The sequence below is a fragment of the Streptomyces sp. SCSIO 75703 genome, assembly GCF_036607905.1.
In the GTDB taxonomy this organism is placed as follows: Bacteria; Actinomycetota; Actinomycetes; order Streptomycetales; family Streptomycetaceae; genus Streptomyces.
This window is the reverse complement of record NZ_CP144555.1, coordinates 1,774,714-1,832,384: the sequence shown is the minus strand read 5'-3', so window position 1 is coordinate 1,832,384 and position 57,671 is coordinate 1,774,714. Positions and strand designations below refer to the sequence as shown.

Here is a 57,671-nt window from a genome sequence, read left to right as displayed (position 1 = left end):
AAAGCGGTCTCGGCACCCGGTCCCGGCCGCGGGCCCACTCGCACGGGGCGCGATACTGGACGCATGCGGTTGACGGTCTTCTGGCAGCGGATGACGGATCACTTCGGTCCGGGATACGCCGACACCTTCGCGCGCGACCATGTCATGAACGAGCTGGGAGGGCGTACCGTGCACGAGGCCCTGGACGCCGGCTGGGACGCGAAAGAGGTGTGGCGGGTCGTCTGCACGGTGATGGACGTCCCCCCGGAACGGCGCTGACCGCACCCGAGGAGGCCCGGACGGGTCCTGGCCCTCCGCCACGTGGGTGAGACTTGGTCCCGTGGCACCGAATGACCAGAGCGGGCAGGACGCCCGGCACGCATCCCCGCCCGGCCCGACGCCGCCCGCCCCGCCTCCGGGCGGCCTCTCGGGCACGAGTTCCGGCATGCCCCGCTGGCTGCCGCGCGCCATGGTGCTGGCGCTCGCCCTGGTGGCCGCCTTCCAGTTGGGCAGTTGGGCGTTCCACCAGCTCACGGGCCTGCTGGTCAACGCCCTCATCGCGTTCTTCCTCGCGCTCGCCGTGGAGCCCGCGGTGAGCTGGATGGCCGCGCGCGGCATGCGGCGCGGGCTCGCCACGTTCCTGGTGTTCCTCGCCGTGCTGATCGCCGCCGCCGGGTTCGTGACCCTGCTCGGCTCGATGCTGGCCGGTCAGATCGTCAAGATGGTGGAGGACTTCCCGGAGTACCTCGACTCCGTCATCAACTGGATCAACAGCCACTTCCACACCGAGCTGAGACGGGTGGACATCCAGGAGGGCCTGCTCCGCTCCGACTGGCTGCGCACCTACGTGCAGAATGGCGCCAGCGGCGTCCTGGACGTGTCCGCGCAGGTCCTCGGGGGCCTCTTCCGGCTGCTGACCATAGCGCTCTTCTCGTTCTACTTCGCCGCGGACGGGCCCCGGCTGCGGCGCGCGCTCTGCTCCGTCCTGCCGCCCGCCCGCCAGTCCGAGGTGCTGCGCGCGTGGGAGATCGCCGTGGACAAGACCGGCGGCTACCTCTACTCGCGCGGGCTGATGGCGTTGATCTCCGGCATCGCGCACTACGTGGTCCTCGAGGTCCTGGAGGTGCCCTACGCGCCCGCCCTCGCGGTGTGGGTGGGCCTGGTGTCGCAGTTCATCCCCACCATCGGCACGTACCTCGCGGGCGCGCTGCCCATGCTGATCGCCTTCACCGTCGACCCCTGGTACGCGCTGTGGGTACTGGCCTTCGTGGTGATCTACCAGCAGTTCGAGAACTACGTCCTGCAGCCCAAGCTGACCTCGAAGACCGTGGACATCCACCCCGCGGTCGCCTTCGGCTCGGTCATCGCCGGCACCGCCCTGCTGGGCGCGGTCGGGGCGCTCATCGCGATCCCGGCCGTCGCCACGCTCCAGGCGTTCCTCGGCGCCTACGTCAGGCGGTACGACGTCGCCGACGACCCGCGCGTCCACGGGCGCCGGGGCCGGGGCGCGGAGCCGGGGGCGGCCACGCGGATGCGGCGGCTGTGGGGCCGGCGAGCGGGCGCGGAGCCGTCCGGGGCGGACGGCGGCGGGGGCGGCCCGGCGTCCTGAGCGGGCCGGGGCCGGGCATCGCCCGGCCCTCCGGCCGGGGTCCGGCTCCCGGTCTCGTTCCCTCGAAGGGGGTGCGTGGCGCGCTTGACACGAAAATCGAACATCTATTCTCATGGGGGTTCCGGCACGGTCCGCGACGGGTGCGGAGGCCGGGGCCGAGGGGAGAGATGCCCGAGTTATCCACAGGCCGGACCGGCCTCGGGGCGCATTGTCAGTGGCAGGCATTAGCGTCTGAGACGTGAAGCGATCGAATCAAGCAAACCGGGTGGAACCCATGGCAGGAACCGACCGCGAGAAGGCCCTGGACGCCGCTCTCGCACAGATTGAACGGCAATTCGGCAAGGGCGCGGTCATGCGCATGGGCGACCGCACGAGGGAGCCCATCGAGGTCATCTCGACCGGCTCCACCGCGCTCGACGTCGCCCTCGGCGTGGGCGGCCTCCCCCGCGGCCGGGTCGTGGAGATCTACGGCCCCGAGTCCTCCGGCAAGACGACCCTGACCCTGCACGCGGTGGCGAACGCGCAGAAGGCCGGCGGCCAGGTCGCCTTCGTGGACGCGGAGCACGCCCTCGACCCCGAGTACGCCAAGAAGCTCGGCGTCGACATCGACAACCTGATCCTCTCCCAGCCGGACAACGGCGAGCAGGCCCTGGAGATCGTGGACATGCTGGTCCGCTCCGGCGCCCTCGACCTCATCGTCATCGACTCCGTCGCCGCGCTCGTGCCGCGTGCGGAGATCGAGGGCGAGATGGGCGACAGCCACGTCGGCCTCCAGGCCCGCCTGATGAGCCAGGCCCTGCGGAAGATCACCAGCGCGCTCAACCAGTCCAAGACCACCGCGATCTTCATCAACCAGCTCCGCGAGAAGATCGGCGTGATGTTCGGCTCCCCCGAGACCACCACCGGTGGCCGGGCGCTGAAGTTCTACGCCTCGGTGCGCATCGACATCCGCCGCATCGAGACCCTCAAGGACGGCACGGAAGCGGTCGGCAACCGCACCCGCTGCAAGGTCGTCAAGAACAAGGTCGCGCCCCCCTTCAAGCAGGCCGAGTTCGACATCCTCTACGGCCAGGGCATCAGCCGTGAGGGCGGTCTGATCGACATGGGCGTGGAGCACGGCTTCGTCCGCAAGGCCGGCGCCTGGTACACGTACGAGGGCGACCAGCTCGGCCAGGGCAAGGAGAACGCGCGCAACTTCCTCAAGGACAACCCGGACCTGGCCAACGAGATCGAGAAGAAGATCAAGGAGAAGCTGGGCGTCGGCGTACGGCCCGAGGAGACGACGGCGGCCGAGCCGGCCGCGGACGCCGCCGCTGAGGCCGCGGCTCCGGCCGTCCCCGCCCCCACGGCGGCCAAGACCGCCAAGTCCAAGGCCGCGGCGGCCAAGAGCTGATCCGTGACACGACGAACCGACTGGTCCGAGTACGCCCGCCAGGACATCGCCCCGTCCGAGCGTGAGCGCACCCGACCGGGCGGCCGGAACACCGCCGGCCCGGAGGGCGACGGGTACGGCGGGTACCCCGCCCGAGCAGGAGGCGGCCCGTACGGGACGGACGCGTTCGCCGACGGCGCGGACGGCCCGTTCCCGGAGTACGGCGACGCCGAGCCGTACGGTACGGGTGCCGTCGGCGGGGCGCGACGGACCGGGGGGCGGAACCGGGCCGATGCCCGGGGGCGGGGGCGGCGCGGGTCCGCCGGGCCGCCCACCGAGGACGGAGGCGACGCTTCCTCGTCGAGGGCCGAGAAGGAGGAGCCTCCGCGGGACCCGGTCGAGCAGGCACGGGCCATCTGCCTGCGCCTGCTCACCGGGACCCCGCGCACCCGCGGCCAGCTCGCCGACGCCCTCCGCAAACGGGAGATCCCCGAGGAAGCCGCCGAGGAGGTGCTGTCCCGCTTCGAGGAGGTCGGCCTGATCGACGACGGCGCCTTCGCACGGGCCTGGGTGGAGTCCCGCCACCACGGGCGCGGACTGGCCCGGCGCGCACTCGCCCGGGAGCTGCGCACCAAGGGCGTCGACTCCGCCGCCATCGACGAGGCCGTCTCCCGGGTCGACTCCGCACAGGAGGAGGAGACCGCCCGCGACCTCGTCGCCCGGAAGCTGCGCGCCACCCGGGGCCTCGACCGGGACAGGCGGCTGCGCCGTCTCGCGGGAATGCTGGCCCGCAAGGGCTACCCGGAGGGCATGGCCCTTCGCGTGGTCCGCCAGGCACTGGAGGAGGAGGGGGAGGACACCGAGCACCTCGACGAGGGGTACTGAGGCCCGGCCGACGCGGTCGAGGCCGGAGCAACGCGCAGCAGACAACGGCCCCCTGCCCGCGGACATCCCCAGGCGGGACCGCCGCCGGTCCGGTCCCCGCACGGTCCGCTACCGGCTGTCGCCGCCCGCCGGTCACCACACCTGTCCGCGGCGTTCCGCGACACTGGACCGTGCCTTCGGCGCGGGGGCGGACCCGGTGCCTACGCCGACGTGACCGGGAGGCCCGCCGCCCGCCACGCCTGGAAGCCGCCGATCAGGTCGGTCGCCCGGTACAGGCCGAGGCGGTGCAGGGAGTCCGCGGCGAGGCTGGACGCGTAGCCCTCGTCGCACACCACGACGACCCTCAGGTCGTGGCGCGTGGCCTCGGGAACGCGGTGGCCGCCCCACGGGTCGAGGCGCCACTCGAGTTCGTTGCGCTCGATCACCAGCGCCCCCGGGATCACGCCGTCCCGCTCCCGCAGAGCGGTGTACCGGATGTCCACGAGCAGCGCCTCGCCGGCGCCGACGGCCTCGTACGCGGTGCGCGCGTCGACACGCCGGTAGCCGCGGCGTACGCGTTCCAGGAGGGCGTCGATCCCGACCGGCCGGTTCACCGCCAGTCCTCCGGGCGCTCGACCTGCTCCAGCCGGAGCGTCCGCCCGCTGCGGCTGTAACGGCGGATGCGCGGCAGGGGCGGGTGGTAGGCGTGGACGGAGACGGCGTGCCGGTCGGGGGAGGTGTTGAGCACCTCGTGCACGTGGTGGAGGCCGAAGGCGCGGCCGGTACCGGCGGGCAGGAGGCGCTCTCGGTCGACGCCGTCGGCGAGTTCGAGGGCGCGCCAGCCATCGGTGGGCAGGCGGGCGGCGAGCGCGTTCTCGCGGAGTTCGCCGGCCGCCGTGACGAAGGCGCCCAGCGAGTCGGCGTGATCGTGCCAGCCGGTGCCGGTGCCGGGCGGCCAGCCGATCAGCCAGGCCTCACTGCCGCCGGGGCCGTCCAGCCGCAGCCAGGTGCGGTCGTCGGGGGAGAGGGGGAGCGAGGCGACGAGCGCGGTGTCGGCGGCGGCCCGGCGGGCGAAGTCGAGGAGCCGGGCCTCGGTGGGCGCGGGGGCGTCCGGGCCGGACCGGGCGGGGGAGGAGAGGGCAGGGGCGGTGGAGGGGGCAGACACGGGGTGACCGTCCTGAAAGTTCGCGCGGGGCGCGCCGCGGCGCGAGGCGGCGGCGCGCGGAGAGGGAGGCGATGTCAGCGGGAGGGGCGACACACGCAGCCCGCGTAGCGGACGAGGTCCATATGGACCCTCCGCCACAGGCGCACATCGGTGTCGGTCACGGTCGGGAGTACACCACGGCCGTGGAGGCCGGTCAACCCGCCGTCAACCGACGGACGTCAACCCGCCACCGGTGCGCTCGACGGCCCGGCGAGGAGTCACGAAAGGCAGCATGGTGCACGTCCCCGTGCCGCCCGACGAGAAGCCCCCACGGGCCGGTCCCCGGCCCCAGGTACCCCGTCGGACACCTCCCGGCAGCGGCCCCGGTCCGGCCCCCGCTCGCCGACCCGTTGGTCGCCCCGCCCTGCACCGGCCTCCCTGCCCCACCGTCACTCCGCCCAGTCCGGCCCGGCCCCGCCCCACTCCGTACCGGGGTCGCGCCCCTCACCGGGACCCCGCCGCGGCCCCCGCTTCCGCTTCGGTCTCCGTGGGGGGCGCCGGCTTCGCGGGGCCGCCGAGCGCGGTCTCGGCCGCCGTGTAGAGGTCGGCCGGGCGGACCCCGCTCAGGGCCGTCACCAGGTGTCCGTCGGGCCGTACCAGCAGGACGGTGTGGGCGCCGGCACCCGGATACTCCTCCGCGACCAGCAGTTCGGCCCGGCACGGCAGCGCCGTCACCGCGGCGGCCAGCCGGGGCATGATCCCGGCACTCACCCAGTGCTTGCGGTCCCACACGCCCGTACCCGGCGCCACCAGCACCACCAGCAGCGATCCGCGGCCGAGCCGGTCCCGCAGCCGGACGAACGCGCCGTCCTCCGCGGTGACCCGCACGTCGGCGACGGGCGCACCCGGCGGCGTGTCCACCGACGCCGGCCCCTCCAGGTCCCCGGGCGTGAGCGGCGAGTCGGCGTACGTCCCGGGGGCGCCCAGCACCCCCTGCCCGAGGTGGGCGTCGGCGAGCATCGCGTCGTGGCCGCGGGCCGAGCCGGGCACGTAGGCGCGCAGGCCCCCGCCGCCGCGCAGCAGCGGAAGCACCTGGTCGGCGGCGCGCAGCCGGGCGGCGACGGCGGTGCGCCGCTCGCGCTGGTAGCTGTCGAGCAGCGCCTTGTGCGGCCCGTGGTGCCAGGCGAGGGCGAGTTTCCAGGCGAGGTTGTCGGCGTCGCGCAGTCCCTCGTCGAGCCCCTGCGTGCCGAGGGCGCCGAGCAGGTGCGCCGCGTCCCCGGCGAGGAAGACGCGGCCGGCGCGCCAGCGTCGGGCCAGCCGGTGGTGGACCACGTGGACGCCGGTGTCGAGGAGTTCGTAGGGCGGGGTCGTGCCGTCGCACCAGCCGGCCAGGGTCTCGCGGACGCGGTTCACCAGGAGTTCGGGGGTGACCAGGTCCTTGCCCGGCGGGAGCAGCCAGTCCAGGCGCCACACGCCGTCCGGCAGCGGCCGGCCGACGACCTCCCCGGCCGGCGGCCCGGACTGCCGCCACGGCGGGGTGCGGTGCAGCACCGCCTCGTCGTCCCAGGGGAGTTCGGCGCGTAGCGCGGCGACGGCGTATCGTTCCACCGCCGTGCGGCCGGGGAAGCGGATGTCCTGGAGTTTGCGGACGGTGGAGCGGGGGCCGTCGCAGCCGACCAGGAAGCTGCCGCGCCACCAGGTGCCGCGGGGGCCGCGGGTGTGGGCGGTGACGCCGGTCCGCTCCTGTTCGACGTCGTCGAGGCGGCTCTCCACGGCGACCTTGACGAGGGGGTGGCGGACGGCGGCGGCGCGCAGGGCGCCGTTCAGCACGTGCTGGGCGAGGTGGAGGGGCGCGGGGGTGCCGGCGTCGAAGACGACCTCGCGCGTGATCTGCCTGCGCCGCATCGAGCGCCATCCGGCCCACCGCAGTCCGGCCGGGGTGAGGGAGGTGCCGGCCAGCCGTTCCACGAGGGCGACGGTGTCCTCGCGCAGGACGACGGTGCGGGCGGGCCGCTGGTCGTCCCGGCCCGGTCCGTCGTCGAGGACGACCGAGGGCACCTCCTGACGCGCCAGCGCCAGGGCGAGCGTGAGCCCGACGGGCCCCGCTCCGGCGATGATCACCGGGTCCACGGCGACGTGCCCCCTGTCCGCGGAAGCGTCCCGGGGGACACGGGTGAACACGAAGTTGGCGCAGGGTGCACGATCACAGAACGTATGCAACCCATTGCCACCGCTTGCGTCAAGCGACGGCGGCAGTGGCGTGATCGCCACTGCCGCCATAAGGGTCACACAACATGATCGGGCGTCAGATCGTGCCCCCGGTGCCGGTGCCCGCCGTACCCGTCATCTGGGCGTCGTCGGCCTTCAGCACCGCGCCGCTCGACTTCTTGGCGCGGCGCAGGCGGCGCTCCAGCCAGCTCGCGAAACTGGTGAGGGCGAAGTTGATGGCGATGAAGATGGCGGCGACGACGGTGAAGCTGGCGATGGTGTTGGCGCCGTAGTAGCTGCTCATGGTGTTGGCCGCGGAGAGCAGTTCGGGGAAGGTGAGGACGGCGCCACCGAGCGCGGTGTCCTTCACGATCACGACGAGCTGGCTGACGATGGCCGGCAGCATGGTGGTGACGGCCTGCGGCAGCAGGATCAGCCGCATCACCTGGCCCTTGCGCAGGCCGATCGCCATGGCGCCCTCGGCCTGGCCCTTGGGCAGCGCGAGGATGCCGGCGCGGACGATCTCCGCGAGGACGGAGGCGTTGTACAGGACGAGCCCGGTGACGACCGCGTACAGCGGGCGGTCGTCCGAGCTGACGTTGCTGTACTCGGAGAAGAGCGCCAGACCGAAGATCATCAGGACCAGCACGGGGATGGACCGGAAGAACTCGACCACGACGCCGACCGGGACCCGCACCCATGCGTGGTCGGAGAGGCGGGCGATGCCGAGCACCGCGCCGAGCGGCAGCGCGATCACGACGGAGAGGGCGGCGGCCAGCAGCGTGTTCTGCAGTCCGGGCCAGATGTACGTCGACCAGGCCTCGGTGCCGGTGAAGAACGGCTCCCACTTCACCCAGTCGAGCTGGCCCTTCTCGTCGAGGGCGCCGAAGACCCACCACAGCACGGCGGCGAGGACGACGAGGAAGAGGACGTTGAACAGGATGTTGCGCCGCTTGGCGCGGGGGCCCTGGGCGTCGTAGAGAACGGAGCTCATCGCTTCACCGCCACCTTCTTGCCCACCCAGCCGAGGATCAGGCCGGTCGGCAGCGTCAGAACCACGAAACCGAAGGCGATGACGCCGGCGATCAGCAGGAGCTGTGCCTCGTTCTCGATCATCTCCTTCATCACCAGCGCCGCCTCGGCCACACCGATGGCGGCGGCCACCGTGGTGTTCTTGGTGAGGGCGATCAGCACGTTGGCCAGGGGCACCACGGAGGAGCGGAAGGCCTGCGGCAGCACGACCAGGCGGAGCACCTGGGTGAAGCTGAGGCCGATCGCGCGGGCGGCCTCGGCCTGGCCGACCGGCACCGTGTTGATGCCGGCGCGCAGCGCCTCGCAGACGAAGGCCGCGGTGTAGAGGCTCAGACCGAGGACGGCGAGCCGGAAGTTGATCGTCTCGAAGTCCTGGGCGCCCATCGTGATGTTCAGCGTCAGGTTCAGCCCCAGCGACGTGAACAGGATGATGACGGTCAGGGGGATGTTCCGCACGATGTTCACGTAGGCGGTCCCGAAGCCGCGCATCAGCGGCACCGGGCCGACGCGCATGGCCGCCAGCATGGTGCCCCAGATCAGGGAGCCGACGGCCGAGAGCACAGTCAACTGCACCGTCGTCCAGAAGGCTCCCAGCAGGTCGTAATCCTGAAGAAAGTCGAACACGATCTCCCGCGCTTCCGCGTGTAGGGATGCCCGTACCGGTGCGCCGCCCCTTCCGGAGGGCGGCGCACCGGATCAGGCGGGGCCTCAGCTCTTGACGTCGCCGACCTTCGGCGCCGGCTCGTTCTTGTAGTTGGCCGGACCGAAGTTGGCGTCCACGGCCTTCTGCCAGGAACCGTCGGCGACCATGGCCTCCAGCGCCTCGTTGATCTTGTTCTTGAGGTCGCTGCCCTTCTTGACGCCGATGCCGTAGTTCTCGTTGGTCATCTTGAAGCCGGCCAGCTTGAACTTGCCCTTGAACTGCGACTGGGAGGCGTATCCGGCGAGGATCGAGTCGTCCGTGGTCAGCGCGTCGATGGCGCCGGTCTGGAGGCCGTTCAGACAGGCCGAGTAGGTCGGGTACTTCAGAAGGTTGGCCTTGGGCGCCAGGTCGTTCTTGACGTTCTGGGCGGAGGTGGAGCCGGTGACCGAGCAGAGGTTCTTGCTGTTCAGGTCGGCCGGCGACTTGATGGAGTCGTCGTCGGCGCGGACCAGCACGTCCTGGTGGGCGAGCAGGTAGGGGCCGGCGAAGTCGACCTTCTCCTCGCGCTGCGGGGTGATCGAGTAGGTGGCGGCGATGAACTCGACGTCACCACGCTGGAGCATGGTCTCGCGGTCGGCGCTCTTCGACTCCTTCCACTCGATCTGGTCCTCGCCGTAGCCGAGCTTCTTGGCGACGTAGGTGGCGATGTCCACGTCGAAGCCGCTGTAGCCGTTCGGGGTCTTCTGGCCGAGGCCGGGCTGGTCGAACTTGATCCCGATGGTGATCTTCTTGCCGCCGCCGGACGAGCCGCTGTCGTCGCTCTTGTCGCCGCCGCAGGCGGTGGCGGTCAGGGCGAGGGCGAACACGGTGGCCGAGACGGCGGTGACCTTGCGAAGCTTCATGGTGAACATCCTTTGACTGTGATCAGGCTGCGATCGGACGATCGGGTGATCAGGTGCGGGCCGTCGGCGGATGACGCGGTCGTGCGGAGCCGGAAGTCGTCGGAACCGGGGGGAGTGCGTCGGCGTGGGGGACCGCCGGGTGCGTCAGTGGTGCAGGATCTTGGACAGGAAGTCCTTGGCCCGGTCACTGCGCGGGTTGCTGAAGAACTGCTCCGGAGCCGCCTCTTCGACGATCCGGCCGTCCGCCATGAAGACCACGCGGTTGGCGGCCGACCGGGCGAAGCCCATCTCGTGGGTGACGACGATCATGGTCATGCCGTCCCGGGCGAGCTGCTGCATGACCTCCAGCACCTCGTTGATCATCTCCGGGTCGAGCGCCGAGGTGGGCTCGTCGAAGAGCATGACCTTCGGTCCCATGGCGAGCGCCCGCGCGATGGCGACACGCTGCTGCTGACCGCCGGAGAGCTGGGCGGGGTACTTGTCCGCCTGGGCGCCCACACCGACCCGGTCGAGCAGGGCGCGTGCCTTCTCCTCGGCCTGCTGGGCGTCCACCTTGCGAACCTTGACCTGGCCCAGGGTGACGTTCTCCAGCACGGTCTTGTGCGCGAACAGGTTGAAGGACTGGAAGACCATGCCGACGTCGGCGCGCAGCTTCGCGAGCTGCCGGCCCTCGGCGGGCAGCGGCTTGCCGTCGATCGAGATGGTGCCGGAGTCGATGGTCTCCAGGCGGTTGATGGTGCGGCACAGGGTGGACTTACCGGACCCCGACGGTCCGATGACCACGACGACCTCGCCGCGGGTGATCGTCAGATCGATGTCCTGGAGTACATGCAACGCGCCGAAGTGCTTGTTGACGTTCTTCAGGACGACCAGTTCGCCGGTCGCGGCCACCTCTTCCTTGGCCACCGATACTTCGGTCATCGCACTCGGGCTCCGTCCTCCTCGGTTTCGGAGGACAGTAGTGACCCCACCCGACCTGCGTCTCTACATCTGAGGGGAATCTGAGCATCACGATCCGATAGCAATCGGACACGTGTCGTCGCACTTGTGAGCTGGGCGCATATCGTCCGGATAACTTCGGGCGGCCACAACCGGAACACTCTTGACGCCGTCCCCCTCCATCGGCGTCACTGCACAGGGCGCGCACGCGCGCACGCACCCGTTTGTACCCATCCAGCGCGTACGGCCGATGAACCGAAGGGGGCCCGGATGAGACTGCTGCTGGTCGAGGACGACAACCACGTCGCCGCCGCCCTGTCGGCGGTCCTGGCGCGGCACGGTTTCGACGTCACCCACGCGCGCAACGGCGAGGAGGCCCTCCAGGCGCTCGTCCCCGAGGGCGAGCCGTACGGCGTCGTCCTGCTCGACCTGGGCCTGCCCGACCAGGACGGATACGAGGTCTGCGGCAAGATCCGCAAGCGCACCGCCACCCCGGTGATCATGGTGACCGCCCGGTCGGACGTACGCTCCCGCATCCACGGCCTCAACCTCGGCGCGGACGACTACGTGGTCAAGCCGTACGACACCGGCGAGCTGCTGGCCCGCATCCACGCCGTGAGCCGGCGCACCGCCCACGAGGACGCCCCGGCCGGCGGCGAGACGTCGCTGCGCCTCGGCGCCGTGCGCGTCGAGCTGCCGACCCGGCAGGTCAGTGTCGACGGGACGGTCGTCCAGCTCACCCGCAAGGAATTCGACCTCCTCGCCCTGCTGGCCCAGCGCCCCGGCGTGGTCTTCCGCCGCGAGCAGATCATCAGCGAGGTGTGGCGCACGAGCTGGGAGGGGACCGGGCGCACGCTGGAGGTGCACGTCGCCTCCCTGCGCTCCAAGCTGCGCATGCCGGCCCTGATCGAGACCGTGCGCGGCGTCGGCTACCGTCTCGTCGCCCCCGCCGCGTAAGCGGGCCCGGGTGCGCACGCGTCTGCTCCCCCTGCTCATCGTCCTGATGGCGGCCGTCCTGCTCGCCCTCGGCGTGCCCCTCGCGGTCAGCGTGGCCCGCGCCGAGCAGCAGCGGGTGGTCGTCGACCGCATCGACGACACGGCGCGCTTCGCGGCGCTCGCCCAGTTCGTCACCGAGTCCGCCCCGGACGCAACCGGCCGCACGGCGACCGGCGAGCGCCTGGACACCCTCCAGGCGGAGCTGACCAGCTACCACGAGGTCTACGGCATCCGCGCGGGCGTCTACTACCGCAACCACGTGCCCATGGCGAACGCGCCCACCACGTGGTTCCTGCCCCGTGAGGGCGAGGTGCGCGCCGCCTTCGACGAGGCGCTGCTCAGCCGCCGCAGCCACGACCCGCAGCAGGTGTGGCCCTGGCAGAGCGGCCGGCTGGTGGTCGCCTCACCGGTCATCCGGGACGGGGACGTCGTCGCCGTCGTCGTCACCGACTCGCCCACCGACGCGATGCGCGGGCGGACCCTGCGCGGCTGGCTGGTCATCGCGGCGGGCGAGAGCGCCGCGATGCTGCTCGCGGTCGGCGCCGCCCTGCGGCTCACCGGCTGGGTGCTGCGGCCCGTACGGGTCCTGGACGCCACCACCCACGACATCGCCACCGGACGGCTCAAGTCCCGGGTCGCCCCCTCCGGCGGACCGCCCGAGCTGCGCCGGCTGGCCCGCTCCTTCAACGAGATGGCCGACCACGTCGAGGACGTGCTCGAACAGCAGCGGGCCTTCGTCGCCGACGCCTCCCACCAGCTCCGCAACCCCCTCGCCGCCCTTTTGCTGCGCATCGAACTGCTCGCCCTGGAACTGCCCGAGGGCAACGAGGAGATCGCCTCGGTACGGGCGGAGGGCAAGCGCCTGGCCCACGTCCTGGACGACCTGCTCGGCCTCGCGCTCGCCGAGCACAGCGAGGCGGACCTGCGGATCACCGACATCGGCGCGCTCGCCGCCGAACGCCTCGCCGCCTGGGCGCCGACCGCCGACGCCAAGGGCGTACGGCTGACCGGCCAGGCGCCGCCGACCACCGGCTGGGCCGACCCCGTGAGCCTGTCCAGCGCCCTGGACGCCGTCATCGACAACGCGCTGAAGTTCACGCCCCCGCGGGGCGAGGTCCGGGTCACGGTCGGCGGCGCCGGGGACACCGTGACCGTCCGCGTCGCCGACAGCGGTCCCGGCCTGACCGACGAGGAACTGGCCCGGGTCGGCGACCGCTTCTGGCGCAGCGGACGCCACCAGAACGTCGACGGCTCCGGTCTCGGCCTCTCCATCTGCCGGGCGCTGCTCGCGGCCGGCGGCGGCTCGATCGCGTTCGGCCACCGGAGCCCGCACGGACTGGTGGTCACCGTCACGGTGCCCAGGAGCGCACCGCGCGGCACCCCGGAGGCGTCCTACGGCTTCACCGAGCGGTAGTAGCGCCGGGCGCCCGCGTGCAGCTCCAGCGGGTCGGTGTAGATCGCGGTGCGCAGGTCCACGAGTTGCGCGGAGTGGACGTGCGCGCCGATGCCGTCCCGGCTGTCCAGCACGGCCCGCGTCAGCCACTCGGTGATCCGCGGGTCCATGTCGGCCCGGGTCATCAGCAGGTTGGACACGGCCATCGTCGGGACGACGGAGCCGTTCTGGACGCTGGGATAGGCCGACTCCGGGATGCTCGTCGCCCGGTAGTACCGGGTCGCGCCGCCGGACTCGTGCAGCGTGGCGACCAGGTCCTCACCGATCGGCACGAACCGGAAGGCCGAGTTCTCGGCGATCTTCTTGAGCCCGTCCGTCGGCAGCCCGCCCGACCAGAAGAACGCGTCGATCTCCTTGCCCAGCCGTCCCGGGCCGGTGTCGATGCCGTCCGCCCGGGGCACGATGTCGTGCTCCGGGTCGATGCCGGCCGCCGCCAGCAGCCGGGTCGCGATCAGCCGGACCCCGGAGTCCGGCAGCCCTATCGCCACCCGCTTGCCGCGCAGGTCGGCCACGGTGCGCACGGTGGAGTCGGAGGGGACCACGAGCTGGACGTAGTCGTCGTAGAGGCGGGCCACCCCGCGCAGTTCTCCGGCGCCCGGGTGCCCGGCGAGCCGGAACGTCTCCACCGCGTCGGCCGCGGCGACCGTGAAGTCGGCCTTGCCGGACGCCACCCGTTCGACGTTCTCCTGGGAACCCGCGCTGGTCAGCAGCCGCACGTCCAGGTGCGGCATGTCCTTGCGCAGCTCGGCGCGGAGCAGTTCGCCGTACTTCTGGTACACGCCGGCGCGGGTGCCGGTGCTGAACGTGATCGTCCCGCTCGGCGGCTTCTCGCCCAGCGGCTGCAGCCACCACAGCAGCAGGCCGAGGACGACGAGGCCCGCGCCGGTGCCGACGAGGGCGGCACGCGCGCCGGGGCGAGGGGACTTCCGGGACATGCGGGCGATCCTGCCAGCCCGCACCCGCGCTGACCAGTGTCGCGCGGGTCACGGACGCAGGGGCCGGACCGGAACCGGTCACGGCCACCGGACCGGGCCGGGGCCCGGTCACGGACGCCCGCCCGGAACCGGTAACGGCGGACCGGGCCCCGGCCGGCTCTGGCTACAGTCGTCGCCATGAGTGCCTCCCCCGCCGACCTGGTCCGTGCCTTCCACCGCGCCTGCGGGATCGACACCCGCGACACGCCGACGGAGGTCGCGCCGGACCTCGCGGCCCACCGCGGCGAACTGCTCGCCGAGGAGGCCGCCGAGGTGGCGGAGGTGTCGGTGGCGGGGCCGCTGGACCGGCTCGCGCACGAGTTGGCCGACGTGGTGTACGTGGCGTACGGCACGGCCCTGGTGCACGGCATCGACCTCGACGCGGTGATCGCCGAGGTCCACCGGTCCAACATGACCAAGCGGGGCCCGGACGGCCGGGTGAGCCGCCGGGCCGACGGCAAGGTGCTCAAGGGCGAGCACTACGAGGCCCCCGACGTGGGCGGTGTCCTGCGCCGCCAGGGGTGGACGCCGGCGGACCGGGTGCCGGCGGAGGGGTGACCCCGGGGGCCGCGGCAGGGCCGGACACCGGCGGCCACCGAGCTTCCGGACCGCCCGCCGAGTGCGCCGCACGGGGCTCAGTCGCCGACCGACGCCTCCGCGCCCGCCGCGCGGGCCGTGCTGGCCTCCGGCAGCGCGCCCCCGGCCCGGTCCGGATTGCCCCGGCTCGGGAACAGCCGGGTCGCGACCGGCTCCGTGAACCGCGCGGTGAGCGGACCGAGCACCACGAGGATCAGCACGTACGCCGTGGCCAGCGGGCCGAGGGAGGGTTCGATCCCGGCCGACACCGCGAGGCCCGCGATCACGATGGAGAACTCGCCGCGTGCCACCAGCGCCCCGCCCGCGCGCCAGCGGCCCTTGACGGAGATGCCCGCCCGGCGGGCCGCCCAGTACCCCGTGGCGATCTTGGAGAGGGCGGTGAGCAGGGCCAGCGCCAGCGCGGGCAGCAGCACCGGCGGGATGCTCGCCGGGTCGGTGTGCAGCCCGAAGAACACGAAGAACACCGCGGCGAACAGGTCGCGCAGCGGGCTCAGCAGCGTGTGCGCGCCCTCCGCGACCTCCCCGGACAGCGCGATGCCCACCAGGAAGGCGCCCACCGCGGCCGACACCTGGAGCTGCTGCGCGACACCGGCGACCAGGATCGTCAGACCCAGCACCACCAGCAGCAGCTTCTCCGGGTCGTCGCTGGAGACGAACCGGGAGATCAGCCGCCCGTACCGCACCGCCACGAAGAGGACCAGCCCGGCCGCGGCGAGCGCGACCGCGAGCGTGATGCTCCCGGTCATCAGCCCCGCTCCGGCCACCAGCGCGGTGACGATCGGCAGGTACACCGCCATCGCCAGGTCCTCCAGGACCAGCACGCTGAGGATCACCGGTGTCTCGCGGTTGCCGACCCGGCCGAGGTCGCCGAGCACTTTGGCGATCACACCGGACGACGAGATCCACGTCACGCCGGCCAGGACCACCGCGGCGACCGGGCCCCAGCCCAGCAGCAGCGCGGCCACCGCGCCCGGCACCGCGTTGAACGCGCAGTCGACGAGCCCCGCCGGATAGTGCGACTTCAGGTTGGTGACCAGGTCACCGGCCGTGTACTCCAGCCCCAGCATCAGCAGCAGGAGGATGACGCCGATCTCGGCGCCGGTCGCCACGAACTCCTCGCTGGCGCCGAGCGGCAGCAGACCGCCCTCGCCGAAGGCCAGCCCGGCCAGCAGGTACAGGGGGATGGGCGAGAGGCGGTACCGGCCGGCGAACCGGCCGAGCAGCCCCAGCCCGAGGATGATGGAACCGAACTCGATCAGGAGAACCGCTGAGTGCACGCGCTCACTCCTGCCCGAGTATCGTCGCGGCGCTGTCGACGCCCTCACGGGTGCCGATGACGATCAGGATGTCACCACCCGCGAGGCGGAAGTCCGGAGCGGGCGACGGGATCGCCTCGGCCCGGCGCAGCACGGCCACGATCGACGCGCCCGTCTCGGTGCGCATCCGCGTGTCGCCCAGCAGCCGCCCGTTCCAGCGGGAGGTGGCGGCCACCTCGATCCGTTCGGCGACCAGCCCCAGGTCCGTGGTGTAGAGCAGGTTCGCGCTCTGGTGGGACGGCTTCAGCGTGTCGATCAGCGCCCCGGCCTCCTGGCCGGTCAGCCGCAGCGACTGGGCGCACGAGTCCGGGTCCTCGCTCCCGTAGACGTTCACCGTGCGGGCGCCGTCACGGTGGGCGACCACCGACAGGTGCCGGTGTTCGCGGGTCACGAGGTCGTACTGGACCCCTATGCCCGGCAGCGGCGTCGCCCTCAGGCGTGGAGCGGACACGAGTTCTTCCCCTCGTTCGTGGTGCATGTCGTGCGTTCGTGGCGCATGTCCCGGCCGCGTTCGCCCGTCCGCCGGGCGCGCGCGTACCGTCGCCATGCTGCCATCCGCGCGTACGGTGACGATATGGGTGTCGCGACGGATATACGCAACACGTCGCGAGCGGCGAAACTTACCCAGGCGCTGTTGTGGGTGGAATCCGGGAGGAGCGGGAAGCGGACCGTGTCGCTCTTCTGGCGGATCTTCTCCCTCAACGCCGCGTGCCTGATCGTGGCGACCGCCCTGCTGCTCGGACCGGTCACCGTCTCCACGCCCGTCCTGTTGGGCGAGGCCCTGCTCGTCATCGCCGGGCTCGCCGCGCTGCTGGTCGGCAACGCTGTCGTGCTGCGCATCGGCCTCGGCCCGCTGCACCGGCTGGGCCGCGCGATGGGCACCGCCGACCTGATGGTCGCGGGGGACCGGCCGGAGGTCACCGGGCCGCCCGAGACGGCCGAGCTGATCGCCACGTACAACGAGATGCTGGACCGGCTCCAGGCCGAACGCGCCGCCGGCGCCGGCCGCGCCCTGAACGCCCAGGAGGGCGAGCGGCAGCGCATCGCCCGGGAACTGCACGACGAGGTCGGCCAGACCCTCACCGCGGTCCTGCTCCAGCTCAAGCGCGTCGCCGACCGGGTCCCCGGGGACCTGCGCGCCGACGTGACCCTCGCCCAGGAGGCGACCCGGGCCGGGCTCGACGAGATCCGCCGCATCGCCCGCCGCCTGCGCCCCGGCGTCCTGGAGGAACTCGGCCTCACCAGCGCCCTGCGCTCCCTCGCGGCCGAGTTCACCCACCACGGGCTCACCGTCCGCCACCACGTCACCGCCGACCTGCCGCCGCTCAGCCCCGAATCGGAACTCGTGATCTACCGGGTCGCCCAGGAGGGACTGACCAACACCGCGCGCCACGCCGCCGCCGACCGCGCCGAACTGGGCCTGCGCTCGCTGCCCGACGGCGTGGAACTCCTCGTCCGGGACAACGGCACCGGCCTCGGCGCCGCCCCCGAGGGCGCCGGCATCCACGGCATGCGCGAACGCGCGCTGCTCGTCGGAGCCGACCTGAGCATCGCGTCCGCCCCCGGACACGGCACCGACGTACGCCTGCACATCCCCGTTCCCACCGGAGACCGCCCCTGATGCCCGCACGGCCCCCGATCCGCGTCCTGCTCGCCGACGACCACACCCTCGTACGCCGGGGAGTGCGCCTCATCCTGGACGGGGAACCGGATCTGACGGTCGTCGCCGAGGCGGGGGACGGGGCCGAGGCGGTCGCGGCGGCACGGGCCCACCGGGTCGACCTCGCCGTGCTGGACGTGGCCATGCCCCGCATGACCGGCCTCCAGGCGGCCCGCGAACTCTCCAGGCGCCTGCCCGAGCTGCGCATCCTCATCCTGACCATGTACGACAACGAGCAGTACTTCTTCGAGGCGCTCAAGGCCGGGGCCTGCGGGTACGTGCTCAAGTCAGTCGCCGACCGGGACCTGGTGGAGGCGTGCCGGGCCGCCGTGCGCGACGAGCCGTTCATCTACCCGGGCGCCGAGCGCACCCTGGTCCGCTCCTACCTGGACCGGATGCAGCGCGGCGGGGACCTGCCCGAGCGGCCCATCACGGAGCGCGAGGAGGAGATCCTCAAGCTGGTCGCCGAGGGGCACACCTCCAAGGAGATCGGCGAGATGCTCTTCATCAGCGCCAAGACCGTCGAGCGGCACCGCGCCAACCTGCTCCAGAAGCTCGGCGTCCGCGACCGCCTCGAACTCACCCGCTACGCGATCCGGGCCGGCCTGATCGAGCCCTGAGCGCGGTTGTCCACAGGGGCCCGGCCCACCCCCGCGGACCGCCTACTCTTGTCGTCATGAGCAGCATCGACCGGAGCCAGTCAGTGGGCGGCACACGCACGTACGAGGTACGCACCTACGGGTGCCAGATGAACGTCCACGACTCCGAGCGATTGTCCGGCCTGCTGGAGGACGCGGGGTACGTCCGCGCCCCCGCGGGCTCCGACGGCGACGCGGACGTCGTCGTCTTCAACACCTGCGCGGTCCGGGAGAACGCCGACAACAAGCTCTACGGCAACCTCGGCCACCTCGCCCCGCACAAGGCCCGCCGCCCCGGCATGCAGATCGCGGTCGGCGGCTGCCTCGCGCAGAAGGACCGCGACACCATCGTGAAGCGGGCCCCCTGGGTCGACGTGGTCTTCGGCACGCACAACATCGGCAAGCTGCCCGTGCTGCTGGAGCGCGCCCGCGTCCGGGAGGAGGCGCAGGTCGAGATCGCCGAATCGCTGGAGGCGTTCCCGTCCACGCTGCCCACCCGGCGCGAGAGCGCCTACGCGGCCTGGGTCTCCATCTCCGTCGGCTGCAACAACACCTGCACCTTCTGCATCGTCCCGGCGCTGCGCGGCAAGGAGAAGGACCGCCGCCCCGGCGACATCCTCGCCGAGGTCGAGGCCCTGGTCGCCGAGGGCGTCACCGAGATCACGCTGCTCGGGCAGAACGTCAACGCCTACGGCTCCGACATCGGCGACCGCGAGGCGTTCGGCAAGCTGCTGCGGGCCTGCGGGCGGATCGAGGGCCTGGAGCGCGTCCGCTTCACCTCCCCGCACCCGCGCGACTTCACCGACGACGTCATCGCCGCCATGGCCGAGACGGAGAACGTGATGCCGCAGTTGCACATGCCGCTCCAGTCCGGCTCCGACCCGGTGCTGAAGGCGATGCGTCGCTCGTACCGGCAGGACCGCTACCTCGGCATCATCGAGCGGGTGCGGGCCGCGATCCCGCACGCGGCGATCACCACGGACATCATCGTGGGCTTCCCCGGGGAGACCGAGGAGGACTTCGAGCAGACCCTGCACGTGGTCCGCGAGGCCCGCTTCGCCCAGGCGTTCACCTTCCAGTACAGCAAGCGGCCCGGCACCCCGGCGGCCGAGATGGACGGCCAGATCCCCAAGGCCGTCGTCCAGGAGCGGTACGAGCGGCTGGTCGCGCTCCAGGAGGAGATCTCCTGGGAGGAGAACAAGAAGCAGGTCGGCCGCACCCTCGACCTGATGGTGGCCGAGGGCGAGGGCCGCAAGGACGACGCCACCCGCCGGCTCTCCGGCCGCGCCCCCGACAACCGGCTGGTCCACTTCGACAAGCCCGAGCGGGAGGTCCGCCCCGGCGACGTGGTCACCGTGCGGATCACCTACGCCGCCCCGCACCACCTGCTCGCCGAGGGCCCGGTGCTCGGTGTGCGCCGCACCCGCGCGGGCGACGCCTGGGAGAAGCGGAACACGGCGGGACCGGCCAAGCCCGCCGGGGTGATGCTGGGCCTGCCCACCGTCGGTGTGCCCGAGCCCCAGCCGGCCGCGGCGAGCGCCTGCGGCCTCGGCTGACGAAGACGGCGCCCGCCCGGGGCGGACCCGGGCGAGCGCCGGCGGTCCGCCGGGACGCGGACGGTGCGTGGTCGGGGAAGGGCCCCCCGTTCGTTTCCGCGACGCCGGGGTTACGCTCCGGTCATGCTTGTCGCCGCCGCCGTCTGCCCCTGCCCGCCCCTCCTCGTCCCGGAGGTCGCGGCGGGCGCCGCACCCGAGCTGGACGCCGCGCGCACCGCGTGCGTCGACGCGCTGGGCGTGCCGGCCGCCGCCCGGCCGGACCTCCTCGTCGTCGTCGGCCCGGCCCCCGGCGCCGGGACCGAGCCCCACCCCGCGGGCACCCCGGGCTCCTTCCGGGGCTTCGGCGTGGACACACGCGTGCGTCTCGGACCGGACGGCACCCCCGAGGACGGACGGGAGCTGCCGTACGGGCTCGCCGTGGGCGCCTGGCTCCTGGAGCGCACCGGGTGGGCCGGCGTCCCGGTCGAGGGCATCGGCGTCGGCGAGGACACGCCGCCCGGGACCTGCGCGCGGATCGGCCGGGAACTGGCCGCGCGGGCGGGCCGGGTGGCCCTGCTGGTGCTCGGCGACGGCAGCGCCTGCCGCACGGTCAAGGCACCCGGCTACCTCGACGAACGGGCGGTGCCCTTCGACGCGGAGGTCGCGCGGGCGCTCGGTGCCACGGACGGGCCCGCGCTGGCGGCGCTGGACGCCGGGCTCGCCCGCGAGCTGATGGTCTCCGGCCGCGCCCCCTGGCAGGTCCTCGCCGGCGCCGCCGGGACGAGTGACCTGACCGGGGCGCTGCTGTACGAGGACGCGCCCTACGGGGTCGGCTACACGGTGGCCACCTGGTCCTGACTCCGGCCCGGGCGGGTGCCGGGCCCCGTCACCGCGAGCCCCCGGCACACGGGCGCGGGCGGACACCGCCCACCCACGGGAACGGCCGAGGGCGGCCGGCACGGGACCGTGCCGGCCGCCCCCTCGGACGCGGCCCCGGTCAGGAGGCCGGCGGCGGCGCGGACGGCGGCGTGCCGCCCGGCGTGTGCCCGTCGCCTTCCTTCCCGTCGCCCTCCTTGTGCGCGAGGCGCTCCATGGCGTCCTTGGCCTTGCCCCGGCCGGTCTGGATGCGGTCGCTGTACTTGCCCTTGGTCCGCTCGTCGACCGTCTTCGCCACCTTCTCGAGACCTCGGTCGATCTTGTCCCCGTGCTGCTGCGCGAGGTCCGAGACCTTGCCCTTGGCCGGTTCGAGTCTGGCCTTCAAGTTGTCCATGAGACCCATGGTTCGCCTTCCCTCGCGGAGCGGTCAGGTGCGGGCGCTCTTGTCGGCCGCCTCGTCGGCGGCGTCCCCGGCGGTCTGCTGCTTGGGGATCTCGACGCTCTCCGAGCCGGCGTCCGCGGTGGACCGTGCCGCCCGCTCCGCCGTCTCAGCGGCCCCGGCACCCGCCGGGTCCGTCGTCGCCGCGGCCCCCTCCGTCACGGACTCCACCGCGGCGGAATCCGCCGCCGCGGGGTCCGCTGCCGGGGTGTCGGCCCGCGTCTCGCCGGCCGACGCCTCCTCCGTGGTCGTCGACCTCCGAAAAAGCCGCGCAAAAACGCCCATGTCAACTCCATACGTTACTCGTGCGAGCGATGTCCCGCGGTGTCCGGTACGTCCGTCCGTGTGGACGAGGGCGGGCGGTCCGGCGTTTCCGGGGGCTGGAACCTCGCAACGGGCAACGAACCCGGAATCCCGCCGTCACGTAACTCGTTCGAGAGTCCGTCCGGAGGTTTGGGAGACTGGGCCCGTGAGCAGCGCACCTTCCGCCCCCCGTGTCATCGCCGTCGTCGGGCCCACCGCGGCCGGTAAGTCCGATCTGGGCGTCTTCCTCGCCCAGCGGCTGGGCGGTGAAGTCGTCAACGCCGACTCCATGCAGCTCTACCGGGGGATGGACATCGGCACCGCCAAGCTGACGCCTGAGGAGCGCGGCGGCGTCCCTCACCACCTGCTCGACATCTGGGACGTGACCGTCACCGCCTCCGTCGCCGAGTACCAGCGGATGGCGCGGCGCCGGATCGACGCGCTGCTCGCCCGAGGCCGCTGGCCGGTCCTGGTCGGCGGCTCCGGCCTGTACGTCCGCGGGGCCGTCGACAACCTGGAGTTCCCCGGCACCGACCCCGCCGTGCGGGCCCGGCTGGAGGAGGAGCTGGAGCTGCGCGGCTCGGGCGCGCTGCACGCCCGGCTCGCCGCCGCCGACCCGGAGGCCGCGCGGGCGATCCTGCCGGGCAACGGGCGCCGGATCGTCCGGGCGCTGGAGGTGATCGAGATCACCGGCAGGCCCTTCACCGCCAACCTCCCCGGTCACGACTCCTTCTACGACACCGTGCAGATCGGGGTCGACGTGGCCCGCCCCGAGCTGGACGAGCGCATCGCGCGCCGCGTCGACCGGATGTGGGAGGCGGGCCTCGTCGAGGAGGTGAGCGCACTCCAGGCGCAGGGGTTGCGTGAGGGGCGTACGGCCTCGCGCGCGCTGGGCTACCAGCAGGTGCTCGCGGCACTGGCCGGGGAGTGCACGATGGACGAGGCACGGGCCGAGACCGTCCGTGCGACCAAACGCTTCGCGCGCCGGCAGGATTCGTGGTTCCGGCGCGACCCGCGGGTGCATTGGCTGAGTGGAGCGGTCGCCGACCGGGGGGAACTTCCGGGCCTGGCGCTGTCGTTGGTCGAACGACCGGTCACAGCCTGATCACGTGATGGCATCGGGACGCTCCGGCCGTCATCGCGGCCTGCGACACCGTGCCATCATCGAGCTCGATCGACCAGTGATTCCTAGTTGGGGAGGGCGCGTGGCGATGGAGGCCGGCCCTCACAACACCGCTCCGGGCACCGGGCACGGCACCGCCGACCGCGGCGGGTCCGAGCCGCACGGGGGGCGTCTGAGCCCCGACGGACCCGACGAGGCGCCGGACGGCGTCGCCGCCGACGGTCCCGGGCCCGACGCGATGTACGGGGACGAGGTCGAGGTCGAGCTGCGCCCCCAGCGGCGGCTGCGGATCTGGCAGCTCGCCCCCATCGTGGGGCTGGCGGCGCTCGGCTCGCTGATGTTCGCCTTCCCGCTCGCCTTCGACTTCGGCGACAGCGGTGCCGTGATCGCCATGCTCGGGCTGCTGATCTGCTCGTGCGCGGCCGGCTGGGGCATGATGGCCGCCCTCAAGGTCGGCCACACCTGGCCGGGGCTGCCCCAGCGGGGCTCGGGCCGCCGCGCCGACTGGCGGGTGATCCTCGCGTACGCGCTGACGGTGGCCGCGGTCGTCGTCCTCGCCGTGTGGCGGGTGGCCCGCCTGCGCGGCTGACGAGGCCGGATGCCGCGGCCCGCCCGCGCGGCGGTCCCGGCCCGCCCCCGCCGGACGGTCCGGGCGACCCCGGCCGCCCGGAACCGGCCGGGTCCGGGGCCCGTGCGGAGCCGCGCGCGGACCGTCGTACCCACCCCGTACGATCGAGGAATGAGCACGCGGATCGCCTTCCTCAAGGGCCACGGCACCGAGAACGACTTCGTGATCGTCCCGGACCCGGACAACGCCCTGGACCTGCCCGCCGCCACGGTCGCCGCCCTGTGCGACCGCCGCGCGGGCGTCGGGGGCGACGGCGTGCTGCACGTGGTGCGCTCCGCGGCCCACCCCGAGGCCCGGGACATGGCCGCCGACGCGGAGTGGTTCATGGACTACCGCAACAGCGACGGCTCGATCGCCGAGATGTGCGGCAACGGCGTGCGCGTCTTCGCCCGCTACCTCCGGCACGCCGGGCTCGTGGCCGAGGGCGACCTCACCGTGGCCACCCGGGGCGGCGTCAAACGCGTGCACCTCGCCAAGGGCGGCGACGTCACGGTCGGCATGGGCCGCGCCCTGCTGCCCGGGGGCGACGTCGAGGTGAGCGTCGGCGAGCGCGCCTGGCCGGCCCGCCACGTCGACATGGGCAATCCGCACGCCGTCGCCTTCGTGGCCGACCTCGACCACGCCGGCGACCTGCTCTCCCCGCCGCCCGTCCGCCCCGCGACGGCGTACCCGCACGGGGTGAACGTCGAGTTCGTGGCCGACCGGGGCCCCCGGCACGTCGCCATGCGCGTCCACGAGCGCGGCTCCGGGGAGACCCGCTCCTGCGGCACCGGCGCCTGCGCCGTCGCCGTGGCCGCCGCCCGCCGGGACGGCGCCGACCCCGCGCTCACCGGCGTTCCGGCGACGTACACGGTCGACGTGCCCGGCGGCACCCTGGTGATCACCGAGCGGCCCGACGGCGAGATCGAGATGACCGGTCCCGCCGTGATCGTGGCCGAGGGCGAACTGGACCCCGCGTGGCTGGAAGGGGTGGGCGACTGACCAGGACCCGGCGGACACCGCCACCCGAACCCCACCCGCCCCACCCGGCCCTGACCGGACTCAGGCACTCCGGGCGGAAACGTCAAGCACCGCACCTTCGCTCGAATGGGTGATCCGTTTCACGCTCGGCGAGAGGCGGTCGGCCGCACGTGGTGGGCTCGATAGCATCAAGCACCGGTCCGGACGGGGGACCGACACCATCCCCTGAGCCGTGTCCGCCCTGGGATACCCCGTCCACCGGTCCGTGCAGCCGGAGGTGCCCATGAACGCGGAGGCCGCGAAACCCGCGACCCCAGGCCCAGCGATGCCCACGACGGCCGGCGGCGTCACCCCGGCCGCCTCCCGCCGCAAGGCCCGCCCCCGCATCGACCTGCGCCGCCTGGGCCGCGCCGCCCTGCTCGGCACCGCCACCCGCGGCCGGCTGCCCGCCGCCATCGGCCACGTCGTCGAGGCGCACCGCGCCCACCACCCCGACGCCGACGTCGAGCCACTGCGCCACGCCTACCTGCTGGCCGAGTCCTCGCACCGCGGCCAGATGCGCAAGAGCGGCGAGCCGTACATCACGCACCCCCTCGCCGTCACCCTCATCCTCGCCGAACTCGGCGCGGAGACCACGACGCTCACCGCCTCCCTCCTGCACGACACCGTCGAGGACACCGAGGTGACGCTCGACCAGGTCGGCAAGGAGTTCGGCGCCGAGGTCCGCTACCTCGTCGACGGCGTCACCAAACTGGAGAAGGTCGACTACGGCGCCGCCGCCGAGCCCGAGACCTTCCGCAAGATGCTCCTCGCCACCGGCAACGACGTCCGCGTGATGTCCATCAAACTCGCCGACCGGCTGCACAACATGCGCACCCTCGGTGTCATGCGCCGCGAGAAGCAGGAACGCATCGCCAGAGTGACCCGGGACGTGCTCATCCCGCTCGCCGAACGGCTCGGCGTCCAGGCGCTCAAGTCCGAGCTGGAGGACCTGGTCTTCGCGGTCCTGCACCCCGAGGAGTACGCGCGCACCAGGCAACTCGTCGACGACAACGGCGCCCGCCCCGACAACCCCCTCGCCACCGCCGCCGACGAGGTACGCACCGTGCTGCGCGAGGCCGACATCAGCGCCGAAGTCCTCATCCGGCCCCGGCACTTCGTCTCCGTGCACCGCGTCTCCCGCAGCCGGGCCCCGCTCGGCGGCGCCGACTTCGGCCGGCTCCTCGTCCTCGTCCAGGAGGACGCCGACTGCTACGCGGTCCTCGGCGAACTGCACACGTGCATGACGCCCGTCGTCGCGGAGTTCAAGGACTTCATCGCCGTCCCCAAGTTCAACCTGTACCAGTCGCTGCACACCGCCGTGACCCGCCCGGGCGACGGCCAGGTCGTCGAAGTCCTCATCCGCACCCACCAGATGCACAAGGTCGCCGAGGCCGGGGTCGTCGCCCTCGGCAACCCCTACGCCCCTCCCTCGGAGGAACAGAGCGAGGACGGAGAGCGCGCCGACCCCACCCGCCCCGGCTGGCTCTCCCGGCTGCTCGACTGGCAGCGGGGCGCCCCCGACGCGGACACCTTCTGGTCCACCCTGCGCGAGGACCTCGCCCAGGACCGCGAGATCACCGTCTTCCGCCCCGACGGCGGCAGCCTCGGCCTCCCCGAGGGCGCGACCTGCGTCGACGCCGCCTACGCCCAGTACGGGGAGGACGCGCACGCCTGTATCGGCGCCCGCGTCAACGGGCGCCTCGCCACCCTCAGCACCGTGCTCAGGGACGGCGACTCGGTGCAGCTCCTGATGGGCCAGGACCCGGCGTCCGAGCCCTCCGAGGAGTGGCTGGAGCACGCCCACACCCCCACCGCGCGCATCGCCATCCAGCGCCGCCTCGCCGCCCGCCCGCAGCCCCCCGCCGCCGAGTCACCGCGCACCGGCCCGCCCGGCCCGGCCCCCGCCGCCGAGGCGCCCGTCCCGCGCCCCCCGGCCGAGGGCGCGGCCCCGCGGCCCGGCCCCGACGACGTGATCGCCGACCTGCCCGGAGCGACCGTACGGCTGGCCGGCTGCTGCACCCCCGTACCGCCCGACGAGGTGACCGGCTTCGCCGTGCGCGGGGGAGTCGTCACCGTGCACCGCGTCGGCTGCGGCGCGGTCGCCCGCATGCGCGACACCGGACGTACCGAGGTCGGCGTGCGCTGGGGCGAGACCGCCGGATGCCGGGTCACGCTGCTCGCCGAATCGTTCGGCCGCCCGCACCTGCTCGCCGACCTCACCGAGGCCATGGCCCAGGAGGGCGCCCAGATCGTCTCCGCGACCGTCGAGCCGCCCGACCGGCAGCGGGTGCGGCACACGTACACCGTGCTCCTCCCGGACGCCGCGCGCCTGCCCGTCCTGATGCGCGCGATGCGCAACGTGGCCGGCGTGTACGACGTGAGCCGAGCCCAGCCCCAGACCACGGGGGTCTGAGGAGCCCGGCCTCGCCGGGCCGGAGGGCCGACGGCGGCGGGAAGGCTCCCGGGTACCCGTTCGGGTGCCCCGGGCGCGCGCCGTCGCCGTGCCGCCCGCCCGCGCTGATAGCCGTGGGGGATGCCGCACACCCCCCGCCCCGCCGCCTCCCGCCGCGCCCGCCGCCGGCTGCGGGCGGTCGCGCTGCTCGCCCCGGCCGTCACCGTCTGCCTGGTCGCCGCCGACACCCCGCCGGTCCCGCTCGGCATCGGCGACCCCCTCTTCCCGCACCTCGGCAACCCCGGCTACGACGTGACCGCGTACGACCTCTCCCTCACCTACTCCGGCACCAACACCGAGCCGCTGCGCGCCGTCACCGTCATCGACGCCCGCACCACCGCCGGTCTGGACCGGATCAACCTCGACTTCGCCCACGGCACGGTCGGCTCCGTCGAGGTCGACGGCGAACCGGCGCGCTTCGCCACGGCCGGCGAGGACCTCGTGATCACGCCCCGCAAGGCCCTGGAGAAGGGCGACCGGACGCGGATCACCGTGCGCCACACCAGCGACCCCGTCTCCCCCGAGGGCCGCCAGGGCGGCTGGGTGCGCACCGCCGACGGGCTCGCCATGGCCAACCAGGCCGACGTCGCCCACCTGGTCTTCCCCTGCAACGACCACCCCGCGGACAAGGCCCGCTTCACCTTCCGCGTGACCGTCCCCGACGGGCTCACCGCCGTCGCCAACGGCCTGCCGGTGACCGTACGGCGGGCCGGCGGCTCGGCCACCTGGACCTACCGCTCCGCCCACCCGATGGCCACCGAACTCGTCCAGGTCTCCATCGGCCGCTCCAGCGTGCTGCGCCGCCCCGGCCCGCACGGCCTGCCCGTCCGGGACGTCGTGCCCGAGGGCCAGGAGGCGGCCCTCGAACCCTGGCTGGCGAAGACCCCGGGCCAGATCGCCTGGATGGAGGAGAAGGCCGGCCGCTACCCCTTCGAGACGTACGGCCTGCTCATGGCCGACGCCACCACCGGCTTCGAACTCGAGACGCAGACGCTCTCCCTCTTCGAGAAGGGACTGTTCACCGAGCCCGGCTACCCCGCCTGGTACGTCGAGTCGCTGATGGTGCACGAGCTGGCGCACCAGTGGTTCGGCAACAGCGTCAGCCCCCGCTCCTGGTCCGACCTGTGGCTCAACGAGGGCCACGCCACCTGGTACGAGGCCCTGTGGAGCGAGGAGACCGCCGGCCGGCCGCTGGCCGACCGCATGAAGGCCGCCTACGGCGCCTCCGACCGGTGGCGGGCCTCGGGCGGACCGCCCGGCGCCCCCAAGCCGCCGTCCACCGGCAACAAGATCGGCATCTTCCGCGCCAACGTCTACGACGGCGCCGCCCTCGTCCTCTACGCGCTGCGCCAGGAGATCGGCCGCCCCGCCTTCGAGCGCCTGGAACGGAGCTGGACCGCGCGCCACCGGGACGGCAACGCCTCCACCGGCGACTTCGTCCGCCTCGCCTCCGAGACCGCCGGCCGCGACCTGACCGGCTTCCTCCACGCCTGGCTCCACGACGCGAAGACCCCGCCGATGCCCGGCCACCCCGACTGGCAGCCCGCCCCCGCCGCCCCGGCACCGGTGGCCGCGACGGACAAGGCGCCCGCCCGGCAGGCAACCGCCGGATAACCCGATGACGAGACGCCCCGTCCCGTGCGACCATCATCGGGACGGCGCGGTCCGGGCCCGGGAATCTCCTCGTGCCCCCACGCGTTGTGACAAGTGCCGTCGGCTCACGTTTCCCCGCTACGTAAGGAACCAATGACCTCCTCTTCTTCTCCCTCCCAGGACACCAAGCGTCTCGCGCAGACCTACCCCGAGGGCCTTCGGGCCGATGCCCTGATGGAAGAGGACGTCGCCTGGAGCCCCGAGCTCGGCACGGAGTGGGACGGCGATCAGTTCGACCGCTCCGACCGGGCGGCTCTGCGCCGGGTGGCGGGCCTCTCCACCGAGCTGGAGGACGTCACCGAGGTCGAGTACCGGCAGCTCCGGCTGGAGCGGGTCGTCCTCGTCGGCGTCTGGACCTCGGGCACCGCGCGGGACGCGGAGAACTCGCTCGCCGAGCTGGCCGCCCTCGCCGAGACCGCGGGCGCGATCGTGCTCGACGGCGTGATCCAGCGCCGCGACAAGCCCGACGCGGCCACCTACATCGGCTCCGGCAAGGCCCAGCAGCTCCGGGACGTGGTCCTGGAGAGCGGCGCCGACACCGTCGTCTGCGACGGTGAGCTGAGCCCCGGCCAGCTCGTCCACCTGGAAGACGTCGTCAAGGCCAAGGTCATCGACCGCACGGCCCTGATCCTCGACATCTTCGCCCAGCACGCCACGTCCCGGGAGGGCAAGGCGCAGGTGGCGCTCGCGCAGATGCAGTACATGCTGCCGAGGCTGCGCGGCTGGGGTCAGTCGCTGTCCCGGCAGATGGGCGGCGGCTCGGGCGGCGGCCTCGCCACCCGCGGCCCCGGTGAGACCAAGATCGAGACGGACCGCCGGCGCATCCGCGAGAAGATGGCGAAGCTGCGCCGTGAGATCGCCGAGATGAAGACCGGCCGCGACATCAAGCGCCAGGAACGCAAGCGCCACCGGGTGCCCTCCGTCGCCATCGCCGGTTACACCAACGCGGGCAAGTCCTCGCTGCTCAACCGGCTCACCGGTGCGGGCGTGCTCGTGGAGAACGCGCTGTTCGCCACCCTCGACCCGACCGTGCGCCGGGCCGAGACGCCGAGCGGCCGGCTCTACACCCTGGCGGACACCGTCGGATTCGTCCGGCACCTGCCGCACCACCTGGTCGAGGCGTTCCGCTCCACGATGGAGGAGGTCGCCGAGTCCGACCTGATCCTGCACGTCGTGGACGGCGCGCACCCGGCCCCCGAGGAGCAGCTCGCCGCCGTGCGCGAGGTGATCAGGGACGTCGGCGCCGGCGACGTGCCCGAGATCGTCGTCATCAACAAGGCGGACCTGGCCGACCCGCTGGTGCTCCAGCGGCTGATGCGCGTGGAGAAGCACTCCCTCGCGGTCTCCGCCCGCACCGGCGACGGCATCGGGGAACTGCTCGAACTGATCGACCGCGAACTGCCCCGGCCCTCGGTCGAGGTCGAGGCGCTGGTCCCGTACACACGGGGCAAGCTCGTCGCCCGCGCGCACGACGAGGGCGAGGTGCTCTCCGAGGAGCACACCGCGGACGGCACGCTGATCAAGGCCCGCGTGCACGAGGAACTCGCGGCGGAACTCACGCCGTACGTCCCCGCCCCGGCGCTCTGACCCACCTGGGGGCTTTCGTTGGGATCAAGCCGGACCCCGCGAGCCCGGCCTGATCCCAACGAAAGCCCCCAAGCCCCGCCCCCGCAGACCGCGGGGGCGGGGCTCAGCCGTGCCCGGCCGGTCAGCCGTCGCCGTGCGCGCGGCTCATGGTCCGGTACATCTCCTCGGCCTCCGGACCCAGCCGGGGCCCGGCGAGCCAGCCGGCCGTCACCGGGCCGATCGACGTGTTCGACACCAGCCGGGTCTCGCCGTCCACCACCCGGAACCAGCCGCCGCCGGACGAACCGCCGGTCATGGTGCAGCCGATCCGGTACATCGTGGGCAGCGAGGGGCCCAGCGACAGCCGGCCGGGCCGGTCCAGGCACTTGAACATCCGCAGCCCGTTGTACGGCGGCGCCGCCGGATACCCCCAGGCACCCATCGCCGCGACCTCGGTCGCGGACGGCGCGGAGAAGTCGATGTCCAGGGCGGCGCCGACCGTCTCCTCCAGGGACTTCGCGCCCTGTTCCGGCGTCACGTGCAGCACCGCGTAGTCGTGGGCGGCACCGTCGCCGCCGGTGCTCGCACCGCCCTCGATCCACTGGTTCGAGGTGGACGCCCAGTCCGCCCACCAGGTGCCGTACGGCGCGATCCGGGTCGTGGGCGCCCCCGCGAGCCCCGCCTCGGAGGCACCGAGGTCGTTGTACGAGGGGACGAAGGCGATGTTGCGGTACCAGCCGCCGCCCGCGCCCGCGTGCACGCAGTGGCCGGCCGTCCACACCAGGTTGGACCTGCCCGGCCGGGCCGCGTCCTTGACCACCGTGCCGGAGCAGACCATCGCGCCCTCGGGGGAGTCGAAGAAGACCTTGCCGACCGGGGCGGCGTGGGCGTGGTACGGCGTCTTCTCCGGTTCGGCCTCCACGGGCGCCGGTTCCGGATCGCTGACGCCCCGGTCGGCCCCGGTGTCCAGCGTGGTGACGGTCTTGTCGGCCTCCCGCGCCGACCGCATGCGGTCCGGGTCCCACAGGTCCTCGATGACGGGGTTGACGTAGTCCTGCGCCTCGCGCAGCCAGTCCCCCTCGTCCCAGTCCTTCCAGCCGCCGTCCTTCCACCGGTCGAGGTCGGTGCCGTGCTCGCGCAGCCGGTCCGCGAGGTCGCCCGGCAGCCCGCCCCCGGCGCCCGGCCGGGAGACGTCGCCGCCCGCGCGGGCGCCCGCGCCGCCGTCCCCGGGAGCGCCGCACGCCGTCAGGGTGAGCACCAGGGCGGCGACGAGCCCGCCCGCGGCCGTCGGCAGGCGCCCGCGGAGCCGGAACCCGCCGGAGGTGGATGAGGAACGCATGGTGCGATGACCCCCCGTGGTGAGAGACGGATGCGTGGATCGGAAGGAACGCCGGGCCGGCCGTGCGGGGCCATGCGCCCCACCGCCGCGGCCCGGCGGGCCCGGGTCAGCGGCCGGCGAACTTGCCGCTGACCGCGTCGTACACGCCCTTGGCCTCGTCACCGAGGCGCGGACCGGCCAGCCACCCGGCCGTCACCGGGCCGATGGAGGTGTTGGAGACCAGCGCGGGCTTCCCGTCGGAGCCGGCCGCGACCCAGCCGCCGCCCGAGGAGCCGCCGGTCATGGTGCAGCCGATGCGGTACATGGTCGGGTCGGACGCGCTGAGCGAGAGCCGGCCGGGCTCGTCCTCGCACTGGTGGAGCTTCTGGCCGTCATAGGGCGGGGCGGCCGGGTAACCGGTGGCCGTGACGCTCTTCAGCCGGTCCGCGGAGGGGGCCGCGAAGTCCACCGGCAGCGCGGCGCCGACCGTCTCCTCCAGCGACTTTCCGTCGCCGCCCTTCTCCGGGGTCACGTGGATGACGGCGAAGTCGTACGCGGCCCCGTCACCGCCCGTCGCACCGCCCTGCTCGATCCACTGCGCCGAGGTCTGCGCCCAGTCGCCCCACCAGACGCCGTGAGGGGCGACGTCCTTCTTGCCGGCCTTCTCCAGGTCGGCGCCGGAGAGGCCCGCGTCGTTGTAGGAGGGGACGAAGGCGATGTTGCGGTACCAGCCGCCCTCCTTGCCGGCGTGCACGCAGTGGCCGGCCGTCCACACCATGTTCGACTTGCCGGGGTGCGCCGGGTCCCGCACGACCGTCGCCGAGCAGACCATCGTGCCCTCGGGGGAGTCGAAGAAGACCTTGCCCGCCGTGGGGGCGCTGTCGCGGTACGCGGGCGGCACGGCGCGCGCCTGCACCGGTCGCGGCTCGGGGTCGGTCACGCCCTGGTCGTCGGCGAGGTCGCCCTCGTCCACACCCTGGTCCGGCTCCTCCGCGTCGCGCATGCGGTCCGGGTCCCACAGGTCCTCGATGATGGGGTTGACGTAGTCCTGCGCCTCGCGCAGCCAGTCGTCCTTGTCCCAGTTCTTCCAGGCGCCGTTCTTCCAGGCGTCCAGGTCGATCCCGTGTTCCTTCAGCTTGTCCTTGAGGTGTTCCGGGACGTGTATCCGGCCGGCACCGTCGTCCGCGGCCTGGGAGGCGTTGCTGTCGCCGCCCGCCTCGGCGTCGCCGCTGTCGCAGGCGGTGGCGGTGAGCATGAGCGCCGACGCGAGGAGCACGGCGGCCGGCACGGGGGCGGGCCCACGCCGCCGTCCCCGGTGCCCGCGGGTGGTGAAGGACGGCCGTATGGATCGCATGGTGGTGACTCCCCCTGTGGTGACGGAACCTGGTGCGGCCGCCGTGCCGGTCCGCGTGCCCCCGGGGCGGGTTCGCGCGGACCGGCACGAGGGCCCGGAACGGCACCACACACTATGCGGTCGCTGTGGGGGACCGCCGACGGAACGGCAACGGTTCGGCCACAAGCCGTCTGACCTGGCCGCCGTCCGGACGGTCACGGGAGATGACGCTCCGTCACCGCCCCGTGGTGCGCGTGTCACGCAGGTCACGCGGGCCGGCCGCCGCGGGCCCGGCGTCCGCGTCCGGCTCCCGGGCCGGGGCCGCGGCCCCGGCCGGCGCGGGACCGGCACGCCCGCCGCGGCGCCCGCGCCGGCCACCGCGCCCCGCACCGCCGGCACCCGGTGCCGCGAGGTCAGGCCACGCAGGGCCGGTTCCGCGACCGCCGCCAGGCGCTGCCCGATCACGTCGGTGAGCCGCCCGCCGAGCGGCGGCAGACCACCGAAGGCGAGCGCGTACGCGCTGAGCCCCCCTGGAGGCCGGACGCGGTGAACCGGAGGTCGGTCCGGACCGAGGACAGCGCGACCTACACCACCGACACGTCCCGCACCACCGTCAACCCGTACAGGCACCCGACCGTGAGCACCGGCCCGGCCCCCGGCGGACTCCCCCTCCGGCCCGCCCGCGGTACCCGCGCCGCGCTGCTCGGCCGGCCGCATGAAGAGAGCGCGGACGGGGCGTGGCGGTCGTGGGGGCGGGACGTACGGAGCCACAGGACCGGCGCCGCGCGTACGGTGCCGTCCGGGCCCGCCCCGCCGGTACGCGTTCCCGAGTCCCTGCTGACCCGGACTCGCGGCGGACCGGGCGGCCGGACCGGGCCGCCGACGGCGGCGTCCGCGCTCCTCACCGTGCGGGATCTCGCGGTCACCCGTAACCCCGTGCGCCGCCGGGGGTTGGTAGGGGTGGGGGGCCCGCTGTCCTGGCGCGGGCCTGTGTGCCGAGCGCGACACCGTGCGCGACTCGCCTCTGGTCAGCGGGAGGGCTGAGAGCCGTGACGGAAACCGTGAACGGGGCCGGGGTCGCGTGGGAGTCCGGCGGACCCGGGACCGACGCGACCGGACGACACCGGGCCCGCCCGGACGACACCCGGCGGGGCAGTGGCCGGTGGGCCGGTGCCGGGCGGGACGGCGTCCGGCCGGGCGGTACCGGGCGGGACGGCACGGAGCAGGACGGCACCCGGGACGACGGTCGACGAGGGGACGGCATCCGCCCCAAGGGCGGCACTCCGCAGGACGGCGGCCGGCCGGGGAGCGGGGCCGGGCTCAGCGCGCCGGAGCGCGGCGACAGCGGGCCGGACACGGTGCCGCGCCCCGCCCACGAGCCGTCCGCGCGGGCGCGCGCCGCCCGGCCGGCCGCACCGAAGCACCGGACGGCGCGCGAACGCGCCGCCCGTTCCTATGTCCGCGCCCTGCCGATCGTCCCGGTCCGCGCCCGCGGTCTCCTCATCGAGGGCGCCGACGGCCGCCGCTACCTGGACTGTGCCTCGGGCGGCGGCGCCCTCGCCCTCGGCCACAACCACCCCGTCGTCCTGGAGGCCATCCGCAAGGTGCTCGACTCGGGCGCCCCCTTGCAGGTCATGGACGTCACCACGCCGGTCGAGGACGCCTTCGTCACCGAACTGCTGCGCACCCTGCCGCCTGGACTCGCCGACCACGCGCGCGTGCGGTTCTGCGGACCCGCCGAGGGCGACGCCGTCGCCGCCGCCCTCGCCCTCGTCCGCACCGCCACCGGACGCACCCGCGTCGTCCGCTGCACCGACGCCCCGCCGCCGGGCGTGCCCCGCGCCCGGACCCGCCCGCCGTACGACCTCGTGTCCGTGCGCGTGAGCGGCCCCGGAGCGCGCGCACCGGAGGCGCTGTTCGACGATCCGGCGGGGGAGGGGCCGCCCGCCGGTCTCCTCGTCGAACCGGTCGACGGAGCGGGCCTGATGACCCCCGCGCCCGACGAGTGGATACGCGGCCTGCGCCGCCTCGCCACCGCTCGCGCCGTCCCCCTCATCGCCGACGAGACCGCCACCGGCGTCGGCCGGACCGGCGCCTTCTGGGCCGTCGAACACAGCGGGATCACCCCCGACGTCCTGGTCCTCGCTGAGGCCACCGGCGGCAGCCTGCCGCTCACGGCCCTCGTCCACCACGCCGACCTGCCGGTGGGGGAGCCCCGGGGCGGTGCCTTCCGGGGCAATCAGCTCGCCCTGGCCGCGGGCGCCGCGACCCTCGCGCACGTCCGCGCGCACCGCCTCGCCGAACACGCCGCCGCCCTGGGCGCCCGCATACTGGCGCGGCTCCGGGAACTGGAGGGCCGCCCGTCCGGTGTGGTCGGCGCCGTGCGCGGGCGCGGCCTGCTGATCGGCGTCCAGACGGCCGCCCCGCATCTCGCCGCGGCGGTCCGCCGCGCGTGCCTGCGACGCGGACTGATCGTGGACATCGGCGGCCCCCGCGGTGACGTCGTGCGGCTGCTGCCCCCGCTGACCGTCACCGAGGAACAGGCCACGGCCGCGCTGGACCGCCTGGCCGACGCGGTCACGGCGGTGGAGAAGACCCACCCCACCGACCCGGTCCCGGTAGAGACGGCGCGCTGACATCCCGGCGCCACGCCCGCCGGTACGCCCCGTACGGACGTCGCCGGCGCCCACGGCCCGGCCGGTGGACGCCCCCCGATCGTCAACCCGGGACCACGCTTCCCACCCGGTGGACCGGGAGGCCGCTCCCGTCCGTACCCCGGCCGGCCGGGGTACGCAGGCTCCACCGGCTGCGGTTGCGGCCTCCCGCCGCGCGCACCCCCGGCCGGGGCGTCGGCCGGACGGTGCCCGCCCCCGCCTGCCCTCGACATCCGCACTCTCCCCGCCCCAGGAGCCGCCTTGCCCGCCCGTCCGTCGCCGCAGCGGACTCTCCCGCCGCTCCTTCCCGGCTCGGGGACACGAATGTCGGTGCCGGGCCGTAGGGTGGTCGCGCTATGACGAAGCCCTCACTCCCCGAACTCCTGCACGCCGCCGTCGCCGCCGTCGGCGGCACGGAGCGTCCCGGCCAGGTGGCCATGGCCGAAGCCGTCGCCGAAGCGATCGACGACGGCTCCCACCTGCTCGTCCAGGCGGGCACCGGCACCGGCAAGTCGCTGGGTTACCTCGTGCCCGCGCTGGCGCACGGGGAGCGCGTCGTCGTGGCCACCGCCACCCTCGCCCTGCAACGCCAGCTCGTGGAACGCGACCTGCCGCGCACCGTGGACGCGCTCCACCCGCAACTGCGCCGCCGCCCCGAGTTCGCCATGCTCAAGGGCCGGTCGAACTACCTGTGCCTGCACCGCCTCCACGAAGGCGTGCCACAGGACGAGGAAGAGGGCCTGTTCGACCAGTTCGAGGCCGCCGCCCCCACCAGCAGGCTGGGCCAGGACCTGCTGCGGATGCGCGACTGGGCGGACGAGACGGAGACCGGGGACCGCGACGACCTCACCCCCGGCGTCTCCGACCGGGCCTGGTCCCAGGTCTCGGTCTCCTCCCGCGAGTGCCTCGGCGCCTCCAAGTGCGCCTACGGAGCCGAGTGCTTCGCCGAGAACGCCCGGGAGCGCGCCAAGCTCTCCGAGGTCGTCGTCACCAACCACGCCCTGCTCGCGATCGACGCCATCGAGGGCGCCCCGGTCCTGCCCCAGCACGAGGTGCTGATCGTCGACGAGGCGCACGAACTGGTCTCCCGCGTCACCGGCGTCGCCACCGGTGAACTCACCCCCGGCCAGGTCAACCGGGCCGTGCGCCGCGCCGCCAAACTGGTCAACGAGAAGGCCGCCGACCAGCTCCAGACCGCCGCCGAGGGCTTCGAACGGCTGATGGAGCTGGCCCTCCCCGGCCGCTTGGAGGAGATCCCGGAGGACCTCGGCTACGCCCTCATGGCCCTGCGCGACGCCTGCCGCACGGTGATCTCGGCGATCGGCGCCACCCGCGACAGGTCGGTGCAGGACGAGGACGCGGTCCGCAAGCAGGCCCTGGCCTCCGTCGAGTCCGTGCACGACGTGGCCGAGCGGATCACCAACGGCTCCGAATGGGACGTCGTCTGGTACGAGCGGCACGACCGCTTCGGCGCCTCCCTGCGCGTCGCCCCGATGTCCGTCTCCGGGCTGCTGCGCGAGAAGCTGTTCACCGACCGCTCGGTCGTCCTGGCCTCCGCCACCCTGAAGCTCGGCGGCGACTTCAACGGCGTCGGCGCCTCCCTCGGCCTCGCCCCCGAGGGCACCGAGGGCGACGACGTGCCCCCGTGGAAGGGCATCGACGTCGGCTCGCCCTTCGACTACCCGAAGCAGGGCATCCTGTACGTCGCCCGGCACCTGGCCCGCCCGGCCCGGGACGGCGACCGCTCCGACATGCTCGACGAACTCACCGAGCTGATCCAGGCCGCCGGCGGGCGCACGCTGGGGCTCTTCTCCTCCATGCGCGCGGCCCAGCTCGCCGCCGAGGAACTGCGCACCCGCATCCCCGAGTTCCCGATCCTCCTCCAGGGCGAGGAGACCCTCGGCGAGCTGATCAAGAACTTCGCCGCCGATCCGCGGACCTGCCTCTTCGGCACGCTCTCGCTCTGGCAGGGCGTGGACGTGCCCGGTCCGAGCTGCCAGCTCGTCGTGATGGACAAGATCCCGTTCCCGCGTCCGGACGACCCGCTGATGAGCGCGCGTCAGAAGGCGGTCGAGGAGGCCGGCGGCAACGGCTTCATGGCGGTCGCGGCCACCCACGCCGCCCTGCTGATGGCCCAGGGCGCGGGCCGGCTGGTGCGTGCCTCGGGCGACCGCGGGGTGGTCGCGGTCCTCGACCAGCGCCTGGCGACGGCCCGGTACGGGAGCTACCTCAAGGCGTCCCTGCCCGACTTCTGGTACACCACGGACGGCGGGCAGGTCCGCAAGTCCCTGGCGGCGATCGACGCGGTGGCGCGGCAGACGGAAGCCGGCTGAGCCCGAGCGGCGAAGCAGCCCGGCGCCCGCGGTGCGGGGCCGGGCTCAGTGCAGGGCCCCGGAACCGGCGCAGTGGTCCCGGGGCCCCGTCGAGTCGGCGGCCCCGGCGCGTCCTCTGCAGGGGACGCGCCGGACCCGCCGTGGCGCTCAGACGCGACGCAGTACGGCCACCACCTTGCCGAGGATGGTCGCGTCGTCACCGGGGATGGGCTCGTAGGCCGCGTTGTGCGGGAGGAGCCAGACGTGGCCGTCCTCGCGCTTGAAGCGCTTGACGGTGGCCTCGCCGTCGAGCATCGCGGCGACGATGTCGCCGTTCTCCGCGACCGGCTGGCGGCGGACCGTGACCCAGTCGCCGTCGCAGATGGCGGCCTCGATCATGGAGTCGCCGACCACCTTGAGGACGAACAGCTCACCGTCGCCGACGAGCTGCCGGGGCAGGGGGAAGACGTCCTCGACCGACTCCTCGGCGAGGATCGGGCCACCGGCGGCGATCCGGCCGACGAGCGGGACGTACGACGCGGCGGGCTTGCCGGCGGTGTCCGTGGGCTGCGCCGAGGCGGCCTGGTCGGAGCCGCGGACCTCGTAGGCGCGCGGGCGGTGCGGGTCGCGGCGCAGGAAGCCCTTGCGCTCCAGCGCCATGAGCTGGTGGGCCACGGAGGAGGTGCTGGAGAGGCCGACGGCCTGGCCGATCTCGCGCATGGACGGCGGGTACCCGCGGCGCTGCACGGAGTCGCGGATGACCTCGATCACCCGGCGCTGGCGGTCGGTGAGACCGGAGCTGTCGGCCCGGATGCCGGGGGGCCGGCCCGGCAGGGAGCGCTTGTGCCCCTCGGGATTCGCGGCGTCGCTCATCGCGTGCATCTGCTCAGGTCGGCCCTGGGGGCGGTCCTGGGCAGTGATGGTCGCACTGTCTGCGGTGGTGGTCACGTCGGCCCCTCTCGATGGTCTCCCTGCTGCACAACGGTAGTTGCTTTCGAAAGGTTGCGCCAAACACACGTTCGAGTGAAAAACCGTGAAGCGCTCGCTTTGATCATGTGTGCGGGTGTATGGCTCTCGCATTGCCGGTCGGGCAAAAGGGCCTATTGCTGTACTCTTCACCGCCGGGGTGACCGTGTCGCGGCTCCCGCACAGTCTGCCATCCGGCCGCCCGTTCGACGGCGGGCGGGCCCCGTTCCGCGCGGTAGCCCCACCGCGCCTCCCCGCGGAACCCACCGTTTCTCCGTATCCGGGCGACCCCCGGCAGGGTGTCCGGGGTGCGGCCGGGCGGGCGACACGCCGGGGCGGACCCCTCGGGCCTGCACGGACGGGAATGACACGCGTGCGAGGCGTGTTTATCTGGGCCCATCCCCACATGTAGTGGTTGGATTGCGGTTGCAGCCCATAAGTTGTGGTGACCCCGGTCTTCCGGCCCGTCGCGATCGCCTATGCTGGGGGCTGCTTCGAGGGGGCCGAAGGGTCTCCCGAGGCCATCGAGTCTGCTGTGAGGAGGGTTGGGACTACATGCACTGCCCCTTCTGCAGGCATTCCGACAGCCGGGTGGTCGACAGCCGTACGACCGACGACGGCACGTCGATCCGCAGGCGCCGTCAGTGCCCCGACTGCTCCCGTCGTTTCACGACCGTGGAGACGTGCTCGCTCATGGTGGTGAAGCGGTCCGGGGTCACCGAGCCGTTCAGCCGCACCAAGGTCATCAACGGCGTGCGCAAGGCATGCCAGGGCCGTCCCGTCACCGAGGACGCGCTCGCCCAGCTCGGCCAGCGGGTCGAGGAGGCCGTGCGGGCCACCGGGAGCGCCGAGCTGACCACCCACGACGTGGGGCTGGCCATACTCGGCCCACTGCAGGAACTCGACCTCGTCGCCTACCTGCGCTTCGCCTCCGTCTACCGGGCGTTCGACTCGCTGGAGGACTTCGAGGCGGCGATCGTGGAGCTCAGGGAGGCCGCGGTCCGGCCCGGCGGCGACGCCGGGGACGCCGGTCCGGGTGGCCGGGAGGGCGACCGCGGGTCCACGGGGGCTGACCACGTCCCCGAGCCCGCAGGCGCCGCCGACTGACCGTCGGGCCGGACCGGGACCCCCGGGGCCGGGCCCCGCCGCGGGGCGGCGCGTGAGAAAGACCTGTTGCGGGCGGAGTGCGAGGTGCCCGCAGCACCAGACAGAACACCGTGCCCACGGGAACATTCCGGGCACTTCAGGGCGTTTTCGCCCGTACAGGGAGGCGGCATGACAGAGACGGCGAGCGGTCCGGCACGGAGTTCCCGCGCCAAGGGCACCAAGGCGGGCAAGGGACTCCGGGTCGAGCGCGTCCACACCACTCCCGGGGTTCACCCTTACGACGAGGTGGCCTGGGAGCGTCGTGACGTCGTCATGACCAACTGGCGCGACGGTTCGGTCAACTTCGAACAGCGCGGCGTCGAGTTCCCCGACTTCTGGTCGGTGAACGCGGTCAACATCGTCACCAGCAAGTACTTCCGCGGTGCCGTGGGCACCCCGCAGCGCGAGACCAGCCTCAAGCAGCTCATCGACCGCATCGTGAAGACCTACCGGCAGGCCGGCGAGGACCACCGCTACTTCGCCTCGCCCGCCGACGCCGAGATCTTCGAGCACGAGCTGGCCTACGCCCTCCTGCACCAGATCTTCAGCTTCAACAGCCCCGTCTGGTTCAACGTCGGCACCAAGCAGCCCCAGCAGGTCTCCGCCTGCTTCATCCTGTCCGTCGACGACTCCATGGAGTCGATCCTCGACTGGTACAAGGAAGAGGGCATGATCTTCAAGGGCGGCTCCGGAGCCGGCCTCAACCTCTCCCGCATCCGTTCCTCGAAGGAACTCCTCTCCTCCGGTGGCAACGCCTCCGGCCCGGTCTCCTTCATGCGCGGCGCCGACGCCTCCGCCGGCACCATCAAGTCCGGCGGCGCCACCCGCCGGGCCGCCAAGATGGTCGTCCTCGACGTGGACCACCCGGACATCGAGGACTTCATCGAGACCAAGGTCAAGGAGGAGGAGAAGATCCGCGTCCTGCGCGACGCGGGCTACGACATGGACCTGGGCGGCGACGACATCGCCTCCGTCCAGTACCAGAACGCCAACAACTCGGTCCGCGTCAACGACGAGTTCATGAACGCGGTCGAGAAGGGCGGACGCTTCGGCCTGCGCGCCCGGATGACCGGCGAGGTCATCGAGGAGGTCGACGCCAAGGCGCTCTTCCGCAAGATCGCCGAGGCCGCCTGGGCCTGCGCCGACCCGGGCATCCAGTACGACGACACCATCAACAACTGGCACACCTGCCCCGAGTCCGGCCGGATCACCGCGTCGAACCCGTGCAGCGAGTACATGCACCTGGACAACACGTCCTGCAACCTGGCCTCGCTGAACCTGATGAAGTTCCTCAAGGACGACGGCCGGGGCAACCAGACCTTCGAGACCGAGCGCTTCCAGAAGGTCGTCGAGCTGGTCATCACCGCGATGGACATCTCCATCTGCTTCGCGGACTTCCCGACCCAGAAGATCGGCGAGAACACCCGCGCCTTCCGCCAGCTCGGCATCGGCTACGCCAACCTCGGCGCCCTGCTGATGGCCACCGGCCACGCCTACGACTCCGACGGCGGACGCGCCCTCGCCGGCGCCATCACCTCCCTGATGACCGGCACCGCCTACCGCCGCAGCGCGGAGCTGGCCGCCATCGTCGGCGCGTACGACGGCTACGCCCGCAACGCGGACGCCCACAAGCGCGTCATGAAGCAGCACTCCGACGCCAACGGCTCCGCCGTGCGGATGGACGACCTGGACACCCCGGTGTGGGCCGCCGCCACCGAGGCATGGCAGGACGTGCTGCGCCTCGGCGAGAAGAACGGTTTCCGTAACGCGCAGGCGTCCGTGCTCGCCCCGACCGGCACGATCGGCCTGGCGATGTCCTGCGACACCACCGGCGTCGAGCCCGACCTGGCGCTGGTCAAGTTCAAGAAGCTCGTCGGCGGCGGCTCGATGCAGATCGTCAACGGCACCGTCCCGCAGGCCCTGCGCCGCCTGGGCTACCAGGAGGAGCAGATCGAGGCGATCGTCGCCCACATCGCCGACCACGGCAACGTGATCGACGCCCCCGGCCTCAAGCCGGAGCACTACGAGGTCTTCGACTGCGCCATGGGCGAGCGCGCCATCTCCCCGATGGGCCACGTCCGCATGATGGCCGCCATCCAGCCGTGGATCTCCGGTGCCATCTCCAAGACGGTCAACATGCCGGAGTCGGCGTCCGTCGAGGAGGTCGAGGAGATCTACTACGAGGCCTGGAAGCTCGGCGTCAAGGCGCTCGCGATCTACCGCGACAACTGCAAGGTCGGCCAGCCCCTCTCCGCCAAGAAGAAGGAGCCGGCGCAGGAGGACGCGGCCGGTACGCCCGCCGAGGCCCCGGTCGAGAAGGTCGTCGAGTACCGCCCGGTCCGCAAGCGCCTCCCGAAGGGACGCCCCGGCATCACCACGTCCTTCACCGTCGGCGGCGCCGAGGGCTACATGACCGCCAACTCCTACCCGGACGACGGTCTCGGCGAGGTCTTCCTCAAGATGTCCAAGCAGGGCTCGACCCTCGCGGGCATGATGGACGCCTTCTCCATCGCGGTCTCCGTCGGCCTCCAGTACGGCGTGCCGCTGGAGACCTACGTCTCGAAGTTCACCAACATGCGCTTCGAGCCGGCCGGCATGACGGACGACCCGGACGTGCGGATGGCGCAGTCGATCGTCGACTACATCTTCCGCCGCCTGGCACTCGACTTCCTGCCCTTCGAGACGCGCTCCGCGCTCGGCATCCACTCCGCCGAGGAGCGTCAGCGCCACCTGGAGACGGGCTCGTACGAGCAGTCCCTGGACGACGCGGACCTCGACGTCGAGTCCCTGGCCCAGTCGGCGCCGCTCGCCCGGGAGCACCAGGCCGTCGCCACCCCGAAGGCCCGGACCGAGTCGGCCGGACCGGTCCCGCAGCAGGCGCACACCAGCGCCGAACTGGTCGAGATGCAGCTCGGCATCCAGGCGGACGCCCCGCTCTGCTTCTCCTGCGGCACCAAGATGCAGCGCGCCGGCTCCTGCTACATCTGCGAGGGCTGCGGCTCCACCAGCGGCTGTAGCTGACGGCGGGAGCCGCGCACGCCGGAGCGCGTGAGCGGACGAGCCGACGAACCAGAGGGAGGGGCACCGGCCGGCGCCGGTGCCCCTCTCCCGTGTGCCCGGACCCGTCAGTCCCCGAGCCGCGCGCCCATGACGCGGGTGAACGAGGCCGGATCGCCGTCGAAGCCGTGGACACCGGCGCGGAACTGCCACGCCCCCGACTCGTCCCGGACGAACTCGGCGACCGTCGCGGCCAGCGCCTCGGGCACGCCGCCGAAGTCGTCCTCGGCCAGTACCGTGTACCCCTCCCGGACGCGCAGCCCCGGCCGGGCCACGGCGCCGAACGGCAGGTGCCCCGAGCGCTGCTGGATCGCGACGCCGACCACCACCCGCCGGTACTCCGAGCCGAGCCGCTCCAGCTCCAGCGTCATGACCTCGTCGTCGCCGAAGCCCTTGCCGTCCTGGCTGTCCCGGTCGAGCAGGATCGTGCCGTCGGGCGAACGGCTGTCGAAGTGCACCAGGTACGAGGGAGCGCCGTACGGATCGGCCGCCGGGTAGGTCCCGGCGACGAGGTCCAGATCGGCGGGCGGCCGGCCCGCGGGGGACGGGTCCCACCGCAGCGCGACCTCGACCTTGCGGATTCCCTTGCTGAGGCCGTTCACAGACTTCCCCTTCCGGTTCCCGCCCTGCGAGTCCACCCAACTGCCCGGCAGTGACGGCCGGTTGTCCATCCTGCCACGTAGGGGAGGGGGGTCGGGGAAGAGTGGCTGGTCCGAGGGCCACCGGTGGCGCGCTCCCTGGCCTTACCATGGCGCGGTGCTGGTCAAGTGGACACGCTGCACCGTGGTGGACCGACGGGGGTTCGAGCGGGGGCAGCGGAAATGGGCGGGGCTCCCGGGGGAGCCGGGGTTTCGCGGGCAGGGGGGAGGGTGGAGCAGGGCACGGCCGGACGTGGCGCACGTCTTCGCCTTCTGGGAGAGCCGCACCTTCTACGACTCCTTCATGGCGCGGTCCCACGACCGTCTCGCCGCGTCCCAGGCCGGCACGTTCACGGACGGCGAGGTCCGGCTCTTCGACCACCGGTTCGACGTGAAGACCGGCTTCGAGCCCCGGTTCACCGACGCCGACCTGCTGCGGGTGGCGCTCGCCCGGGTCCACGAGGAACGGGCCGAGCACTACGTCCTGATGCAGGAGAAGGTCTGGAACCCGGCCATGGCCGGCTCGCCCGGCATGATCCGCGGCCTGTTCGGCGAGGCCCCGGGCAACGAGTACCTCGTCCTGTCCATGTGGCAGTCGGCCGCCGAGCACGGCAAGTACCGCACCGAGCGGATCGAGCGGCTCGCGCTGCGCGCCCAGACCGAGGCCGACATCGCGGCCCTCACCGGCGACATCGTCCAACTGGAACCGTCCTGGACCGTGTGACCGCGCGGCGGGCCGCCGCCCGGGGGCGCCCCGGACGTCCGGACCGCCGCCGACGTGCGGGGATGGTGTGACCCACGACGTACCGGGACGGTACGACCGAGACGTTTCGTGCGTCTCGCTCTAGGGTGCAGACATGGCACGACCACGGCGCATCGTTCTCGTCCGGCACGGGGAGTCGACGGGCAACGTCGATGACTCCGTGTACGAGCGGGTCCCCGACCACGCACTCGCCCTCACCGAGCGGGGCTGGGCCCAGGCGGAGGAGACGGGCAGGAGGCTGCACGAGGTGTTCGGCCGCGAACGCGTCAGCGTGTACGTCTCCCCGTACCGCCGCACGCACCAGACGCTGCGCGCCTTCGACCTCGACCCCCGTCTCATACGTGTACGGGAGGAGCCCCGGCTGCGCGAGCAGGACTGGGGCAACCTCCAGAACCGGGAGGAGGTGCTCGTGCAGAAGTCGTACCGCGACGCCTACGGTCACTTCTTCTACCGCTTCGCCCAGGGCGAGTCCGGCGCCGACGTCTACGACCGGGTCGGCGGCTTCCTGGAGAGCCTGTTCCGCAGTTTCGAGGAGCCCGACCACCCGCCGAACGTCCTCCTGGTCACCCACGGACTGGCCATGCGGCTGTTCTGCATGCGGTGGTTCCACTGGACGGTCGCGGAGTTCGAGTCGCTGTCGAACCCCGGGAACGCGGAGATGCGGATGCTCGTTCTCGGGGAGGACGGCAGGTACACCCTCGACCGGCCTTTCGAACGCTGGCGAGATCCGGAACCGTACGGGATCACCGGATAGAGTGGCAGGGCGATGACCGGTCAATCCTCTTCCGAAGGGCGCCTGGACCGCGCCCTGGCCAGCCTGCGCGGACTGTCGGTGGGCGACGCGCTCGGCTCGCGGTTCTTCGTCCCCTCGAACTACCCCCTGCTGAAGCGCCGCGAGTTGCCCTCCGGCCCCTGGCAGTGGACGGACGACACGGAGATGGCCGCCTCCGTGGTCGCGGTCCTCGCGGCCCACGAACGCATCGACCAGGACGCGCTGGCGCACTCCTTCGCCGCGCACCACGACGTCGACCGGGGGTACGGCCCCGCGGTCGACCGGTTGCTGCGGCGGGTCAGGGAGGGCGGCGACTGGAAGGAACTGGCCGCCGCGCTCTTCGACGGCCAGGGCTCCTGGGGCAACGGCGCCGCGATGCGCATCGCGCCCCTGGGCGCCTGGTACGCGGACGATCCGGAGCAGGCGACCCACCAGGCGGAGATCTCGGCCTACCCCACCCACCAGCACCGCGAGGCGGTGGTCGGCGCCATGGCGGTCGCCGCCGCCGCCGCGCTGGCCGCCGCCCCCGGTGGCCCGCCCACCGGGCCGGCGCTGCTCGACGGGGTGATCTCGCTGGTGCCGAAGAAGAGCGCGGTCGGCGCCGGGCTGCGCCGCGCGCGCGACATGCTCGACTACGGGGACACGGCCACGGTCGCCGCCGTTCTGGGCTGCGGCCGGCGGACGACCGCCCACGACACGGTGCCCTTCGCCCTGTGGTCCGCCGCGCGGTCCCTCGACGACTACACGCGCGCGTTCTGGGCCACTGCCCAGGCGGGCGGGGACGTGGACACGACCTGCGCCATCGTCGGCGGAGTCGTCGCGTCCGGCGGCCCGGCGGGCGCTCCGCCCCGCGCGTGGGCGGAGCGCACCGAGGATCTGCCGGCGTGGATGGGCCTCCCCGTGTGACGCCGGCCGCCGGCTCAAGGCCCGTCACTTTCCGTGCGGCGTGGGAACTCTGTGTGACGTCCGCCCGTTTTCCTGACGTCGGCCGTGCGGGGCGGTGAGCCCCCGCGCGGGAGGGGTGTCGTGAGGGGGTGGGCTGTGCCCGGGGGTCGGTCGTGGGCTGGGCGGGGTAGGCGTCGTGACCACGGGTCCGCTCGTCGTGGTGGCCGCGGTCGTGGCCGCCGTACCGGTCGTATGGGCGTTCGTGGTGGCGGGAGCGGTGCCCTCCCCTGTCGGCCCCGCGCGCCGGGACGGCGGGCGGGACCGGTGGCTGCCGGTGCGGCCGGCGGCCGCGCGACGCGATGTTCTCCCGCTCGGGGTGCGCCTTGCGCGCGGTCATTCACGAATGCGACAACACCGAGGCGGAGCACTTCCGTTCGGTGATCGTCGAGGGGGTCGTCCAGCCGACCGTCGCCATGCTCCACCAGATCATCAGCCGCGGCATCGAGCGCGGAGAGGTGCGCGAGGACGCGGCCGACGACTATGTCTACGACGCCATTCCGGCCATGCTGATGTACCGGTCGAAGATTTGTGGAAGCGAATGGAGCGACCGCGAGGTCGAGGAGATGCTCGACCGGTTGATGGTCCCGCTGCTGCGTCCCGCCGGCTCCTGAAACCGGCTCCGACGCCGGTGATAACCATCGGGAACCGATTCGGGGAGGCGGGGTGTCGCGGGCGTACGGAGGCGGCGTACGCTAAGGACGCCATGCCGTACGAACCGCCTACCCACACCGTCGAGCGCTCCCTTCGCGCCACGACCGGAGCCAAGGTCATCGCCGGTGTCGACGAGGTGGGGCGCGGAGCCTGGGCCGGACCGGTCACCGTCTGCGCGGCCGTCACCGGACTGCGCCGGGCCCCGGCGGGTCTCACCGACTCCAAGCTGCTCACGCTCAAGCGGCGCACCGAACTGGCCGAGGAGTTGCGGACGTGGGTGACCTCCTACGCCCTGGGACACTCCTCTCCGGAGGAGATCGACTCCCTGGGCATGACGGCGGCGCTGCGACTGGCCGCGGTACGTGCCCTGGAGATGCTCCCGGTGCGTCCCGACGCCGTGATCCTCGACGGCAAGCACGACTACCTCGGCCTGCCCTGGAAGGTCCGTACGGTGATCAAGGGCGACCAGTCGTGCGTGGCGGTCGCCGCGGCGTCGGTGATCGCCAAGGTCCAGCGTGACGCCATGATGGCCGAACTGGGCACCGCGCACGCAGACTTCGGTTTCGCGGACAACGCCGGGTATCCGTCGCCCGTGCACAAGGCCGCGCTGGCCGAGTGGGGGCCCACCCCACACCACCGTTTGTCGTGGGCGTATCTTGATGCGCTGCCCCAGTGGCGGCACCTCAAGAAGGTCCGCAGCGGGACGGACGGAAGCGCCCTGGAGGTCGAGGGCCAACTCGGCTTCGACTTCTGACGCTTCCGCTCGCGTCAACGCGCACCCGCCGATGCGAGCCGCACCCGTGTTTGATAAAAATCAGCCCATGCCTCTCATTCCCGAGGAGCCCCAGATTTACGAGAAGGCCCAGGGTCCCCGCGCCACTCCGGCCAGCGGCCGTACCGCGCCGACCCCCCGTCCCGTACCCGGCCCCCGTCCCGTGGCTCCGCCGCGGCCCGGCCGCCCCGGTCCCCCGCGGCCGGCCCCGTCGGCGCAGCGCGCCCAGCGTGACGCGGCCGCCAAGCCCGGACCGGGCGCCGCCGCCCCGAAGGGCCCCCAGACCCAGGTGATCCCGGCCGCGCCCGAGGGCGCGCTCGACGCCGCCGAGGAGGCCGTGGACCTCCTGCTGGAATCCGGCCGCGCCCCCGGCGACGTGCTGGTGATCACCACCGGTACCCCGCATCCGTGGGCCGCCCACGAACTGTCCTTCGGTGACGCGTCCTACTGGGCGCAGCACGACGCGGGCGACGACGTCTTCTACGCGGACGCCGCCGTCGCCGAGCGCGCCGGAGCGCGCCCCGTGGCGGTCGTGGTGCTCAACGGAGGACCCGAAGCCGCCGCCACCGCGCTGTCGGTGGCCCGGTCCCGGGCAGGTGCCCTGCTGATCGTCTGCGGTGACCCGAAGCTGATCGAATCGGCGCTGGGCGCCGGCGTCTGAGCGGTCGCGTCGCGTCCGGCGGACCCCGGGACATCCGGGACCGCCGTGTCCGCGCCGCGCCCGTGTGGACACGGCGCACCGTACGGCGTCCCGGCCGGCGGGCGTCCGTCTTCGCGGGGGAGGACGGTCCACGTCGGACAGGGCTCCGGTTCGCCGTCGTCGCAACGGGCGCGCGCCGTACCGGATGTGAGGTCCGTCGAGGACCGGACCGACGGGCGTGGTGGGCCCGACGGGGTGAGGCCGTCGTGTCGCCGGGCTCCGGTGGGCCCGGTGTGCGGGTCCCGCCCGGTCGGCGGGCCGTCGCGCGGCGCGGGCCGTCCGTGGCCGTCCCGCCGGTGCGCGGGGGCGGCGCTTCCGCCGTGGCCGGGGACCGCGTGCGGAGAGCGCGCGGGGACGGCGTCCGCCGCGTGCCCCGCCCGTGACGTGCCGGCCGTCCCGGGTCAGCGTGCCGCAGCCCCGCAGCCCCGCAGCCCCGCAGCCCCGCAGCCCCGCAGCCCCGCAGCGCGGGCCGTGCGGCGTGCACGCGTCCCGCGGCCCCCGCATCCACGTGCCGTCCTCCTCCGTCCGGCGCGCGGCGCACGCCGGGGGGACGCGCCGTGCCGCCCGGGGCCGGCCTCCCGTACCGCGACACCCGTGAGGGCAGGGTCACGCACGGCCGGGTGGCCGACCGTCGTCCCCGTCGGGTTGCATGGGGGCATGGACGATCCGGAACTCCGCGCCGAAGCCGATGCCCTCCTCTCCGACCTGGTAGGCGCCCCCAGCGGGACCGCGAGGCTGCGGGAGGACCAGTGGCACGCCGTCGCCGCCCTCGTGCGCGAACGCCGCCGCGCGCTGGTCGTGCAGCGCACCGGCTGGGGCAAGTCGGCGGTCTACTTCGTCGCCACCGCCCTGCTGCGCCGCCGCGGAGCCGGTCCCACCGTGATCGTCTCGCCGCTGCTGGCCCTGATGCGCAACCAGGTCGAGTCGGCGGCACGGGCCGGCATCCGGGCCCGCACGATCAACTCGGCCAACCCCGAGGAATGGGCGGCCATCCACGAGGAGGTCGAGCGCGGCGAGACCGACGTGCTCCTGGTCAGCCCCGAACGCCTCAACTCGGTGGACTTCCGCGACCAGCTCCTGCCCCGCCTCGCCGCCACCACCGGCCTGCTCGTGGTGGACGAGGCGCACTGCATCTCCGACTGGGGCCACGACTTCCGCCCCGACTACCGCCGGCTGCGCTCGATGCTGGCCGAACTGCCCGCCGGGGTGCCCGTCCTGGCGACCACCGCGACCGCCAACGCGCGGGTCACGGCCGACGTCGCCGAACAGCTCGGCACCGGCGGCGGCGAGGCGCTGGTGCTGCGCGGCCCGCTCGACCGGGAGAGCCTGCGGCTCGGCGTCGTCCGGCTGCCGGACGCCGCGCACCGGCTGGGCTGGCTCGCCGAGCACCTGGACGAACTGCCGGGCTCGGGGATCGTCTACGCCCTCACCGTGGCCGCGGCCGAGGAGGCCACCGCCTACCTGCGGCAGCGCGGCTTCCGCGTGTCCTCGTACACCGGGCGCACCGAGAACGCCGACCGGCTCCAGGCCGAGTCCGACCTGCTGGAGAACCGGGTCAAGGCACTCGTCGCCACCTCGGCGCTGGGCATGGGCTTCGACAAGCCGGACCTCGGATTCGTGGTCCACCTCGGCTCGCCGTCCTCGCCGATCGCCTACTACCAGCAGGTGGGACGGGCGGGCCGCGGCGTCGAACACGCCGACGTCCTGCTGCTGCCGGGCAAGGAGGACGAGGCGATCTGGCGCTACTTCGCCGACACCGCCTTCCCGCCCGAGGCGCAGGTACGGCAGACCCTGGCGGCCCTCACCGACGCCGGCCGGCCGCTCTCCGTGCCGGCCCTGGAGGCGTCCGTCGACCTCCGCCGCAGCCGCCTGGAGACCATGCTCAAGGTCCTCGACGTCGACGGCGCGGTCCGGCGTGTCAAGGGCGGCTGGACCGCCACCGGCGTCCCCTGGTCCTACGACGCCGAGCGCTACGCCTGGGTGGCGCGGCAGCGCGCGGCCGAGCAGCAGGCGATGCGCGACTACGTGGGCACGTCCGGGTGCCGGATGGAGTTCCTGCGCCGCCAGCTCGACGACGAGGGCGCCGTCCCCTGCGGGCGCTGCGACAACTGCGCCGGCGCCTGGGCGGATCCCTCCGTCTCCGCCGAGGCGCTGACCGGCGCGGCGAAGGAACTGGACCGGCCGGGCGTCGAGATCGAACCGCGCCGGATGTGGCCGACCGGGATGCCCGCGCTCGGCGTCGAACTGAAGGGGCGCATCCCGGCGGGGGAGCAGTGCTCCACCGGGCGGGCGCTCGGCCGGCTCTCCGACATCGGCTGGGGCAACCGGCTGCGCCCGCTGCTGGCCGACAACGCGCCCGACGCCGCCGTCCCCGACGAGGTGCTGCGGGCCGCGGTGGGGGTGCTCGCCGACTGGGCCCGTTCGCCGCAGGGCTGGGCGTCGGACGCCCCCGACGCCCCCACCCGGCCCGTCGGGGTCGTCGCGGTGCCCTCGCTGAGCCGCCCGCGGCTGGTCGGCTCCCTCGCCGAGGGGATCGCCTCCGTGGGCCGCCTGCCCTTCCTCGGCACCCTCGCCCACACGGGGCCGGACGGCGCCCACGCGGCGCGGCGCAGCAACTCCGCCCAGCGCCTCAAGGCCCTCTCCGGTGCCTTCGCCGTCCCCGGGGACATGGCCGAGGCCCTGGCCGGCACCCCGGGTCCGGTGCTCCTCGTGGACGACCTCACCGACTCCGGCTGGACACTGGCGGTCGCCGCCCGGCTGCTCCGCCGCGCGGGCGCGGCACAGGTCCTGCCGCTGGTCCTCGCCGCGGCGGGGTAGGCGGGCCGCCGGGGTGGGGGTGGCCTCGCGGGGCGGGGCGGCGTCACGAGGAAGGACGGCTTCACGCGGAGGAGGTGGCCTCACAGGGGAAGGGGCGACGGCTCACGGGGGAGAGGCCGCCTCCTGAGGGGAGCCGGTCTCGTAGAGGAGGGATGCTCTCCCGGCGCAGAAGCGGACTCACGGAGCGGGAGCCGCTTCCGGCGGGGTGATGTGTCCCTGATGAGAGTTATCCACAGGTCGAAACGGAATCTCCCGATTCGCGGGATCGTCGGGGCATGACGAACCACAGCGAACCGACGGGTCCCTTCGACCACTCCGACTCCGCCAGGACCGCGCGGCCCGGCCCCGCCGTCCCCAGGCAGGAGCCGCCCGGGAAGCCGGGGCCGGCTGCGCTGCCGGCCCCGCACGGCGGCCTCCCCGACGAGGCCCAGGTCACCCTGAGCACCCCGGCCGAACTGGTCGAGGCGCTGCCCTACCTGCTCGGATACCGGCCCGAGGACAGCATCGTCCTGGCCGCCCTGCGCGACCGGGACGGCCGGGGCCGCTTCGGCGGCCGGGCCCGCCTCGGCATCCCGGCGGACGAGGACGACTGGGCCGCCGCGGCGCGGCAGTTGGCCCACGGCCTGATCGCCGGCAGTGAGCGGCGGGGTGTCCGGCCCGAGCAGATGGTGGCCTTCCTCTGCCGGGACCCGGCACCGGGCGAGTCGGGCCGGCAGGTGATGACCCGGCTGAGGCCGCTGGCCCAGGCGCTGCGGGTGGCGTGCGGGGTCCTCGACGTGCCGGTGGTGGAGGCGCTGTGCGTCTCGGAGGGCCGTTTCTGGTCCTACTGCTGCGACGACGTGGAGTGCTGCCCGCCCGAGGGGACCCCCCTGGGGCTGCCGGGCACGTCCGTGGTCGCCGCAGCGGCCACCTACGCGGGCATCCAGGTCCGCGGTTCGCTGGGAGAGCTGCGCGCCAGGCTGCTGCCCCGCCAGGAGACGGCGACCCGAGGCCAGGAGGCCGCCCTGGACGCGGCGGGCCTGACCCTGGTGACCCGCCTCCTCGACGACGCCTGCCGCCCGGAGGTGGAGGCCGAGACCCTGGAACTGGCGGAGCGGATCATGCGGCGGCTGTCCGACGCCGGGCCGGTGCCCGGGGCACCCGCGGAGGACGCGCGCGACGACGCCCTGCTGAGCGACGAGGAGGCGGCGGTGCTCATCCTCGGCCTCCAGGACCGGGCCACCCGGGACCGCGCCGCCGAGTGGATGGAGGGCGCCGACGCGGGACCCGCCCTGCGCCTGTGGCGGGCCCTCTCCCGCCGCTGCGCGGGAGCGTACGGCGAGCACGCGGCGGCGACCCTCGCCCTCGCCGGCTGGGTCGCCTGGTCCACCGGGGACGAGGTGGAGGCCCGCGAAGCCTTCGCCATGGCCCTGGGCGCGGACCCGGACTACCTCTTCGCCCGCCTCCTGCACCGGGCGTGCAACGAGGGGCTGGACCCGGAATCGGTCCGCCGCTGCCTGCGCGCGGAACGCGATCGCCGGACACCGGGAGGCGCGGAGGGCACGCCGGGCACGCGGAGTGCCCGGGGCTTGGAAGGCGCGCAGGCGGAGAGCGGCGAGGCCGGGGATGCCGAGGAGTCCGGTGAGGACGCGCGGGGTGCCGGACCGGCGCGGGCGGAGGCGGGCGCGGAGCGCCCCGGCACCGGCTCCGGTGACGACGACGGGGAGGGAGACGCCGGGGCCCCGGACGCCGCGGTGCGGGGCGCGGGCCCCCGGAAGGGGGAGCGGGGTGAGCCGGTCGAGGAGGTGACCGCCGTACGGACCCCTTCCCGGCGCCGGGGCCTCGTCCGCCCCGGCGCCTCCCCCGGCGGTGTCCGGTCCCGGACGCGGGCCAGGATGCGGGCGACGGCGCGGGCGCACGGCCGTGCCCCGGGTCCCGCGGTGGTCCGCCCCCGGACCCCTGTGGGCGGCACACGCCCCGGTGAGACCCGGATGAACCGGGCGCGGGCACGCGCGGTGCGGCAGGACGTCACCCGACGGTGGGCCACCGGCCACGGAGGGGCGCACGCCGGGGGAGCACGGGAGGGAGGAAGCGCTGAGTGACCGCCGGACGGAGTGGACGCCGCCCCCGCCCCCGGCACGCGACCACCGCGGCCTGGCCCCGGGGGGAGCGCGCCGCACGCCGTCCCTCCCCACCCGGCGAGGGGGTGGAAGCGGTCTGGGCGGCGCGGCCGAGCGCGGGACCGGCACGAGCCGACGGCGGCCCCCGCTCCGTCCCCGGAGGCGCGGCGCGCCGACCGCGCGCCCCTCGCGCAGGGCGGCGGCAGCCGGTGACCCGGGACCGGCTGACCTGCGCGAGCCGTCGGAAGGGGGGGGTGCGCGAGAGCGGAGACGACCTCGTCCGGGGCCGTGCGCCGGAAGGAGGGCGAGCGGCCGGACGAACCCCGCCGGGCCCGCGTCCGGCCTCCGCCCGGGGGGCTCGGCGAAGGGCGTGTTTATCGTCAGGCAGACGACTATGATCGCCGCATGCCCTACGACCCGTCAGCCTTTCCGCCCTTCGCCGTCACCGTGGACCTGGTCGTGCTGACCGTGCGCCGTCACTCCCTGTGCGCACTGGCGGTACGCCGGGGCGAGCCTCCGTTCCAGGGCCGCTGGGCCCTGCCCGGCGGATTCGTCCGGGCCGACGAGAACCTGGCACAGGCGGCGGCCCGGGAACTGGCGGAGGAGACGGGGCTGCGCGTGCACGATCCGGCCGCCCCCGCCCAGGAGCACGGAGCCCACCTGGAGCAGCTCGCCACCTACGGGGATCCGGAGCGCGATCCGCGGATGCGGGTGGTCAGCGTCGCCCACCTCGCCCTCGCCCCCGACCTCCCGGCACCGAGGGCCGGCGGCGACGCCAGCAACGCCCGCTGGGCGCCGGTCGAGGAACTGCTGGAGGAGGGCGTCGGCCGGGACGGGGAGCAGGCGGCGCCCCTCGCCTTCGACCACGGCCGCATCCTCGCGGACGGGGTCGAGCGGGCCCGCTCCAAGATCGAGTACTCGTCGCTGGCGACCGCGTTCTGCCCGCCCGAGTTCACCGTCGGCGAGCTGCGCCGCGTCTACGAGGCGGTGTGGAGCGTGGCGCTCGACCCGCGCAACTTCCACCGCAAGGTGACGGGCACCCCGGGGTTCCTCGTCCCGACCGGCGGGACGACCACCCGGCAGGGCGGACGTCCGGCCCAGCTCTTCCGGGCCGGCGGCGCCACCCTGCTCAACCCGCCGATGCTGCGCCCCGAGGTGTGACGCCGGGTCCGGGCCGGCCCGCGTAGCGGCCCACCGTCGAGGTGCCCGGACGGCACGCGAACGGCCGGTCGGAAGGGAGCGGGGGCCCGCCGCCCCTGCTCCCAGCGGCGTACGGTGACCGAAAAATCCGATATAGCGCGCTATCTTGCTGCGGGTGATCCAGGTCTTCGGATTGACCAGCAACCCCCGCAAGGAGCTTCCGCCCGCGGTCGACGACGTCTCCTTCGAGGCGCGCGCGGGCCGCGTCACCGCGCTGCTCGGAGCATCGGGCGCCGGCAAGACGACGGCGCTCAGACTCATGCTCGAACTTCAACCCGGGCGCGGCGTCACCCACTTCAGGGGCCGTCCACTGCACCGCATCGCCCACCCGGTGCGGGAGGTGGGCGTGCTGCTCGGCGATGTGCCGGGGCATCCCGGGCGCACCGTCCGCGGCCATGTCCGGATGCTGTGCGCCGCCGCCGGCGTGCCGGCCCGGCGCGGGGACGAGGCGCTGGAGGCGGCCGGCCTCGACGGCCTGCGCGACCAGCGGCTCGGCACCCTCTCCCGGGGCATGGACCGCCGGCTCGGCCTGGCCTGCGCCCTGCTGGGCGATCCGCACACCCTGGTGCTCGACGACCCGGCCGGCGCCCTGTCCGCGCGCGAGGCCCGGTGGCTGCACGCAGCGCTGCGGGCCCACGCCGACGACGGCGGCGCGGTGCTCTTCGCCACGGCCGACCCCAAGGAGGCGGCACGCGCGGCCGACCGGGTCGTCACCCTCGACCGGGGCCGCCTCGCGGCCGACCAGGAGGTGGCGGAGTTCTCCCGCACCCGGCTGCGTCCCCGGGTGGTGGTGCGTACGCCGCACGCCGCCCGGCTCGCCGCGCTCCTGACCAAGGAGGCGCGGGCGGCGAGACGTTCGGTCGAGGTCGTGCGGGAGAGCGGCAACCGCCTCGCGGTGTACGGCAGTACGTGCGCCGACATCGGCGAGAGCGCCTACCGCCATGGCGTCCTCGTCCACCAACTTGCCGACGAGACCGGGGACATGGGGCCCGGCGCAGGGGGCGCGACGGGGCCCGCAGCACCTCCCGGTCCTCGGCAGCCCGCCACCGTCGGCCTCGCCGTCCCGGCCACCGCTTCCGCCCCCCTGGCCCCGGGGCCCACGGCGTCCTCGACCACCACGGCATCCGCCTCGTCTACACCGCGCGCCTCGGACGCCTCACCGGGCCCCCAGGGCGCCCGGTCTCCGGCTGCGCAGCCCCCCAAGCCCGCGCACCCCACCCCGGAAACTCCCACCCCGGAAACCCTCACCCCGGAAACCCGCGCCCCCGACCCCGCCCCCGCCACGCCGGCCCGCACCACTGCCACCACCCCCGCCGGTCCTACCACGTCCGGTCCCTCGCGAGCCCCCTCCCCCCTCCCCCCTCCCCTCTCCCGCCGTTCCGCCCCCAGTCCGCTCCGGCCGCTGCGGTACGAACTGCGCCGGGTGACCGGTGTCCGCACCGGCTACCTCGTCGGGGCCGGTGTCCTGCTCGTCTCCGCCGTCACCGCCGTGCTCCTGGCCCGCGTCGGCCACACCCCGCGGCCGCGCCTGCTCGCCGCGTGGCCGCGGGAGCTTCCGCTGCCCCCCGCGGCCCTCGGCGCGGGGCTGCTCGGCGCGCTCGCCTTCGGCGACGAGTTCCGTCACCCCGCGCTGGCGGCGGACCGGGGCACCGTGCCCCGCAGGCTGGGGCTGCTGGCCGCCAAACTCGCCGTCGCGGGCCTCGCCGCGGTCGTCCTCGCCGTCCTCACGGTCGGCTGCGACGCCGAACTCCTGTATCTCGTCTACGGTCCGGAGCCGAGCGGCGTCCCGTCCGGCTGGCCCGCGCTGGGGGCGGCCTGGCTCGCCCTCGTCGTGGGCTGCGCGTGGGCCGGGGTGCTGGCCGCCGGGCTGTTCCGCTCCACCTCGGGCGGGCTCGCCGCGGTGGTCGCCGTCCCGGTCCTCGTCGTCCCGCTCGTGCGGAGGGTCTGGCACGGGCCGTCCGTGCGGAGCGCCGCCGGACTGCCGGTGCGGGTGCGCGAGGTGCTGCTCACCCAGTGGCCCTTCGGCGGGGGCCGGTACGTGGCCGAGGTGCTGCGGATGATCGCCCAACCCGTGGGCAGCGCCCTGCTGTTGTCGCTGACCATGTTGCTCTCTGCCTATCTGGTCATGTCATTGCGGAGCAGGGCCCGGTGAGCCGTCCGCCCTCTTCCGGTCCGAGCCTGTGCGCAACTCCCCGGGGAACGCCCATTTCTTTCCGATAAGGCGTCAATTGCGACGGGGTGAGCGATCACCCTTTCGTGTGCTTTTCACCAAAGCCCTCAAGGGAGTTGGGGCCAACGCCGACAAAGGATGCGTGAGTACCCTTGCGCACACCATGATGACCGCCGCCCGCTCCGCCGACTCCGGCCTCGCGAACCCGGGCGAACTCGACCGCTACCCCTACGCCGAGACGGCCCCCGTCGACCGCGTGGGGATGCCCGCCTGGGAAGGGATGGACCCCGAGCTGGGCCGCGTCGGCCGCCGCACCGCCGGCAACCGCGGCCGCGGACTGCACGGGCAACTCGTCCAGCAGCTCGGCCAGATGATCGTTTCGGGCGACCTGGGTGCCGACCGCCCGCTGGTGCCGGAGGAGATCGGCCAGCGTTTCGAGGTCTCCCGTACCGTCGTCCGCGAATCCCTGCGCGTCCTGGAGGCCAAGGGCCTGGTCAGTGCCCGCCCGAACGTCGGCACACGGGTGCGTCCGGTCAGCGACTGGAACCTCCTGGACCCGGACATCATCGAATGGCGTGCCTTCGGCCCGCAGCGCGACGACCAGCGCCGTGAGCTGACCGAACTGCGCTGGACGATCGAGCCCCTGGCCGCGCGCCTCGCCGCCGGGCACGGCCGCGAGGACGTCCAGCAGCGCCTGTCCGACATGGTCGGGATCATGGGTCACGCCATGAACCAGGGCGACGCGCTCACCTTTTCCCGTGCCGACTCCGAGTTCCACGCCCTGCTCATCCAGGTCGCGGGCAACCGCATGCTGGAACACCTGTCCGGGATCGTCTCCGCCGCCCTCCAGGTGTCCGGGAGTCCGATCACCGGCTGTGACCGTCCGACGGAGGCGTCGCTGCTCCAGCACGGCCGGATCGTCGACGCCCTCGCGGCCGGCGACGGCGGCGCGGCCGAGGCGGCCATGCGGCAGCTTCTCACCGTCCACCCCGAGGTCGAACGCGTGGTGCCCGCCCCCCGCGAGCACTGAGCCGGCCGTCCCGCCGAGCGCGGTGCGGGCCGGACCCGCCGGGCTCCTCCCGCGATGCGTCCGGCTGGTTCGCCGCCACCGACGGGCTCCGCGGAATCCGGCGTGATTCCGCGGGGTCCGACGGTCTGATGAGAGGCCGGGTACCCCCGGCGCGACCAGGGTGGAACCCCCTGTCGACCTGACCTGACCGGGCCTGTGCGCGTATGACAGGTTTTGAATGCTTACGGGGTGTGACTCGGGCCACGCGGATTGGGCGTAACGCTCGCGGGAGCCACGCGATGACTTAAGCGGTGACAGTCGCGGAGGGAATACGGACGCCGTTCACGGCGCTGTGCCTCTCCCCGGCCCCCGCCCGCGCCGTCGGCCCATCCCCAAGCCGGTGGTCGGCTCCCGTTCGTCACGAACGGAGCCGGAAGCCGTTTTCC

At 73.7% G+C, this 57,671-nt stretch carries 48 protein-coding genes and 2 pseudogenes; 32 read left to right on the top strand and 18 right to left on the bottom strand.

Annotated elements, in window-relative coordinates; all coding sequences use genetic code 11:
* Positions 1–63 precede the first annotated feature (63 nt).
* The 4 genes from VM636_RS07870 to recX all read left to right on the top strand — a co-directional run bounded on the left by VM636_RS07870 (position 64) and on the right by recX (position 3,845).
* Positions 64–258, top strand: coding sequence for a DUF3046 domain-containing protein (locus VM636_RS07870; RefSeq protein WP_030421209.1), 195 nt, complete (start codon positions 64–66; stop codon positions 256–258).
* Between the two features lie 61 nt (positions 259–319).
* Positions 320–1,588, top strand: coding sequence for an AI-2E family transporter (locus VM636_RS07865; protein ID WP_199825510.1), 1,269 nt, complete (start codon positions 320–322; stop codon positions 1,586–1,588).
* 274 nt (positions 1,589–1,862) lie between these two features.
* Positions 1,863–2,981: a recombinase RecA gene (gene recA / locus VM636_RS07860; protein WP_030421211.1), complete on the top strand. Its 1,119-nt coding sequence runs from the start codon at positions 1,863–1,865 to the stop codon at positions 2,979–2,981.
* A 3-nt stretch (positions 2,982–2,984) separates the two neighbouring features.
* Positions 2,985–3,845: a recombination regulator RecX gene (recX, locus tag VM636_RS07855; RefSeq protein WP_030421212.1), complete on the top strand. Its 861-nt coding sequence runs from the start codon at positions 2,985–2,987 to the stop codon at positions 3,843–3,845.
* A 200-nt stretch (positions 3,846–4,045) separates the two neighbouring features.
* On the opposite strand, the gene VM636_RS07850 is transcribed toward recX, so the two are convergent.
* From VM636_RS07850 to VM636_RS07815, 8 genes are all read right to left on the bottom strand, one after another.
* Entirely contained in the window at positions 4,046–4,438 is a 393-nt protein-coding gene (locus VM636_RS07850) for a rhodanese-like domain-containing protein (RefSeq protein WP_078856026.1), read from the bottom strand.
* Complete coding sequence (locus tag VM636_RS07845) at positions 4,435–4,989, bottom strand: cysteine dioxygenase (RefSeq protein ID WP_338484147.1); 555 nt, start codon at positions 4,987–4,989, stop codon at positions 4,435–4,437. The genes VM636_RS07850 and VM636_RS07845 overlap by 4 nt, the downstream gene beginning before the upstream one ends.
* 74 nt (positions 4,990–5,063) lie before the next feature.
* Positions 5,064–5,135 (bottom strand): putative leader peptide, encoded by a 72-nt coding sequence (locus VM636_RS07840; RefSeq protein ID WP_311136958.1) that lies wholly within the window; start codon positions 5,133–5,135, stop codon positions 5,064–5,066.
* A 337-nt stretch (positions 5,136–5,472) separates the two neighbouring features.
* Positions 5,473–7,098 (bottom strand): FAD-dependent monooxygenase, encoded by a 1,626-nt coding sequence (locus VM636_RS07835; protein ID WP_053914391.1) that lies wholly within the window; start codon positions 7,096–7,098, stop codon positions 5,473–5,475.
* Positions 7,099–7,273: 175 nt separating this feature from the next.
* A complete protein-coding gene (locus VM636_RS07830; RefSeq protein WP_030421216.1) occupies positions 7,274–8,170 on the bottom strand; it encodes an amino acid ABC transporter permease in 897 nt (298 codons plus the stop codon).
* Positions 8,167–8,832 carry an amino acid ABC transporter permease gene (locus VM636_RS07825; protein WP_030421217.1) on the bottom strand — a complete coding sequence of 222 codons (666 nt, stop codon included), beginning with the start codon at positions 8,830–8,832 and terminating at the stop codon, positions 8,167–8,169. Before VM636_RS07825 ends, VM636_RS07830 begins: the two co-directional genes overlap by 4 nt.
* Before the next feature lie 84 nt (positions 8,833–8,916).
* Positions 8,917–9,753, bottom strand: a complete 837-nt coding sequence (locus VM636_RS07820) for a glutamate ABC transporter substrate-binding protein (RefSeq protein WP_030421218.1) — start codon at positions 9,751–9,753, stop codon at positions 8,917–8,919.
* 144 nt (positions 9,754–9,897) lie between these two features.
* Complete coding sequence (locus VM636_RS07815; RefSeq protein WP_030421219.1) at positions 9,898–10,674, bottom strand: amino acid ABC transporter ATP-binding protein; 777 nt, start codon at positions 10,672–10,674, stop codon at positions 9,898–9,900.
* 288 nt (positions 10,675–10,962) lie between these two features.
* On the opposite strand from VM636_RS07815, the gene VM636_RS07810 reads away from it, so the two are divergent.
* Together VM636_RS07810 and VM636_RS07805 are read left to right on the top strand one after the other, a co-directional pair.
* Positions 10,963–11,649 (top strand): response regulator transcription factor, encoded by a 687-nt coding sequence (locus tag VM636_RS07810; protein WP_030421220.1) that lies wholly within the window; start codon positions 10,963–10,965, stop codon positions 11,647–11,649.
* Positions 11,650–11,659: 10 nt separating this feature from the next.
* Positions 11,660–13,102: an ATP-binding protein gene (locus tag VM636_RS07805; protein ID WP_053914395.1), complete on the top strand. Its 1,443-nt coding sequence runs from the start codon at positions 11,660–11,662 to the stop codon at positions 13,100–13,102.
* Here VM636_RS07805 and VM636_RS07800 read toward each other — a convergent pair.
* Positions 13,081–14,076: a TAXI family TRAP transporter solute-binding subunit gene (locus tag VM636_RS07800; protein ID WP_030421222.1), complete on the bottom strand. Its 996-nt coding sequence runs from the start codon at positions 14,074–14,076 to the stop codon at positions 13,081–13,083. The two genes, VM636_RS07805 and VM636_RS07800, sit on opposite strands and share 22 nt — an antisense overlap.
* Before the next feature lie 177 nt (positions 14,077–14,253).
* On the opposite strand from VM636_RS07800, the gene VM636_RS07795 reads away from it, so the two are divergent.
* Positions 14,254–14,673, top strand: coding sequence for a MazG nucleotide pyrophosphohydrolase domain-containing protein (locus tag VM636_RS07795; protein ID WP_030421223.1), 420 nt, complete (start codon positions 14,254–14,256; stop codon positions 14,671–14,673).
* A 77-nt stretch (positions 14,674–14,750) separates the two neighbouring features.
* On the opposite strand, the gene VM636_RS07790 is transcribed toward VM636_RS07795, so the two are convergent.
* The gene (locus VM636_RS07790; protein WP_030421224.1) at positions 14,751–15,989 is read right to left on the bottom strand and encodes a cation:proton antiporter; all 1,239 of its coding nucleotides are present in this window, start codon (positions 15,987–15,989) and stop codon (positions 14,751–14,753) included.
* Between the two features lie 4 nt (positions 15,990–15,993).
* A complete protein-coding gene (locus VM636_RS07785; protein WP_030421225.1) occupies positions 15,994–16,479 on the bottom strand; it encodes a TrkA C-terminal domain-containing protein in 486 nt (161 codons plus the stop codon).
* 123 nt (positions 16,480–16,602) lie between these two features.
* On the opposite strand from VM636_RS07785, the gene VM636_RS07780 reads away from it, so the two are divergent.
* The 4 genes from VM636_RS07780 to VM636_RS07765 all read left to right on the top strand — a co-directional run bounded on the left by VM636_RS07780 (position 16,603) and on the right by VM636_RS07765 (position 20,719).
* Complete coding sequence (locus VM636_RS07780; protein WP_030421226.1) at positions 16,603–17,649, top strand: HAMP domain-containing sensor histidine kinase; 1,047 nt, start codon at positions 16,603–16,605, stop codon at positions 17,647–17,649.
* Positions 17,649–18,308 (top strand): response regulator transcription factor, encoded by a 660-nt coding sequence (locus tag VM636_RS07775; protein ID WP_030421227.1) that lies wholly within the window; start codon positions 17,649–17,651, stop codon positions 18,306–18,308. The genes VM636_RS07780 and VM636_RS07775 overlap by 1 nt, the downstream gene beginning before the upstream one ends.
* A 56-nt stretch (positions 18,309–18,364) precedes the next feature.
* Positions 18,365–19,882, top strand: coding sequence for a tRNA (N6-isopentenyl adenosine(37)-C2)-methylthiotransferase MiaB (miaB, locus tag VM636_RS07770; RefSeq protein ID WP_030421228.1), 1,518 nt, complete (start codon positions 18,365–18,367; stop codon positions 19,880–19,882).
* A 123-nt stretch (positions 19,883–20,005) separates the two neighbouring features.
* Positions 20,006–20,719 carry a class III extradiol dioxygenase subunit B-like domain-containing protein gene (locus VM636_RS07765; RefSeq protein WP_053914397.1) on the top strand — a complete coding sequence of 238 codons (714 nt, stop codon included), beginning with the start codon at positions 20,006–20,008 and terminating at the stop codon, positions 20,717–20,719.
* Between the two features lie 139 nt (positions 20,720–20,858).
* Here VM636_RS07765 and VM636_RS07760 read toward each other — a convergent pair whose 3' ends face one another.
* Entirely contained in the window at positions 20,859–21,140 is a 282-nt protein-coding gene (locus tag VM636_RS07760; RefSeq protein ID WP_030421230.1) for an antitoxin, read from the bottom strand.
* A gap of 24 nt (positions 21,141–21,164) precedes the next feature.
* Entirely contained in the window at positions 21,165–21,461 is a 297-nt protein-coding gene (locus VM636_RS07755; RefSeq protein WP_030421231.1) for a hypothetical protein, read from the bottom strand.
* Positions 21,462–21,645: 184 nt separating this feature from the next.
* Here VM636_RS07755 and miaA point away from each other — a divergent pair, with 184 nt between their 5' ends.
* From miaA to hflX, 6 genes are all read left to right on the top strand, one after another.
* Positions 21,646–22,584: a tRNA (adenosine(37)-N6)-dimethylallyltransferase MiaA gene (gene miaA, locus VM636_RS07750; protein WP_030421232.1), complete on the top strand. Its 939-nt coding sequence runs from the start codon at positions 21,646–21,648 to the stop codon at positions 22,582–22,584.
* 106 nt (positions 22,585–22,690) lie between these two features.
* On the top strand, positions 22,691–23,191 hold the full coding sequence (locus VM636_RS07745; protein ID WP_030421233.1) for a hypothetical protein: 501 nt from the start codon (positions 22,691–22,693) through the stop codon (positions 23,189–23,191).
* Between the two features lie 150 nt (positions 23,192–23,341).
* On the top strand, positions 23,342–24,211 hold the full coding sequence (gene dapF / locus VM636_RS07740; RefSeq protein ID WP_338484135.1) for a diaminopimelate epimerase: 870 nt from the start codon (positions 23,342–23,344) through the stop codon (positions 24,209–24,211).
* A gap of 262 nt (positions 24,212–24,473) precedes the next feature.
* Complete coding sequence (locus tag VM636_RS07735; protein ID WP_338486328.1) at positions 24,474–26,645, top strand: HD domain-containing protein; 2,172 nt, start codon at positions 24,474–24,476, stop codon at positions 26,643–26,645.
* Positions 26,646–26,765: 120 nt separating this feature from the next.
* Positions 26,766–28,298 (top strand): M1 family metallopeptidase, encoded by a 1,533-nt coding sequence (locus tag VM636_RS07730; RefSeq protein WP_053914399.1) that lies wholly within the window; start codon positions 26,766–26,768, stop codon positions 28,296–28,298.
* A 132-nt stretch (positions 28,299–28,430) separates the two neighbouring features.
* The gene (hflX, locus tag VM636_RS07725; protein ID WP_338484133.1) at positions 28,431–29,924 is read left to right on the top strand and encodes a GTPase HflX; all 1,494 of its coding nucleotides are present in this window, start codon (positions 28,431–28,433) and stop codon (positions 29,922–29,924) included.
* Between the two features lie 121 nt (positions 29,925–30,045).
* On the opposite strand, the gene VM636_RS07720 is transcribed toward hflX, so the two are convergent.
* Together VM636_RS07720 and VM636_RS07715 are read right to left on the bottom strand one after the other, a co-directional pair.
* On the bottom strand, positions 30,046–31,242 hold the full coding sequence (locus VM636_RS07720; protein ID WP_030421238.1) for a hypothetical protein: 1,197 nt from the start codon (positions 31,240–31,242) through the stop codon (positions 30,046–30,048).
* Positions 31,243–31,348: 106 nt separating this feature from the next.
* The gene (locus tag VM636_RS07715) at positions 31,349–32,575 is read right to left on the bottom strand and encodes a hypothetical protein (RefSeq protein ID WP_053914401.1); all 1,227 of its coding nucleotides are present in this window, start codon (positions 32,573–32,575) and stop codon (positions 31,349–31,351) included.
* A gap of 1,337 nt (positions 32,576–33,912) precedes the next feature.
* Between VM636_RS07715 and VM636_RS07710 the strand changes: the two genes are divergently transcribed.
* Positions 33,913–35,190, top strand: a complete 1,278-nt coding sequence (locus VM636_RS07710) for an aminotransferase class III-fold pyridoxal phosphate-dependent enzyme (RefSeq protein ID WP_338486326.1) — start codon at positions 33,913–33,915, stop codon at positions 35,188–35,190.
* Positions 35,191–35,564: 374 nt separating this feature from the next.
* Positions 35,565–37,541: an ATP-dependent DNA helicase gene (locus tag VM636_RS07705; protein ID WP_338484130.1), complete on the top strand. Its 1,977-nt coding sequence runs from the start codon at positions 35,565–35,567 to the stop codon at positions 37,539–37,541.
* Positions 37,542–37,688: 147 nt separating this feature from the next.
* Here VM636_RS07705 and lexA read toward each other — a convergent pair whose 3' ends face one another.
* Positions 37,689–38,468 carry a transcriptional repressor LexA gene (gene lexA, locus VM636_RS07700; protein WP_030421242.1) on the bottom strand — a complete coding sequence of 260 codons (780 nt, stop codon included), beginning with the start codon at positions 38,466–38,468 and terminating at the stop codon, positions 37,689–37,691.
* A 573-nt stretch (positions 38,469–39,041) separates the two neighbouring features.
* On the opposite strand from lexA, the gene nrdR reads away from it, so the two are divergent.
* Together nrdR and VM636_RS07690 are read left to right on the top strand one after the other, a co-directional pair.
* Positions 39,042–39,593, top strand: coding sequence for a transcriptional regulator NrdR (gene nrdR, locus VM636_RS07695; RefSeq protein WP_030421243.1), 552 nt, complete (start codon positions 39,042–39,044; stop codon positions 39,591–39,593).
* 168 nt (positions 39,594–39,761) lie between these two features.
* Positions 39,762–42,653 carry a vitamin B12-dependent ribonucleotide reductase gene (locus VM636_RS07690; RefSeq protein WP_030421244.1) on the top strand — a complete coding sequence of 964 codons (2,892 nt, stop codon included), beginning with the start codon at positions 39,762–39,764 and terminating at the stop codon, positions 42,651–42,653.
* Between the two features lie 104 nt (positions 42,654–42,757).
* On the opposite strand, the gene VM636_RS07685 is transcribed toward VM636_RS07690, so the two are convergent.
* Positions 42,758–43,291, bottom strand: coding sequence for a TerD family protein (locus tag VM636_RS07685; protein WP_338484127.1), 534 nt, complete (start codon positions 43,289–43,291; stop codon positions 42,758–42,760).
* 154 nt (positions 43,292–43,445) lie between these two features.
* Here VM636_RS07685 and VM636_RS07680 point away from each other — a divergent pair, with 154 nt between their 5' ends.
* From VM636_RS07680 to VM636_RS07655, 6 genes and pseudogenes are all read left to right on the top strand, one after another.
* A complete protein-coding gene (locus tag VM636_RS07680) occupies positions 43,446–44,051 on the top strand; it encodes a YdbC family protein (RefSeq protein WP_078856029.1) in 606 nt (201 codons plus the stop codon).
* A gap of 133 nt (positions 44,052–44,184) precedes the next feature.
* Positions 44,185–44,844: a histidine phosphatase family protein gene (locus VM636_RS07675; protein ID WP_030421247.1), complete on the top strand. Its 660-nt coding sequence runs from the start codon at positions 44,185–44,187 to the stop codon at positions 44,842–44,844.
* Positions 44,845–44,856: 12 nt separating this feature from the next.
* On the top strand, positions 44,857–45,768 hold the full coding sequence (locus tag VM636_RS07670; protein WP_030421248.1) for an ADP-ribosylglycohydrolase family protein: 912 nt from the start codon (positions 44,857–44,859) through the stop codon (positions 45,766–45,768).
* A 314-nt stretch (positions 45,769–46,082) separates the two neighbouring features.
* Positions 46,083–46,418 (top strand): annotated as a pseudogene (locus VM636_RS07665) (TetR-like C-terminal domain-containing protein); the annotation flags it as partial.
* A gap of 92 nt (positions 46,419–46,510) precedes the next feature.
* The gene (locus VM636_RS07660) at positions 46,511–47,212 is read left to right on the top strand and encodes a ribonuclease HII (protein ID WP_030421250.1); all 702 of its coding nucleotides are present in this window, start codon (positions 46,511–46,513) and stop codon (positions 47,210–47,212) included.
* Between the two features lie 67 nt (positions 47,213–47,279).
* The gene (locus VM636_RS07655; protein ID WP_338484123.1) at positions 47,280–47,891 is read left to right on the top strand and encodes a hypothetical protein; all 612 of its coding nucleotides are present in this window, start codon (positions 47,280–47,282) and stop codon (positions 47,889–47,891) included.
* Between the two features lie 292 nt (positions 47,892–48,183).
* On the opposite strand, the pseudogene VM636_RS07650 reads toward VM636_RS07655, so the two are convergent.
* A pseudogene (locus VM636_RS07650) lies at positions 48,184–48,464 on the bottom strand (hypothetical protein); the annotation flags it as partial.
* A 123-nt stretch (positions 48,465–48,587) separates the two neighbouring features.
* Here VM636_RS07650 and VM636_RS07645 point away from each other — a divergent pair.
* The 5 genes from VM636_RS07645 to VM636_RS07625 all read left to right on the top strand — a co-directional run bounded on the left by VM636_RS07645 (position 48,588) and on the right by VM636_RS07625 (position 57,246).
* Positions 48,588–50,747 carry a RecQ family ATP-dependent DNA helicase gene (locus VM636_RS07645; RefSeq protein ID WP_030421252.1) on the top strand — a complete coding sequence of 720 codons (2,160 nt, stop codon included), beginning with the start codon at positions 48,588–48,590 and terminating at the stop codon, positions 50,745–50,747.
* Between the two features lie 275 nt (positions 50,748–51,022).
* Positions 51,023–52,828 carry a DUF4192 domain-containing protein gene (locus VM636_RS07640; RefSeq protein ID WP_338484121.1) on the top strand — a complete coding sequence of 602 codons (1,806 nt, stop codon included), beginning with the start codon at positions 51,023–51,025 and terminating at the stop codon, positions 52,826–52,828.
* A gap of 423 nt (positions 52,829–53,251) precedes the next feature.
* Complete coding sequence (locus VM636_RS07635) at positions 53,252–54,007, top strand: NUDIX hydrolase (protein WP_030421254.1); 756 nt, start codon at positions 53,252–53,254, stop codon at positions 54,005–54,007.
* A 154-nt stretch (positions 54,008–54,161) separates the two neighbouring features.
* Positions 54,162–56,198, top strand: coding sequence for an ABC transporter ATP-binding protein (locus VM636_RS07630; RefSeq protein ID WP_338484119.1), 2,037 nt, complete (start codon positions 54,162–54,164; stop codon positions 56,196–56,198).
* Positions 56,199–56,358: 160 nt separating this feature from the next.
* Positions 56,359–57,246: an FCD domain-containing protein gene (locus VM636_RS07625; protein WP_078856254.1), complete on the top strand. Its 888-nt coding sequence runs from the start codon at positions 56,359–56,361 to the stop codon at positions 57,244–57,246.
* Positions 57,247–57,671: the final 425 nt, after the last annotated feature.

Excerpts from the sequence above, each read along its gene's own strand:
- VM636_RS07800 (WP_030421222.1), bottom strand. The coding sequence starts at position 14,076 with ATGTCCCGGAAGTCCCCTCGCCCCGGCGCGCGTGCCGCCCTCGTCGGC.
- VM636_RS07765 (WP_053914397.1), top strand. The coding sequence starts at position 20,006 with ATGCTTGTCGCCGCCGCCGTCTGCCCCTGCCCGCCCCTCCTCGTCCCG.
- VM636_RS07780 (WP_030421226.1), top strand. The coding sequence starts at position 16,603 with ATGGGTGTCGCGACGGATATACGCAACACGTCGCGAGCGGCGAAACTT.
- VM636_RS07655 (WP_338484123.1), top strand. The coding sequence starts at position 47,280 with ATGCCTCTCATTCCCGAGGAGCCCCAGATTTACGAGAAGGCCCAGGGT.
- dapF (WP_338484135.1), top strand. The coding sequence starts at position 23,342 with ATGAGCACGCGGATCGCCTTCCTCAAGGGCCACGGCACCGAGAACGAC.
- VM636_RS07670 (WP_030421248.1), top strand. The coding sequence starts at position 44,857 with ATGACCGGTCAATCCTCTTCCGAAGGGCGCCTGGACCGCGCCCTGGCC.
- nrdR (WP_030421243.1), top strand. The coding sequence starts at position 39,042 with ATGCACTGCCCCTTCTGCAGGCATTCCGACAGCCGGGTGGTCGACAGC.
- VM636_RS07795 (WP_030421223.1), top strand. The coding sequence starts at position 14,254 with ATGAGTGCCTCCCCCGCCGACCTGGTCCGTGCCTTCCACCGCGCCTGC.
- VM636_RS07755 (WP_030421231.1), bottom strand. The coding sequence starts at position 21,461 with ATGGGCGTTTTTGCGCGGCTTTTTCGGAGGTCGACGACCACGGAGGAG.
- VM636_RS07635 (WP_030421254.1), top strand. The coding sequence starts at position 53,252 with ATGCCCTACGACCCGTCAGCCTTTCCGCCCTTCGCCGTCACCGTGGAC.
- VM636_RS07870 (WP_030421209.1), top strand. The coding sequence starts at position 64 with ATGCGGTTGACGGTCTTCTGGCAGCGGATGACGGATCACTTCGGTCCG.
- VM636_RS07815 (WP_030421219.1), bottom strand. The coding sequence starts at position 10,674 with ATGACCGAAGTATCGGTGGCCAAGGAAGAGGTGGCCGCGACCGGCGAA.
- VM636_RS07640 (WP_338484121.1), top strand. The coding sequence starts at position 51,023 with ATGACGAACCACAGCGAACCGACGGGTCCCTTCGACCACTCCGACTCC.
- VM636_RS07660 (WP_030421250.1), top strand. The coding sequence starts at position 46,511 with ATGCCGTACGAACCGCCTACCCACACCGTCGAGCGCTCCCTTCGCGCC.
- VM636_RS07820 (WP_030421218.1), bottom strand. The coding sequence starts at position 9,753 with ATGAAGCTTCGCAAGGTCACCGCCGTCTCGGCCACCGTGTTCGCCCTC.
- VM636_RS07760 (WP_030421230.1), bottom strand. The coding sequence starts at position 21,140 with ATGGGTCTCATGGACAACTTGAAGGCCAGACTCGAACCGGCCAAGGGC.
- VM636_RS07730 (WP_053914399.1), top strand. The coding sequence starts at position 26,766 with ATGCCGCACACCCCCCGCCCCGCCGCCTCCCGCCGCGCCCGCCGCCGG.
- VM636_RS07675 (WP_030421247.1), top strand. The coding sequence starts at position 44,185 with ATGGCACGACCACGGCGCATCGTTCTCGTCCGGCACGGGGAGTCGACG.
- VM636_RS07830 (WP_030421216.1), bottom strand. The coding sequence starts at position 8,170 with ATGAGCTCCGTTCTCTACGACGCCCAGGGCCCCCGCGCCAAGCGGCGC.
- VM636_RS07705 (WP_338484130.1), top strand. The coding sequence starts at position 35,565 with ATGACGAAGCCCTCACTCCCCGAACTCCTGCACGCCGCCGTCGCCGCC.
- VM636_RS07810 (WP_030421220.1), top strand. The coding sequence starts at position 10,963 with ATGAGACTGCTGCTGGTCGAGGACGACAACCACGTCGCCGCCGCCCTG.
- VM636_RS07715 (WP_053914401.1), bottom strand. The coding sequence starts at position 32,575 with ATGCGATCCATACGGCCGTCCTTCACCACCCGCGGGCACCGGGGACGG.
- VM636_RS07735 (WP_338486328.1), top strand. The coding sequence starts at position 24,474 with ATGAACGCGGAGGCCGCGAAACCCGCGACCCCAGGCCCAGCGATGCCC.
- VM636_RS07690 (WP_030421244.1), top strand. The coding sequence starts at position 39,762 with ATGACAGAGACGGCGAGCGGTCCGGCACGGAGTTCCCGCGCCAAGGGC.
- VM636_RS07645 (WP_030421252.1), top strand. The coding sequence starts at position 48,588 with ATGGACGATCCGGAACTCCGCGCCGAAGCCGATGCCCTCCTCTCCGAC.
- recA (WP_030421211.1), top strand. The coding sequence starts at position 1,863 with ATGGCAGGAACCGACCGCGAGAAGGCCCTGGACGCCGCTCTCGCACAG.
- miaB (WP_030421228.1), top strand. The coding sequence starts at position 18,365 with ATGAGCAGCATCGACCGGAGCCAGTCAGTGGGCGGCACACGCACGTAC.
- VM636_RS07775 (WP_030421227.1), top strand. The coding sequence starts at position 17,649 with ATGCCCGCACGGCCCCCGATCCGCGTCCTGCTCGCCGACGACCACACC.
- hflX (WP_338484133.1), top strand. The coding sequence starts at position 28,431 with ATGACCTCCTCTTCTTCTCCCTCCCAGGACACCAAGCGTCTCGCGCAG.
- VM636_RS07720 (WP_030421238.1), bottom strand. The coding sequence starts at position 31,242 with ATGCGTTCCTCATCCACCTCCGGCGGGTTCCGGCTCCGCGGGCGCCTG.
- VM636_RS07745 (WP_030421233.1), top strand. The coding sequence starts at position 22,691 with ATGGAGGCCGGCCCTCACAACACCGCTCCGGGCACCGGGCACGGCACC.